Source organism: Paraburkholderia sp. BR13444, from assembly GCF_040948755.1.
Taxonomy (GTDB): Bacteria; Pseudomonadota; Gammaproteobacteria; order Burkholderiales; family Burkholderiaceae; genus Paraburkholderia; species Paraburkholderia youngii.
On sequence record NZ_JBFPKM010000007.1, the window covers coordinates 284,015 to 340,010 of the forward strand.

At 63.0% G+C, this 55,996-nt stretch carries 52 protein-coding genes and 2 pseudogenes (1 of these 54 only partly in view); 24 read left to right on the forward strand and 30 right to left on the reverse strand.

What is annotated here, in order from left to right; genetic code table 11:
* Positions 1 to 276: the 3' portion of a carboxymuconolactone decarboxylase family protein gene (locus tag AB3X95_RS21655; protein WP_176123726.1), read on the forward strand. It extends 66 nt beyond the left edge of the window; the window shows 276 of its 342 coding nt (coding positions 67-342); the start codon falls outside the window, past its left edge; the stop codon is at positions 274 to 276.
* 144 nt (positions 277 to 420) lie between these two features.
* On the opposite strand, the gene AB3X95_RS21660 is transcribed toward AB3X95_RS21655, so the two are convergent.
* The gene (locus AB3X95_RS21660; protein ID WP_368622497.1) at positions 421 to 1,917 is read right to left on the reverse strand and encodes a carbohydrate porin; all 1,497 of its coding nucleotides are present in this window, start codon (positions 1,915 to 1,917) and stop codon (positions 421 to 423) included.
* A 1,007-nt stretch (positions 1,918 to 2,924) separates the two neighbouring features.
* Between AB3X95_RS21660 and AB3X95_RS21665 the strand changes: the two genes are divergently transcribed.
* The 3 genes from AB3X95_RS21665 (at position 2,925) to AB3X95_RS21675 (ending at position 6,379) form a co-directional block, all read left to right on the forward strand.
* A complete protein-coding gene (locus tag AB3X95_RS21665; RefSeq protein ID WP_176123724.1) occupies positions 2,925 to 3,065 on the forward strand; it encodes a hypothetical protein in 141 nt (46 codons plus the stop codon).
* Positions 3,066 to 3,279: 214 nt separating this feature from the next.
* Entirely contained in the window at positions 3,280 to 5,037 is a 1,758-nt protein-coding gene (locus tag AB3X95_RS21670) for an ABC transporter permease (protein ID WP_368622498.1), read from the forward strand.
* Positions 5,038 to 5,041: 4 nt separating this feature from the next.
* Positions 5,042 to 6,379 (forward strand): AAA-associated domain-containing protein, encoded by a 1,338-nt coding sequence (locus AB3X95_RS21675; RefSeq protein WP_368622499.1) that lies wholly within the window; start codon positions 5,042 to 5,044, stop codon positions 6,377 to 6,379.
* A 75-nt stretch (positions 6,380 to 6,454) separates the two neighbouring features.
* Here the strand turns inward: AB3X95_RS21675 and AB3X95_RS21680 are convergent, their stop codons facing one another.
* The 3 genes from AB3X95_RS21680 to AB3X95_RS21690 all read right to left on the reverse strand — a co-directional run bounded on the left by AB3X95_RS21680 (position 6,455) and on the right by AB3X95_RS21690 (position 9,737).
* Positions 6,455 to 7,459, reverse strand: a complete 1,005-nt coding sequence (locus tag AB3X95_RS21680; protein ID WP_368622500.1) for a sterol desaturase family protein — start codon at positions 7,457 to 7,459, stop codon at positions 6,455 to 6,457.
* Between the two features lie 20 nt (positions 7,460 to 7,479).
* Positions 7,480 to 8,526: a YncE family protein gene (locus AB3X95_RS21685; RefSeq protein ID WP_368622501.1), complete on the reverse strand. Its 1,047-nt coding sequence runs from the start codon at positions 8,524 to 8,526 to the stop codon at positions 7,480 to 7,482.
* A 155-nt stretch (positions 8,527 to 8,681) separates the two neighbouring features.
* Positions 8,682 to 9,737, reverse strand: coding sequence for an aldo/keto reductase (locus AB3X95_RS21690; RefSeq protein ID WP_368622502.1), 1,056 nt, complete (start codon positions 9,735 to 9,737; stop codon positions 8,682 to 8,684).
* Positions 9,738 to 10,008: 271 nt separating this feature from the next.
* Here AB3X95_RS21690 and AB3X95_RS21695 point away from each other — a divergent pair, with 271 nt between their 5' ends.
* Positions 10,009 to 14,550 carry a DEAD/DEAH box helicase gene (locus tag AB3X95_RS21695; protein ID WP_368622503.1) on the forward strand — a complete coding sequence of 1,514 codons (4,542 nt, stop codon included), beginning with the start codon at positions 10,009 to 10,011 and terminating at the stop codon, positions 14,548 to 14,550.
* Between the two features lie 205 nt (positions 14,551 to 14,755).
* A complete protein-coding gene (pdeR, locus tag AB3X95_RS21700) occupies positions 14,756 to 16,759 on the forward strand; it encodes a cyclic di-GMP phosphodiesterase (RefSeq protein WP_176367080.1) in 2,004 nt (667 codons plus the stop codon).
* 18 nt (positions 16,760 to 16,777) lie between these two features.
* Here the strand turns inward: pdeR and AB3X95_RS21705 are convergent, their stop codons facing one another.
* Together AB3X95_RS21705 and AB3X95_RS21710 are read right to left on the reverse strand one after the other, a co-directional pair.
* On the reverse strand, positions 16,778 to 17,881 hold the full coding sequence (locus AB3X95_RS21705; RefSeq protein ID WP_368622504.1) for a malate/lactate/ureidoglycolate dehydrogenase: 1,104 nt from the start codon (positions 17,879 to 17,881) through the stop codon (positions 16,778 to 16,780).
* Positions 17,882 to 17,971: 90 nt separating this feature from the next.
* Positions 17,972 to 19,429: a M20 family metallopeptidase gene (locus AB3X95_RS21710; protein ID WP_368622570.1), complete on the reverse strand. Its 1,458-nt coding sequence runs from the start codon at positions 19,427 to 19,429 to the stop codon at positions 17,972 to 17,974.
* Positions 19,430 to 19,597: 168 nt separating this feature from the next.
* Between AB3X95_RS21710 and AB3X95_RS21715 the strand changes: the two genes are divergently transcribed.
* Positions 19,598 to 19,909 carry a superinfection immunity protein gene (locus AB3X95_RS21715; RefSeq protein ID WP_176123715.1) on the forward strand — a complete coding sequence of 104 codons (312 nt, stop codon included), beginning with the start codon at positions 19,598 to 19,600 and terminating at the stop codon, positions 19,907 to 19,909.
* Between the two features lie 78 nt (positions 19,910 to 19,987).
* Here the strand turns inward: AB3X95_RS21715 and AB3X95_RS21720 are convergent, their stop codons facing one another.
* The 4 genes from AB3X95_RS21720 to AB3X95_RS21735 form a co-directional block, all read right to left on the reverse strand.
* Complete coding sequence (locus AB3X95_RS21720) at positions 19,988 to 20,257, reverse strand: YodC family protein (protein ID WP_176123714.1); 270 nt, start codon at positions 20,255 to 20,257, stop codon at positions 19,988 to 19,990.
* A 485-nt stretch (positions 20,258 to 20,742) separates the two neighbouring features.
* Positions 20,743 to 22,296, reverse strand: a complete 1,554-nt coding sequence (locus tag AB3X95_RS21725; RefSeq protein WP_368622505.1) for an MFS transporter — start codon at positions 22,294 to 22,296, stop codon at positions 20,743 to 20,745.
* Positions 22,297 to 22,354: 58 nt separating this feature from the next.
* Complete coding sequence (locus tag AB3X95_RS21730) at positions 22,355 to 22,984, reverse strand: TetR/AcrR family transcriptional regulator (protein ID WP_368622506.1); 630 nt, start codon at positions 22,982 to 22,984, stop codon at positions 22,355 to 22,357.
* Between the two features lie 191 nt (positions 22,985 to 23,175).
* Positions 23,176 to 23,601: an OsmC family protein gene (locus AB3X95_RS21735; protein WP_176106089.1), complete on the reverse strand. Its 426-nt coding sequence runs from the start codon at positions 23,599 to 23,601 to the stop codon at positions 23,176 to 23,178.
* A 320-nt stretch (positions 23,602 to 23,921) separates the two neighbouring features.
* Here AB3X95_RS21735 and AB3X95_RS21740 point away from each other — a divergent pair, with 320 nt between their 5' ends.
* Complete coding sequence (locus AB3X95_RS21740) at positions 23,922 to 24,230, forward strand: DUF4148 domain-containing protein (RefSeq protein ID WP_368622507.1); 309 nt, start codon at positions 23,922 to 23,924, stop codon at positions 24,228 to 24,230.
* Between the two features lie 158 nt (positions 24,231 to 24,388).
* Here the strand turns inward: AB3X95_RS21740 and AB3X95_RS21745 are convergent, their stop codons facing one another.
* The 6 genes and pseudogenes from AB3X95_RS21745 to AB3X95_RS21770 form a co-directional block, all read right to left on the reverse strand.
* Positions 24,389 to 24,943 (reverse strand): carboxymuconolactone decarboxylase family protein, encoded by a 555-nt coding sequence (locus AB3X95_RS21745; RefSeq protein ID WP_368622571.1) that lies wholly within the window; start codon positions 24,941 to 24,943, stop codon positions 24,389 to 24,391.
* A gap of 35 nt (positions 24,944 to 24,978) precedes the next feature.
* A complete protein-coding gene (locus AB3X95_RS21750) occupies positions 24,979 to 26,307 on the reverse strand; it encodes an aspartate aminotransferase family protein (RefSeq protein WP_368622508.1) in 1,329 nt (442 codons plus the stop codon).
* A gap of 312 nt (positions 26,308 to 26,619) precedes the next feature.
* Positions 26,620 to 27,474 (reverse strand): MurR/RpiR family transcriptional regulator, encoded by an 855-nt coding sequence (locus AB3X95_RS21755; RefSeq protein WP_176123833.1) that lies wholly within the window; start codon positions 27,472 to 27,474, stop codon positions 26,620 to 26,622.
* A 226-nt stretch (positions 27,475 to 27,700) separates the two neighbouring features.
* Positions 27,701 to 27,907, reverse strand: a complete 207-nt coding sequence (locus AB3X95_RS21760; protein ID WP_368622509.1) for an ATP-binding protein — start codon at positions 27,905 to 27,907, stop codon at positions 27,701 to 27,703.
* 77 nt (positions 27,908 to 27,984) lie between these two features.
* Positions 27,985 to 28,098, reverse strand: a pseudogene (locus tag AB3X95_RS21765) (DUF305 domain-containing protein); the annotation flags it as partial.
* On the reverse strand, positions 28,095 to 29,300 hold the full coding sequence (locus AB3X95_RS21770; protein WP_368622510.1) for a permease: 1,206 nt from the start codon (positions 29,298 to 29,300) through the stop codon (positions 28,095 to 28,097). The gene AB3X95_RS21770 and the pseudogene AB3X95_RS21765, both read right to left, overlap by 4 nt.
* A 341-nt stretch (positions 29,301 to 29,641) precedes the next feature.
* Between AB3X95_RS21770 and AB3X95_RS21775 the strand changes: the two are divergent.
* Positions 29,642 to 29,845 (forward strand): annotated as a pseudogene (locus tag AB3X95_RS21775) (YncE family protein); the annotation flags it as partial.
* Positions 29,846 to 29,899: 54 nt separating this feature from the next.
* On the opposite strand, the gene AB3X95_RS21780 reads toward AB3X95_RS21775, so the two are convergent.
* Positions 29,900 to 30,100 carry a heavy-metal-associated domain-containing protein gene (locus tag AB3X95_RS21780; RefSeq protein ID WP_176123705.1) on the reverse strand — a complete coding sequence of 67 codons (201 nt, stop codon included), beginning with the start codon at positions 30,098 to 30,100 and terminating at the stop codon, positions 29,900 to 29,902.
* A gap of 199 nt (positions 30,101 to 30,299) precedes the next feature.
* Here AB3X95_RS21780 and AB3X95_RS21785 point away from each other — a divergent pair, with 199 nt between their 5' ends.
* From AB3X95_RS21785 to AB3X95_RS21815, 7 genes are all read left to right on the forward strand, one after another.
* Positions 30,300 to 30,692, forward strand: a complete 393-nt coding sequence (locus AB3X95_RS21785) for a hypothetical protein (RefSeq protein WP_184224932.1) — start codon at positions 30,300 to 30,302, stop codon at positions 30,690 to 30,692.
* A gap of 87 nt (positions 30,693 to 30,779) precedes the next feature.
* Complete coding sequence (locus AB3X95_RS21790; RefSeq protein WP_368622511.1) at positions 30,780 to 31,067, forward strand: hypothetical protein; 288 nt, start codon at positions 30,780 to 30,782, stop codon at positions 31,065 to 31,067.
* Positions 31,064 to 32,569 carry a TolC family protein gene (locus tag AB3X95_RS21795; RefSeq protein WP_368622512.1) on the forward strand — a complete coding sequence of 502 codons (1,506 nt, stop codon included), beginning with the start codon at positions 31,064 to 31,066 and terminating at the stop codon, positions 32,567 to 32,569. Before AB3X95_RS21790 ends, AB3X95_RS21795 begins: the two co-directional genes overlap by 4 nt.
* Positions 32,570 to 32,571: 2 nt before the next feature.
* Positions 32,572 to 33,867, forward strand: a complete 1,296-nt coding sequence (locus tag AB3X95_RS21800) for a multicopper oxidase family protein (protein WP_368622572.1) — start codon at positions 32,572 to 32,574, stop codon at positions 33,865 to 33,867.
* A gap of 64 nt (positions 33,868 to 33,931) precedes the next feature.
* Positions 33,932 to 34,279, forward strand: coding sequence for a copper-binding protein (locus AB3X95_RS21805; RefSeq protein ID WP_176367144.1), 348 nt, complete (start codon positions 33,932 to 33,934; stop codon positions 34,277 to 34,279).
* A 68-nt stretch (positions 34,280 to 34,347) separates the two neighbouring features.
* Positions 34,348 to 34,722, forward strand: a complete 375-nt coding sequence (gene copC, locus AB3X95_RS21810; RefSeq protein WP_368622513.1) for a copper homeostasis periplasmic binding protein CopC — start codon at positions 34,348 to 34,350, stop codon at positions 34,720 to 34,722.
* Positions 34,722 to 35,663 (forward strand): copper resistance D family protein, encoded by a 942-nt coding sequence (locus AB3X95_RS21815; RefSeq protein ID WP_368622514.1) that lies wholly within the window; start codon positions 34,722 to 34,724, stop codon positions 35,661 to 35,663. The genes copC and AB3X95_RS21815 overlap by 1 nt, the downstream gene beginning before the upstream one ends.
* A 23-nt stretch (positions 35,664 to 35,686) precedes the next feature.
* On the opposite strand, the gene AB3X95_RS21820 is transcribed toward AB3X95_RS21815, so the two are convergent.
* Both AB3X95_RS21820 and AB3X95_RS21825 read right to left on the reverse strand, forming a co-directional pair.
* Positions 35,687 to 35,848 carry a protein-disulfide reductase DsbD domain-containing protein gene (locus tag AB3X95_RS21820; protein ID WP_309235063.1) on the reverse strand — a complete coding sequence of 54 codons (162 nt, stop codon included), beginning with the start codon at positions 35,846 to 35,848 and terminating at the stop codon, positions 35,687 to 35,689.
* 193 nt (positions 35,849 to 36,041) lie between these two features.
* On the reverse strand, positions 36,042 to 36,764 hold the full coding sequence (locus AB3X95_RS21825; protein ID WP_368622515.1) for a haloacid dehalogenase type II: 723 nt from the start codon (positions 36,762 to 36,764) through the stop codon (positions 36,042 to 36,044).
* Positions 36,765 to 36,972: 208 nt separating this feature from the next.
* Between AB3X95_RS21825 and AB3X95_RS21830 the strand changes: the two genes are divergently transcribed.
* A complete protein-coding gene (locus tag AB3X95_RS21830; RefSeq protein WP_368590023.1) occupies positions 36,973 to 38,073 on the forward strand; it encodes a branched-chain amino acid ABC transporter substrate-binding protein in 1,101 nt (366 codons plus the stop codon).
* 28 nt (positions 38,074 to 38,101) lie between these two features.
* A complete protein-coding gene (lhpH, locus tag AB3X95_RS21835; RefSeq protein WP_368622516.1) occupies positions 38,102 to 39,109 on the forward strand; it encodes a trans-3-hydroxy-L-proline dehydratase in 1,008 nt (335 codons plus the stop codon).
* Between the two features lie 5 nt (positions 39,110 to 39,114).
* Here the strand turns inward: lhpH and AB3X95_RS21840 are convergent, their stop codons facing one another.
* The 4 genes from AB3X95_RS21840 to gltA all read right to left on the reverse strand — a co-directional run bounded on the left by AB3X95_RS21840 (position 39,115) and on the right by gltA (position 44,321).
* Positions 39,115 to 39,771, reverse strand: coding sequence for a hypothetical protein (locus AB3X95_RS21840; protein ID WP_368622517.1), 657 nt, complete (start codon positions 39,769 to 39,771; stop codon positions 39,115 to 39,117).
* Between the two features lie 22 nt (positions 39,772 to 39,793).
* On the reverse strand, positions 39,794 to 40,420 hold the full coding sequence (locus AB3X95_RS21845) for a DUF429 domain-containing protein (protein ID WP_368622518.1): 627 nt from the start codon (positions 40,418 to 40,420) through the stop codon (positions 39,794 to 39,796).
* Positions 40,417 to 42,699 (reverse strand): amylo-alpha-1,6-glucosidase, encoded by a 2,283-nt coding sequence (locus tag AB3X95_RS21850; protein ID WP_176123695.1) that lies wholly within the window; start codon positions 42,697 to 42,699, stop codon positions 40,417 to 40,419. The genes AB3X95_RS21845 and AB3X95_RS21850 overlap by 4 nt, the downstream gene beginning before the upstream one ends.
* Before the next feature lie 323 nt (positions 42,700 to 43,022).
* The gene (gene gltA / locus AB3X95_RS21855) at positions 43,023 to 44,321 is read right to left on the reverse strand and encodes a citrate synthase (RefSeq protein ID WP_176123694.1); all 1,299 of its coding nucleotides are present in this window, start codon (positions 44,319 to 44,321) and stop codon (positions 43,023 to 43,025) included.
* A 385-nt stretch (positions 44,322 to 44,706) separates the two neighbouring features.
* Here gltA and AB3X95_RS21860 point away from each other — a divergent pair, with 385 nt between their 5' ends.
* On the forward strand, positions 44,707 to 45,108 hold the full coding sequence (locus AB3X95_RS21860) for a hypothetical protein (RefSeq protein WP_176123693.1): 402 nt from the start codon (positions 44,707 to 44,709) through the stop codon (positions 45,106 to 45,108).
* A gap of 66 nt (positions 45,109 to 45,174) precedes the next feature.
* Here the strand turns inward: AB3X95_RS21860 and AB3X95_RS21865 are convergent, their stop codons facing one another.
* The 3 genes from AB3X95_RS21865 to AB3X95_RS21875 form a co-directional block, all read right to left on the reverse strand.
* A complete protein-coding gene (locus AB3X95_RS21865) occupies positions 45,175 to 45,963 on the reverse strand; it encodes an alpha/beta fold hydrolase (RefSeq protein WP_368622519.1) in 789 nt (262 codons plus the stop codon).
* A 441-nt stretch (positions 45,964 to 46,404) separates the two neighbouring features.
* The gene (locus AB3X95_RS21870) at positions 46,405 to 46,716 is read right to left on the reverse strand and encodes a hypothetical protein (protein ID WP_026228922.1); all 312 of its coding nucleotides are present in this window, start codon (positions 46,714 to 46,716) and stop codon (positions 46,405 to 46,407) included.
* Positions 46,717 to 46,745: 29 nt separating this feature from the next.
* Positions 46,746 to 47,576: an RNase A-like domain-containing protein gene (locus AB3X95_RS21875; RefSeq protein WP_368622520.1), complete on the reverse strand. Its 831-nt coding sequence runs from the start codon at positions 47,574 to 47,576 to the stop codon at positions 46,746 to 46,748.
* Between the two features lie 208 nt (positions 47,577 to 47,784).
* Between AB3X95_RS21875 and AB3X95_RS21880 the strand changes: the two genes are divergently transcribed.
* The 4 genes from AB3X95_RS21880 (at position 47,785) to AB3X95_RS21895 (ending at position 49,909) form a co-directional block, all read left to right on the forward strand.
* Positions 47,785 to 48,207, forward strand: coding sequence for a hypothetical protein (locus AB3X95_RS21880; RefSeq protein ID WP_368622521.1), 423 nt, complete (start codon positions 47,785 to 47,787; stop codon positions 48,205 to 48,207).
* Positions 48,208 to 48,246: 39 nt separating this feature from the next.
* Complete coding sequence (locus AB3X95_RS21885; protein ID WP_368622522.1) at positions 48,247 to 48,966, forward strand: M35 family metallo-endopeptidase; 720 nt, start codon at positions 48,247 to 48,249, stop codon at positions 48,964 to 48,966.
* Positions 48,963 to 49,493 carry a hypothetical protein gene (locus tag AB3X95_RS21890; RefSeq protein ID WP_368622523.1) on the forward strand — a complete coding sequence of 177 codons (531 nt, stop codon included), beginning with the start codon at positions 48,963 to 48,965 and terminating at the stop codon, positions 49,491 to 49,493. Before AB3X95_RS21885 ends, AB3X95_RS21890 begins: the two co-directional genes overlap by 4 nt.
* Before the next feature lie 122 nt (positions 49,494 to 49,615).
* Complete coding sequence (locus tag AB3X95_RS21895; RefSeq protein ID WP_368622524.1) at positions 49,616 to 49,909, forward strand: contact-dependent growth inhibition system immunity protein; 294 nt, start codon at positions 49,616 to 49,618, stop codon at positions 49,907 to 49,909.
* An 84-nt stretch (positions 49,910 to 49,993) separates the two neighbouring features.
* Here AB3X95_RS21895 and AB3X95_RS21900 read toward each other — a convergent pair whose 3' ends face one another.
* On the reverse strand, positions 49,994 to 51,046 hold the full coding sequence (locus AB3X95_RS21900; protein WP_368622525.1) for a rod shape-determining protein: 1,053 nt from the start codon (positions 51,044 to 51,046) through the stop codon (positions 49,994 to 49,996).
* A 188-nt stretch (positions 51,047 to 51,234) separates the two neighbouring features.
* Positions 51,235 to 51,909 carry an alpha/beta hydrolase gene (locus AB3X95_RS21905; RefSeq protein ID WP_368622526.1) on the reverse strand — a complete coding sequence of 225 codons (675 nt, stop codon included), beginning with the start codon at positions 51,907 to 51,909 and terminating at the stop codon, positions 51,235 to 51,237.
* 226 nt (positions 51,910 to 52,135) lie between these two features.
* Here AB3X95_RS21905 and AB3X95_RS21910 point away from each other — a divergent pair, with 226 nt between their 5' ends.
* On the forward strand, positions 52,136 to 53,737 hold the full coding sequence (locus AB3X95_RS21910) for a DHA2 family efflux MFS transporter permease subunit (RefSeq protein WP_176123845.1): 1,602 nt from the start codon (positions 52,136 to 52,138) through the stop codon (positions 53,735 to 53,737).
* A gap of 65 nt (positions 53,738 to 53,802) precedes the next feature.
* Here AB3X95_RS21910 and AB3X95_RS21915 read toward each other — a convergent pair whose 3' ends face one another.
* Entirely contained in the window at positions 53,803 to 54,603 is an 801-nt protein-coding gene (locus AB3X95_RS21915; protein WP_368622527.1) for a helix-turn-helix transcriptional regulator, read from the reverse strand.
* Between the two features lie 122 nt (positions 54,604 to 54,725).
* A complete protein-coding gene (locus AB3X95_RS21920; protein ID WP_368622528.1) occupies positions 54,726 to 55,595 on the reverse strand; it encodes an NmrA family NAD(P)-binding protein in 870 nt (289 codons plus the stop codon).
* Positions 55,596 to 55,996: the final 401 nt, after the last annotated feature.

A 55,996-nucleotide genomic window follows, 5' to 3' on the forward strand; every position in this document is an offset into this window, starting at 1 on the left:
CCGGACAGCGTGAAGGCGTATCAGGCGATGTCGAATGCCGGTCAGAAGACCGATCTGCTCGGCGCGAAAACGCGCGAGCTGATTGCGCTCGCGGTCGCGGTGAGCCTGCGCTGTGACGGCTGTATCACGGTCCATACGGCCGAGGCGCTGAAGCACGGCGCGACCCGCGAGGAAATCGCCGAAGCGCTCGGCGTCGCGATGGCGGTCAACGCGGGCGCGACGCTGGTGTACTCGGCGCGCACGCTGGACGCGGTCGCCGCGCATGCGCAGGGGTAAGCGAGTCGATGATGAGCCGGGGCGCTCGCCAAGTCGGCGTGCGTCGTAACGCGCCGCATCGACCGATCATGTTCGGCGATGCGGCGCGCGGCCTTTGTTGAAGCGATTGATGAAGCGCGTATCAGCCTGCCGCGCGACCTTTCCTCAAAACTGGATCGTCGTGCGCAAGCCGAGAACCGCTTCGTTCCTGATGCGCTGGGACGAATCGTCCGGGTCCGGAATCCCGCCGCCCGGCCGCCAGAAGTACTGGAAGTCCGCTTGCAGCATCCACCACGGCGCGACCTGGTATTGATAAGTGGCTTCGAGCACCGTCTCCGCGCTGCGTGACGGATAGCCCGGCGTGTACAGCGCCTGCGCGCTCGCCAGATTCTGTGCGTGAGAACCGATCTTTGCATAGCCGAGCGCAAGCCCGACCACGTCGTTGTCGCGCCCCTTGAACGGCGCCTTGAGCGTGACGCCCGCGTTGACGCCGAGATCGACCAGATTGCGATCGCCCGGCGCACCCATGATGCGGGCGAACACGCCGACCGACTGCGGACTGTCGGGGCCTGCGCGCCACACCATCTGGTCGGCAACCGCGTAGAAGCTGTAGTTGCCGCGATGACTCGTCGGCACACCGTTGCTCGCCGGATTTGCCAGCGACAGGCCGCCGGTGTCGAAACCCTGATCCGCGAAGTGATTGCTGTTGTACCAGAAGCCGAGCTTGTAGGTGCCCGGCAGGCCAGCCTGCCTCGGATCGGAAGAATTCGCCGACGGCTGGTTGATCGCGTACTGCAGTTCGCCGATCACCAGCGCGCCGTTGCCGAGATTGAAGTTCGTGCCGCTCGCGTTGAGCTTTTGCGGATCGCCGACGCCTGGCGCCGGGTTGCCGTCGAATACGCCGCCCAGCACGGTGACGCCGTTCGCGAACGATGCGCGCGCCCTCACGCCGAGCGACGACAGCGGATAGGCCGGCCCGCCCGCGGGCAGATCGACGGCCGGCAGCACCGGCCAGCCAAACGTTGCGTTCATGAAGGTGGCCGCGTACTGGCTGACCATGAACTCCTGATCGAGACTTTGCTGGCCGATCTTCACATCGACGTTGCCGAGCGACTGCTGATACCACAGTTCCCACAGACGGGTCGCGGCGTCGGCTTCGATGCCGCTCGCAGTTTGCAGTGTTTGCAGATTTCTGGCGGTCAGGCTCGTGCCGTGAATCTGCAGACCGGAGACGTTGAAGGTGCCGCCCGGCAATCCGAAGGCCTTTTCCGTATCGACGACGAGCCCGAACCCGGTCAAGCCTTGGTAAGCACCGCCGCGATTCGTGCCGCCCGACAGGTTGCCCATGTATTCGCTGGTCTCCTGCAGATTGAACGTCACGCCGTAGTTGCCGAGCCAGGGACGCAGGCCGCCCATTTCGCCGAACAGGTTCGAGCGCTCCCACAATCCGGTCGGCGCTGCGACGGTCTGATCGGCGGGCGCCGCATTGTCCGTGGCGCCGGGAACCGGTGCGGCCGGTGCAATCGATGGCGCCGCTTGCGCCGGGGTGGTGTCGCCGGGTGTCTGCGCGAACGCGCAAGGGCCGAGGCCGAGGGAAAGGACCGCAGTCACGGCGATCGAACCGCCGGAGCCCAGTAGTCTGCGCTTGTCGATATTTTTCATCGGTTGTTGGGGACTGAAGTGTTATAGGCGGATCGCTCCGTCGTTATTCGCACATGCGCATGGACGTGTGCGAAAGATCCGGCAAACAGCAAGCGCAAATGCGAAAGCGCAATCGCCTCTGCAAGCAGGCTCGCAAACGACGGTCAAAAAAGAGCAGGCGTGCTACAGAAAACCGACGGCAAGGCCGGTTGGAATCGAAGCGCGCTAACCCGACTTCAGCGAGTCAGCGGCGAAGGAGTGAACCTGCGGCGACTATCTCGCGGTGGTGCTGCCGGTGCTGGCCGGCATCGGACTTCCACTTTCTGGACACGGGTCCATGGACGACTCCTTCGATACGTTGGGGCGGATTGTATTGACATGCTCCGCAAAAGCGCAAGTAAAAATCGCACAAAGACGACCGCGGGTTCTTGGGGGCTCACGCAATGATTCTCAAACTCGTCGTGCATGCCTTCGTCGAAGAATGTTGGCTCTGCTTACAGAAGCTAGTTGACTCCGGGTTTTTACCGCGTCTAGAATTCGCCCGTCTTCTCAAATGAGGCTGATGCCTTGGACACCTGCAGTAGTCAATCTTCGAACAGTTTCACTGCCTGACCGGCAGAACGTCCGCGCCCCTTCCCCGCGCCGCCGTTCCGCCAGCAGGCAGAACGGTGCGCGCCGCAGCAAAGCTCCTTCGTGCACCTCGATCATTAGCGCCATGTGGACGCGGGCTTCGCTCGTCCGTACTGGCACGCCCTCGCAAGCCTTCGGGTTTGCGGCCGGCGCTCGCCCATACCCGCGCCTCCTCGCGAGCTCGGGCGAATCCGGTAGAACCACGCTGCGCGTCTGCGCGCAGTTCAACCGACGAGGAGCCGACATGCCCGACAGTGACAGTTGTTGTTTATGCCCCTTTCCTTCAGCCTTACAGAAGGAAAGCAGCTAGCACCCTGACGCCGCGCCAAGCGTGCGACGTTGGACCGTCTGCCCGCTTTCCGCTTGCCGCGTCAACACACGACGCGCGGAGAAACGTCATGAATTTCGCTCTGCTTTTGCCGCATCTGCCTTATCGCAACGAGTCGCGCGCTCACTACGAGTCGCTTCTATCGCTCGATCCGGTCCACTCGAATCGGCTCGCCACGCTGTGGCGCCGCATCGGCTCGCTTTTCTCCTAAGTTCTGCCAAGCTCCTGTCACGAATCGACGCCATCATCGAAAGATTGTGGTGTTGCCTCGTCGTGACCGTTGCTTGCTGAATAAGCCCTTTCATCAACTTGCAATTCGTCATGTTCCAACTCAACGATCCGTCGCGAATCGATGCGCAGGCCACCGCCCTGTACGGCGCAACGACTTCGCTGCTCACCAATACTCACGGCCCCGGAGGTGACTGATGGAGTTCGGTTTCAATCTGAACCGCACCGCCAACGCATCCGCGCGCCGGCTGCTTCCAAACGGATGGGACTTCGTTGCCTTTCCGCTGATCATCTGCCTGATCGCGATGGCGTCGATCGGCTTTCACGAGACGCTCGCGCCGATGTCGACGCTAAAGACCCAGGCGATCTCGCTCGATCCGGCCAACCTGCCCGAGTACGCGATGCGCACCACGCTGCGCATGCTCGCGGCGATGGTCGCCTCGCTGATCTTCACGCTGGTCTACGGCACGCTGGCCGCCAGGAGCCGCCGCGCCGGCCTCGTGCTGGTGCCGATTCTCGACATCCTGCAGTCGGTGCCGGTGCTCGGCTACATCTCGTTTACGGTCACGTTCTTCCTCGCGATGTTCCCGGGCCGCGTGCTCGGCGCCGAGCTCGCCGCGATCTTCGCGATCTTCACGAGCCAGGCGTGGAACATGACGTTCAGCTTCTACCAGTCGCTGCGCACGGTGCCGCGCGACCTCGATGAGGTGTCGCGCGGCTTTCACCTGACGTCGTGGCAGCGCTTCTGGAAGCTCGAAGTGCCGTTCTCGATGCCGGGACTGATCTGGAACATGATGATGTCGATGTCGGGCGGCTGGTTCTTCGTCGTGGCTTCCGAAGCGATCACGGTCGGCAACAACACGATTACGCTGCCGGGCATCGGCGCCTACCTCGCGCAGGCGATCAGCGACAAGAATCTGCACGCGATCGGCTGGGTCATCCTCGCGATGACGGTCGTGATCCTCGCCTACGACCAGTTGCTGTTCCGTCCGCTCGTCGCGTGGGCCGACAAGTTCCGCATGGAGACCACGAGTTCGGGCAACGCACCGCAGTCCTGGCTGCTCGACATGATGCGGCGCACACGTCTGATTCATCAGTTGCTGACGCCGGCGGGCGTGATGCTCGCGAGCACCGCGCGCATCCCTTTGCGTGTGCCTTTCGCGAACATCCGGCGTGCCAGCCGAGCGCGCAGCGACACGTCGACACGCGTCGGGGACATCGTGTGGGGCGTGCTCGTATTCGTGCTGACGGTCTATGTGATCAATCGCGTCGTGGCCTATGTGCATACCGGCGTGACGCTCGACGAGGTCGGTCACGTGTTCCTGCTCGGGCTCATCACGTTGCTGCGCGTCGCCGTGCTGATCGCGATCTCGTCGCTGATCTGGGTGCCGATCGGCGTGCTGATCGGCCTGCGTCCGGCGCTCGCGGAAAAGGTCCAGCCGCTCGCGCAATTTCTCGCCGCGTTTCCCGCGAATCTGCTGTTCCCGGTGTTCGTGATCGTGATCGTGCGCTTTCATCTGAATCCGGATATCTGGCTGTCGCCGCTGATCGTGCTCGGCACGCAGTGGTACATCCTGTTCAACGTGATCGCGGGCGCGACCGCCTATCCGAACGACTACCGCGAGGCGGCCACCAACTTCCGCATCCGCGGCTGGCAATGGTGGCGCCAGGTGATGCTGCCGGGCGTGTTCCCTTACTACGTGACCGGCGCGATCACCGCGTCGGGCGGTGCGTGGAACGCGAGCATCGTGTCCGAGTTCGTCCAGTGGGGCGATACCAAGGTCGCCGCGCATGGCCTCGGCGCCTATATCGCCGAGACGACCGCCGCCGGCGACTTTCCGAAGATCATCCTTGGCGTCGCCGTGATGGCGCTATTCGTCACGCTGTTCAACCGCGCGCTGTGGCGTCCCCTGTATGCCTTCGCCGAATCAAGGCTCCGACTCGACCAGGAGTAAACCCATGCAAAACGTCATTCAAGCCATCCCCGCCGACCTGCTCCAGTCGTCGCCGCGCCTGGGCGGGCAGGTGCTGAACATCGAGCACGTGAGCCGCGGCTTTCATAAAAATCAGAGCGAGCTGCTGGTGCTCGACGACGTGAATCTGACGCTGCGCGAGGGCGAGATCGTCGGACTGCTCGGCCGCTCGGGCTCGGGCAAGTCGACGCTGCTGCGCATCATCGCCGGTTTGATCCGGCCGACGAGCGGCAACGTGACCTACCTGGGCAAGCCGCTCGACGGTCCAGCCGAGGGCGTCGCGATGGTGTTCCAGACCTTCGCGTTGTTTCCGTGGCTGACGGTGCTGCAGAACGTCGAAGCGGGGCTGGAGGCGCTCGGCGTCGGCATCGAGGAGCGGCGCACGCGCGCGCTCGCGGCGATCGATCTGATCGGTCTCGACGGCTTCGAAAACGCGTATCCGCGCGAGCTGTCGGGCGGCATGCGGCAGCGTGTCGGCTTCGCACGCGCGCTCGTCGTCGATCCGACCATCCTGCTGATGGACGAACCGTTCTCCGCGCTCGACGTGCTGACCGCCGAAACGCTGCGTACCGACCTGCTCGACCTGTGGAACCAGGACCGCATGCCGATCAAGTCGGTTCTTATAGTCACGCACAACATCGAGGAAGCCGTGTTCATGTGCGATCGCATTCTCGTACTGTCGTCGAACCCCGGGCGCGTGGTGGCCGAGACCGTGGTGCCGTTCGCTCATCCGCGCAACCGGCTCGACCCGGATTTTCGCGCGCTCGTCGACGAAATCTACGCGAAGATGACCGCGCGCCCCACTGGAGCCGCGGCCAAACGCGAACTCGAACCCGGCAGCTGGCTGCCGAACGTGTCGACGAACCTGATGGCTGGTCTGATCGAAACGCTTGCGACAGCGCCCTATAACGGCCGCGCCGACATGCCCGAGATTGCGCGCACGCTGCAGTTGGAAGTCGACGACCTGTTCCCGATCGCGGAGATGCTGCAGTACCTCGGCTTTGCCGAAGTCAGCGAGGGCGATGTGTTCCTCACGCCGCCCGCGCATCGATTCGCCGAGGGCGGCACGCAAGAGCGCAAGATCATGTTCGCCGATCATCTGTTGCAGTGTGTGCCGCTCGCCGCGCGAATCAGGAAGGTGCTCAACGAACGGCCCGGACATCGCGCGCCGCGCGTGCGCTTCGAGCAGGAGCTCGAGGACCTGCTGTCCGACAGCGCGGCGCAGGAAACCCTCGATGCGGTGATCGACTGGGGCCGTTACGCGGAAATCTTCTCGTACAACGACAAGACGGAAACCTTCAGTCTCGCGGATGTCGAGACCTGAGCGGGGCCGAAACGAAAAGGCCGCGGAGAACCTGACGGAGGTGCTCCGCGGCCATTTTCCAATTCGCACCGACCTTCACGGATTGATCTCGCCCGCACCGGGCCGGCCGCGCAGGCGCCCGGCGATGCGGCCGAACGCGTACCACTGCTGAGCGATCAGTCCATCCCCATACGAGCGCGCGGCACCATGCGGCGCGGGCAGCTGATCGCGGATGCCGGTCGGCTCGACGGCGCGCTCCCACGACGCGGTGCCGAACAGCATGTCCCACCACGGGAACAGCACGCCGAAGTTGCAGCCGTAGCGGGTGCCTTCGTGGCCATAGCCAATCGCATGATGACGCCGATGAAATGCCGGGCTCACGATCAGGCGTTCGAGCAGCCATCCATACGGGAGGCGCGCATTCACGTGCTGCACACTCTGCATGAAATTGCCGAGCGCGACGAGCACGACGAATTGGTTTGGCTGCACGCCGATGAACAGCGCAATGGCCGCAAAAAACGCCGCCTGCAAGATGTCGTCCAAAAAGTGATTGCGGTCGTCGGCCCACAGCGACATCTGCCGCTGGCTGTGATGAACCGCATGCAATTCCCACCACACGCCGAACCGATGTTGCCAGCGGTGATACCAGTAGCCGGCGAAATCGAGCACGATCAGGTAGATCAGAAACGACACGAGCGGCTGATCGGTGATGCCCGGCCACAAATCATCGACCTCGATGTTGGGCACGTCGTGGATCGCCATCAGGCTCTGCCAATGATTGAAGAACGGCTGCAGCAGAAAGAAGAATGCAAGATTGATGATGCCGAGCTTGGCGATCCACGTGTAGACCACGTCCGCGCGCAGCGCCCTGCGGTCCGACCATGTCTCCACCGGGCGCAGCGCTTCGAGCGGGCGCAACAGCAGATACGACACGACTATCTGCAACGCGCCGACGATCACCCAGTAGAGCGCGTCGTAAGTGTCTTCGTCATAGCCCATCAGATTGAAGCGGTAGAAGATCGGCTGGACCACGTCGACGTACAGCAGCGTCTGCAGGGCTGAGATGCCGTTGTCGAGTTGAGCGGCGAGTTCGTGAATCATGTAAAGCCTTTCGGGTTGCCTCAGTCGGGATTGGGCGCGTAGACCGGCGCGCGGTTGGCGAAATAAAGACCGTGCGGCGAGCGCCCCACCGCGATCGTATCCACCAGCCGATGCGTGCTCAGGTCGATGACGCCGACGTGCCTCGCGAAGCGGAACGTGACCCATAGATAGCGCCGGTCCGCCGATAGTTCCATGTCGTCAGGGCCCGGCATCAAACCGGTGATGTCGGCCACTTTGGTCAGCGCGTTGTAGTCGAGGATGCTGATCGTGTTCTCCACGCGATTCGACACGGCGATGTGCTGGCCATCGTCGAGATTGCGGAAGTTGTGCGCGCCGCGGCCCGTGCGGATCTTCTTCACGAGTTGGCGGTTCTTCCAGTCGACCACCGCGACATTGTCTTCGCCCGTCATGCCGACGAGCAGATAACGATCGCCCGGGGTCATCCAGAGTCCGGCCGGCGTCTTGCCCACATGCAGCTTCCACGACACTGACTGTGTCGGCAGATCGATCGCCGCGACCTCGCCCGTGTCCTGAAGCGTGACGAACACGGTGCGGTTATCGGCTGCAAAGGTCAGGTGGCTCGGGGTCTTCGCGAGCGCAATCCGCTTCGCGAGCGTCACGCTCTCGCCATCGTAGTGATAGATATCGATGCGATCGAGCCTCAGGCCCGCTGTAACGAACCACTTGTGGTCGGGCGAAAAGCCGAGCTGGTACGGGTCTTCGATGCCCTCGACACGGCGTTGCACCCGACCGCTGTGCGGGTCGACGAACATCAGGTCGTTCGAAAACGCATCCGCGACGATCAGCGAACGACCATCGGGCGTGATCATCAGATGATGCGGTTCCTTGCCGGTCGGCTCGGTGCCGATCACCTTGTGCGTGACGGGATCGATCAACGTAAGCTGCGCTTCGCCCGAGTCGAGCACGATCACGTTGTCGGCGGCGTGGGCGAGATGAGGCAATGTCAGCGAACAGCAAGCCAACGCCACGAAAGCGCCGGTTTTTGTAATCGAAGCGAATGCGAATGTCACGAACCGGATAGGACTCTGAAATACAACGCTGGGCATCGGTGCGGCCGATGCGGAAGAAGACCTGCCGTGTGAAGTCTACGCGCAATCGCGTGGCAAATGTGATGAAGATCGCGGCCGCGCGAGCATCGAACTCGCGCCGCCCAACGATGAAGATTCAGGCCTTCTTCGGCGTTCGCGAGAACGCCGTCGCGCTATCGCTGCACGACGCGCCGAACCTCGGCCAGTTGTTGCCGGCGCTGCTCGCCCTGCCGCTCCAGCATCCAGCCCGGATACTCGGCGGGCAGCGCGCTGACCTCGGCGAGCTTCGCGAGCTCATCGGCGGATAGCGCGACGTTGGTCGCCGCGATGTTGTCGTCGAGCTGCTCGATCCTCTTCGCGCCGACGATCACCGTGCTGACGACACGCTGATGCAGCAGCCACGCCAGCGCGATCTGTGCGACCGAAACGGTCTTCGCCGCGGCCATCTCGCGCATCACGTCGATGCAGTCGTACGCGCGTTCGCGATCGATCGGCGGAAAATCGAAAGTCGTGCGACGGCTGCCCGCTTCGCCCTGCTGTTCACGTCCGTATTTGCCGCTCAGAAAACCGCCCGCGAGCGGACTCCATACCATCAGGCCGAGGCCTTCGCTTTGCAGCATCGGCACGAGCTCGCGTTCAAGATCGCGGCCCGCGAGCGTGTAATACGCCTGCAGCGTTTCGAAGCGCGCGGCGCCGAGCCGCTCTGCGATGCCGAGCGCCTTCGCAATCTGCCATGCGGCCCAGTTCGACACGCCGACATAGCGCACGTGGCCGTGCTGCACGAGCGTGTCGAGCGCGCGCACGGTTTCTTCGATCGGCGTGGCCGGATCGAAACCGTGGATCTGATAAAGGTCGACGTGATCGAGTTGTAGACGCTTCAGGCTCGCCTTGATGCCGTCGAGGATGTGATAGCGCGACGCACCGCGCGCGTTCGCGAACTCGCCCGTCTGGCCGAACACCTTGGTCGCGATCACGACCTTGTCGCGCGGCACTTTCAGATTTTTCAGCGCGTTGCCCGTGATGAGCTCGGACAGGCCGCCCGCGTAGACGTCGGCCGTGTCGATGAAATTAATGCCCGCGTCGAGCGCCCGGCCGACCAGCCGCTCCGCGTCGCTTTGCTGCAGATCGCCGATCTGCCGCCAGATGCCTTCGCCACCGCCGAAGGTCATCGTGCCCAAACACAACTCCGATACAAACACACCGGTACGGCCCAACTGGTTATATCGCATCGTCGACGCTCCATCGTGGGGACAGGGAGAATCGTCAAGCGTACTGCAAATGGCAGAGGCTGGCAGGACGGGCGCACGCGGCGAAACTACGAATTCCAGCAGTTACGCAACGCCCAACGCGCCGCACACGAGCGCCGAAAACCTGCGAGACTGACCGCTATTGCGTCGTCAGCGTGGAATGCCCCGCAACCGCAAAAACGGGCGACACGAGCGGGTACTAATCCAGCCGCCCCCACTGGATATCCCCTGCGCCGCCCTCATCTACATGAGCATGACTTCGGCAAAAACTGCCGCCGCACTCGACGCGGCGCCCCGCTCCCGCAAGGCCCGCTCCACCGCGAGCGCGGCGCGGCCCGTCGCACCTGCCTTACCGCCAGCCCCGCAGGCGCTCGCCGGCTTTCACCCGGCCGTTGCCAGCTGGTTCCAGAAAACCTTCGCCGCCCCAACCGATGCGCAAGCCGCCGCCTGGCCGCAAATCCGCAGCGGCCGCTCGACGCTGGTCGCCGCGCCGACCGGCTCCGGCAAGACGCTGACGGCGTTCCTGTCCGCGCTGAACGACCTGGTGTCGCAAGGCCTCGCGAACGACGGCGTGCTGCCCGACGAAACGCTGGTCGTCTACGTGTCGCCGCTGAAGGCGCTGTCGAACGACATCCGTCTGAACCTGCAACTGCCGCTCCAAGGCATCGCCGCCGAACTCGACGCGCTCGGCCTGCCGCCGCTCGACATCCGCACCGCCGTGCGCACCGGCGACACCACGCAGCAGGAACGCAACGCGCTGAAAAAACGCGCGCCGCACATTCTCGTGACGACGCCCGAGTCGCTGTACGTGCTGCTCGGCTCCGATTCGGGCCGCCGCATGCTGGCGACGGTGCGCACGGTGATCGTCGATGAAATTCACGCGCTCGCGGGCAGCAAGCGCGGCAGTCATCTCGCGCTGAGCCTCGAACGGCTCGACGCGCTCTGCGGCCGGCCCCTGCCGCGCATCGGGCTGTCGGCGACGCAAAAGCCGGTCAGCGCGGTGGCTCGGTTTCTGGTCGGCGGCGCGAGCCTCGATAGCGACGTGCCGGCCGAGTGCGCGGTGATCGACGTCGGTCACGTCCGCGCGCGCGACCTCGCGCTGGAGATCCCGCCGGTGCCGCTCGAAGCGGTGATGGCCAACGAAGTGTGGGAGCGCGTCTACGACCGGCTCGCCGAACTGGTCGCGCAGCATCGCACGACGCTCATCTTCGTCAACACGCGCCGCATGGCCGAGCGCGCCGCCCGCCATCTGACCGAGCGGCTCGGCAAGGACGCGGTCGCCGCGCATCACGGCAGCCTCGCAAAAGAACATCGTTTCGACGCCGAACAGCGCCTGAAACGCGGCGAGCTGCGCGTGCTGATCGCGACCGCGTCGCTGGAGCTCGGCATCGATATCGGCGACGTCGATCTCGTCTGCCAGATGGGTTCGCCGCGCGCGATCGCGCCGTTCCTGCAACGCGTCGGCCGCTCGGGGCACCACGTTGGCGGCATGCCGAAGGGGCGACTGTTTCCGGCCTCGCGCGACGATCTGCTCGAATGCGCGGCGCTGCTCGATTGCGTGCGGCGTGGCGAGCTCGATGCGTTGCGCATCCCGCGCGCGCCGCTCGACGTGCTCGCGCAACAGATCGTCGCGGAGGTATCGAGCGCCGAGTGGAGCGAGGATGCGCTGTTCGACATGCTGCGGCGTGCCGCGCCGTATGCGGATCTGCCGCGCGAGCAATACGACGCGGTGCTGCGCATGCTCGCCGAGGGCTACACGAGCCGCCACGGTCCGCGTGCTGCGTATGTGCATCGCGATGCGGTCAGCGGCACGTTGCGCGGCCGGCGCGGCGGCAAGCTGGTCGCGGTGACCTCGGGCGGCACGATTCCCGAGAACGCCGATTACGCGGTCGTGCTCGAACCGCAGGCGCTCAATATCGGCACCGTCAACGAGGACTTCGCGGTCGAAAGCCTCGCCGGCGATGTGTTCCAGCTCGGCAACGCGTCGTACCGGATTCTGCGCATCGAAAGCGGCCGCGTGCGGGTCGAGGACGCGCAGGGGCAGCCGCCGAACATTCCGTTCTGGCTCGGCGAGGCGCCTGGGCGCAGCGACGAGCTGTCGTTCGCGGTTGCGAGATTGCGGGAGCAGGTCGAAGCGTTGCTGACGGAGGGCGAGACACGAGCAACCACGGCACCCGCCGTAGCCGCAAGCGAACTCGAGCCCACCGCGTCGCGTCTCGACCACGCTATCACCTGGCTCGCCGACAACCTCGCGCTCGACGAACCGGCCGCGCGCCAGATCGTCGAATACCTGGCGCGCGCCCGCGCCGCGCTCGGAGTCTTGCCGACGCAGAGCACGCTCGTGATGGAGCGTTTCTTCGACGAATCGGGCGGCACCCAGCTCGTGATCCACTCACCGTTCGGCAGCCGCGTGAATCGCGCGTGGGGGCTCGCGCTGCGCAAGCGCTTCTGCCGCAGCTTCAACTTCGAGCTGCAGGCGGCGGCGACCGAAGACGCGATCGTGCTGTCGTTGACCGGCAGCCACTCGTTCGTGCTCGACGATGTGTGGCGCTATCTGCATTCGAACAGCGCCGAGCATCTGCTGATCCAGGCGCTGCTCGATGCGCCGTTATTCGGCGTGCGCTGGCGCTGGAACGCGACGACCTCGCTCGGCCTGCCGCGCTACACGGGCGGGCGCAAGACCGCGCCGCAACTGCAGCGCATGCGTAGCGAGGATCTGCTTGCAAGCGTATTTCCCGAACAGGCCGCGTGTCTGGAGAACGTCGTCGGCGAACGCGAGGTGCCGCGCCACCCATTAGTCGACCAAACCATCGACGACTGCCTGCACGACGCGATGGACAGCGAACGCTGGCTCGCGCTGCTACGCCAGATCGAGCACGGCGAGTTGCGGCTCGTCGCGCGTGATCTGCCGGCGCCGTCACCGCTCGCCGCCGAAATCCTGACCGCGAAACCATACGCGTACCTGGACGACGCGCCGATCGAGGAGCGCCGCACCCAGGCCGTGCTGAACCGCCGCTGGACCGACCCTGAAAGCGCCGACGATCTCGGCGCGCTCGACGCCGCCGCGATCGACAGCGTGCGCGATGAGGCCTGGCCGCAAGCACGCAACGCCGACGAAATGCACGAAGCGCTGACGGGCCTCGCCTGCATCACAGAAGCCGAGGCGCGCACGCATGAAGATTGGCCCACGCTGCTTGCGGCGTTGGCGAAAGCCGGCCGGGCGACGCGCTTGCCGCTGGCCGCGCAAGCAAACGCAAGCACGGGCAACGACAAGTTCAGCGACGGCGCGCTGTGGTTGCCCGCCGAACGCCTGACCTGCTTCGAAGCGCTCTACCCCGGCGTCGCGCGCAATCGCTACACGCCGCCGCTGAGCGCCCCGAAGGGCTACACCGAAAGCTGGAGCGCTGACGACGCGCTCGTCGACGTGCTGCGCGCGCGGCTGACCGGTTTCGGCCCGCTGACGGTCGACGCGATCGCACGCCCGCTCGGATTGCCGGCCGAGCGGATCGAACCGGCGCTGATCCGTCTCGAGGCCGAAGGCTACTTGTTGCGCGGCCGCTTCACGCCGCACACGAGCCACGAAGAATGGTGCGAGCGGCACCTGCTCGCACGCATCCATCGCTACACGGTGAAGCGGCTGCGGCGTGAGATCGAGCCGGTCGAGCGGCACGACTTCATGCGCTTCCTGTTCGAATGGCAGCATCTGACGCCGACGACTCGCGCCGAAGGCCGCGACGCGCTCGCCGCCGCGCTGGACCAGCTCGAAGGCTTCCAGGCCGCGGCCGGCGCATGGGAGGAGGACATCCTGCCCGCGCGGGTGCGCGCCTACACCAGCAGTTCGCTCGATGAGCTATGCCGCGCCGGCAAGATCGTCTGGACCCGCCTGACCGAACGGGCGCGCGGCGCCGCCGGTCCGGTCCGCGGCACGCCGATCGTGCTGCTGCCGCGCGCGCAGTTGCGGGCGTGGCGCGCGCTGCTCGATCCCGCGCGCCAGGTCGAGTTGTCGGCGCTCGCGCAAAGCGTGCACGACACCCTCGCGCAACACGGCGCGATGTTCTTCGACGAACTGCTCGCCGAGGTGCGCGTGCTGCGCATGGAGCTCGAAAACGCGCTCGGCGAGCTGGTCGCGGCCGGCCTCGCGAACTCGGACAGCTTCGCGGGCCTGCGCGCGTTGCTGAAGCCGGTCGCAAAACGCAATACGTTTTCCAGCAGCCGGCGTGCGCGAGCGAGCGCGCTGATAGGCGGTATGGACGACGCCGGGCGTTGGGCGCTCGTAAGCCGCCCGTCCGCCGTCGCGCCGGAAAAACCGTCCGAGCGGCGCAGTCAGTTACCGCCCGAGGTGCTCGAACACGTCGCAATGACGTTGTTGCGCCGCTACGGCGTGGTGTTCTGGCGCGTGCTCGAACGCGAGGCCGAATGGCTGCCGCCGTGGCGCGATCTGCTGCGCGTGCTGCAGCGGCTCGAGGCGCGTGGCGTGATCCGCGGCGGGCGTTTCGTCAACGGGCTCGCGGGCGAGCAGTTCGCGCTGCCCGAGGCGATTCCGCTGCTGCGCGAGGTGCGGCGGCAAGCGAACGACGGTGCGCTTATCTGCGTCGCGGGAACCGATCCGCTGAATCTCGTCGGCACGCTGCTGGTCGGCGACAAGGTGCCGGCCGTGGCCGGCAACCGCGTGCTGTATCGCGACGGCGTGCCCGCGGCCACGCTGGTGGCCGGCAAGTTCTGCTTCGACGCGGCGCTCGACGCCAATCCGATCGAGCGCGAACGCGCCCGCGCGCTGCTCACCCACCGCTTCTGACGACGTCACCGTGGCGTCGTTTTGCCACGCCATCATGCCGCCGCGTGCGGCCACGCCGGCCCGTGCTCGTGGTTAGCAAAACGTTAATGATTCTTCGCTCGAACTGTCACGCTTAGATACAATGGGGCAGTTTCACTTTAGTATGAGGAAGACCGTCTGCCGCCGCCCGCCTTGATAGCGACCGCCGGCACTCTCCGGGGATTTCATGAGCGACGAGCTACACGACCAGGTGCTTCACGCGCGGTTCGGCACGAGCAGCCCTCGCTGGTGCCTGGCGGCGGCCAGCGACACGCTGGAACTCGCGCCGGCGCACGGCCACGCGGCTGCCGGCGTCGCCATTCCCCTCAACTCTTGCCAAGCCTCCCAGATCCGCGCGCTGAGCGGCGTCACCTCGCACGTAGTCGTCGACGTGCAACTGGACGGCGCGGCGCGGCGGCTGCATCTGGTCGGCAAGAAACTCGATTGTCATCGCTGGGGCGGCACCGCCTCGACCCATGCCGACACCGAATCCGTCGCGCGCGCACTGCTCCACGGTCTGTCGTTCGCCGAACAGGTCGTCTCCGAGGTCAATTCGGTCGTGGTCATCGTCGACCGGCACGGCCGGATACAGCGCTTCAACCGGCTCGCCGAGGAGCTGACCGGGCTCAAGGAAGAGGACATCATCGGCCGCAGCGTCTGGACGCTGTTCATGTCGTCAGACGACGGCGCGGTCTCGAACCAGGTCGGCGCGCACTTCTTCAACCGTGGCGAACCGTACGAGATCGAACGGCGCATCAAAACGGTGCATGGCGAGCGGCTGTTCCTGTTTCGCAACAAGTTCGTGAGCAGCGGCAGCGGCATCGAAGACCAGTTCCTGATCTGCTCGGGCACCGACATCACTGAGCAACGGCTCGCGCAGGACCGGCTGATCGAGCAGGCCACCACCGACCCGCTCACCGGCCTCGCGAATCGCAACGCGATCCAGGAGCGCATCCAGATCGCGATCGAACAGGCCGCGCCCGGCGAAACCATCGGCGTACTGTTTCTCGATCTCGACAACTTCAAGAAGGTCAACGATCACTACGGCCACGTGTTCGGCGACCGGCTGATCTGCGATGTGTCGGACGCGATCCGCAACTGTCTGAATCCGGGCGACTCGCTCGCGCGTCTCGGAGGCGACGAATTCATCGTGCTCGCGGCGAAGGGCTCCGCGCATGGCCTGGAAAACACCGCGCAGCGCATTCTCGATCGCATGCGCATGCCGTTCGCGGTCGGGCTCGTCGAGGTCTATACCGGCTGCTCGATCGGCATCGCGCGTTGGCCCGAGCATGGCGAAACGCTCGAATCGCTGATCCGTTCGGCCGACACCGCAATGTACGTCGCGAAGGACGAAGGCAAGCGCACGCATCGCGTGTTCTCGCCGGACATGAACCGCCGCGTCGCTGAGTTCATGTGGCTCGACACGAATCTGCGCCGCGGGCTCGAGGAAGGCCAGTTCGCGCTGCACTATCAGCCGAAGCTGAACCTCGCCACGGGCGCCGTGCAAGGCGCGGAAGCGCTGGTGCGCTGGAACTCGCCGGAGCGCGGGCAGATCATGCCTGCGGAATTCATCCGTTATGCCGAGGAATCCGGCTTGATCGGCGTGCTCGGCCGCTGGGTGATGGAGACCGCCGCGAAACAGGCGGCCCGCTGGAAGGCGGCCGGCTACGACCTGCGCGTGGCGATCAACGTGTCGGCGCGACAGCTCACGGATACGGCCGTGGTCCGCCATTTCACCGAGGCGTTGCAGCATGCGAGCCTCGATCCCTGCCTGATTGATCTCGAGTTGACCGAAAGCTGTCTGATCGAAAACGAAGCGGCCGCGATCGAACTGATCAAGCAGTTCCGCCAGCTCGGCGCGCAGGTGCATCTGGACGACTTCGGCACCGGCTACTCGTCGCTGTCGCAACTCGGCCGTATTCCGCTCGACGTGATCAAGCTCGACCGCAGCTTCACGCGCTCGATCCACGCTGATATGAAGGCACAGGCGCTGGTGCGCTCGATGGTCGCGGTCGCGCAGGAACTCGATTTCCAGGTCGTCGCCGAGGGGATCGAAACCGAAGCGGAAGAAACCTTCATGAAGGGCCTGGGCGTCGATTACGTGCAGGGCTTCCTGTACGCACGGCCGATGCCCGCCACCGAGTTCGAGCGCTGGGTGCTCGATCGGCGCAAGCTCAGGCTGATCGCCTGAGCCTTGCCGTCGTGCGCTTCAGCCGAGGCGCGCGGACCAGCCTGTCACTTCGTCCGCACTCATTCCGACGGCGCGCGCCGCGCAGTGGATTTGCGTCCACGTCGCCGCGTCGATCGGAATGCCGGCGGCCTCGCGTTGCGCGCGCGTGACGCGCTCGGGCTCGCCGGGTTCGTAGATGCGCTCGGTGCCCGCCGCGAGCGGCGACGCCTTCACCCACGCGAGGAACGCATCGGCTTCGGCTTGCGCATCGGGCGCGTCGAATGCGCTCGGATCGATGATCACCGACAGCATGCAGTTGATGATCGCGTGCGTGGTGCCGAGCGTGTCGGCGTGCGTCGTGAAGCCGCCCGACAGCGCGCCGCCGAAAATCTCGCACATCGCCGCGAGCCCGAAACCCTTGTGGCCACCGAACGGTGTCAGCGCGCCGAACGGCGCTTCGTGCATGACTTTCGGTTCGAGCGTCGGCATGCCTTCGTGATCGATCAGCGCGCCGGGTGGCGTGTGCTTGCCCTGGTTATACGCGACGCGCGTCTTGCCGAACGCGATGGTACTGGTCGCGAAGTCGAGCACGAGAGGCGGCTTGCCGGGTCGCGGATAAGCCGCGCAGAACGGATTCGTGCCGATGCGGCGGTCCGCGCCGCCGAACGGCGCGACGAGCGGATCGCCCGCCACGTTGACGAAGTGGAACGACACCAGACCGGCGCGCGCGCACTGCTCGGCCCAATGCCCGATGCGGCCGATATGGTGCGCGCCGCGCAAGCCCACCGCGCAGATGCCGAGCCGCCGCGCGCGCTCGATGCCCCGCTCCATCGCCTCGAACGCGATCACCTGACCGAAGCCCTTGCCGCCTTCGACGGTCAGCACCGCGCCCGCGTCTTTGACGACGTCGGCATGCCGATTCAGTTGCAGTTGCTGGTCGGCGAGCGATTCGACATAGCGCGGGATCATGCCGACGCCATGCGAGTCGTGTCCGGTCAGATTCGCGGCCACCAGATGATCTGCGATCAGCTTCGCTTCGCGCGGCGCACTGCCCGCTCGCTCCCAGATCGCTCTGACGTAGGCATGCAGTTGATCGGCCGGAATCCGGGGCGTGGTGGCTTGGGCAGTCTGGGAGTCGGTCATTCAGCGTGTCGGTGTGGTTCGAACGGAAGGAAGCATCAGTCAACAACGGGGTCGGGTCGCGCCCGAGCCCCACTCAAACGAGGCCACGACTCACGGCGCCGCGGCGATCACTTCGGCAACCGCGGCCGTCAGTTTCTTGCCGTACGGCACGTGCAGGAACTCGTTGGGCCCATGCGCATTCGACTTCGGCCCAAGCACGCCGCACACCATGAACTGCGACTTCGGGAAGCCCGCTTTCAGCACATTCATCAATGGGATGGTGCCGCCGAGGCCCATGTAGGCGGCGTCTGCGCCGAAGTGCTGACGCGATGCATCGCTGAGCGCGGTGGCCAGCCACGGTGCGACCTCCGGTGCGTTCCAGCCGCTCGCCGCGCCCGCGTCCGGCTTGAACGTGACCTTCGCGTTGTACGGCGGATCGAATTCGAGCAGCGCCTTCAGTTCGGCGACGGCCTTTTCCGCTTCGATGGTCGGCGGCAGACGCAGCGACAGCTTGAACGCGGTGCGCGGACGCAGCACGTTGCCGGCGTCGGCGAGCGCGGGCAAGCCGGCCGCGCCCGTCACCGACAGCGAAGGACGCCACGTCGAATTGAGCAGCGCCTGCTGTGGATCGGTCGTGGTGGGCAGCACCTGACGGCCGTCCTGCCCGCATGCCCACGGCATCTTCTTCCACACGTCATCGCCGAGAATCCTCGCGGCAGCCTCCGCTTCGCGCAGACGATCGGCGGGCACCGGGCAATGAAAACCCTTTGGCAGCAGCGTGCCGTTCGCTGAGTCTTCGAGACGGTCGAACAGTTGACGCATGATGCGGAAGCTCGACGGCACGATGCCGCCGTAGACCCCCGAGTGAATCCCCTCGTCGAGCACCTGCACTTCGAGATCGCCGGCGACGAGCCCGCGCAGCGACGTGGTCAGCCACAGCTGATCGTAATTGCCCGCGCCCGAATCGAGACACACGACCAGCCCGACGTTACCGAGCCGCTCGCGCAGCGCGTCGACGTAGGGCAGCAGATCGTAGCTGCCCGACTCCTCGCAGGTTTCGATCAGCCCGACACAGCGCGGACGCTCGACACCTTGCGCATCGAGCGCGGCGAGCGCCGTCAGGCTCGCGTAGATCGCGTAGCCGTCGTCCGCGCCGCCGCGGCCGTACAGCTTGCCGTCCTCGAGCTTCGGCGTCCACGGACCGAGGTCGTTGCGCCAGCCATCGAACTCGGGCTGCTTGTCGAGGTGGCCGTACAGCACGATGGTTTCGGTGCTGCCCGAGCGCGTCGCGGCGGTCTCGAAGAAGATCACCGGCGTGCGGCCCGGCAGGCGGATCACTTCGAGCTTCAGGCCGCGCACCGGTTGCTGCTCGGCCCATTTCGCGGCGTCGGTGATCACGCGCTCGAGGTAACCATGCTTCGCCCAGTCGGGATCGAAGGCCGGGCTCTTCGCCGGCACCGCGATGTAGTCTGTCAGTGCGGGCACGATCTCGTCGTTCCACTTGCGCTCGACGAATGCTCGTAGCGTGTCCGGGTTGAGGTGGGCCTGCTGGGTCGTGTCGGTGATCATGATCGGGTCCGTGAAGTACTGTTCGGTCGAAACGATCATCATAGTCCCGATGCGTGTCGGGCTGAACCCCTTGCGGTGATTGGGTGGGGACTGGAACGCGCAGGGTGCGCGGCGGGCGGTGGCCATTCGCGCGACAATCACTACATGCATCGCGCATCAGGAGCTTTTATGAGTGGCAACGTGGCCGTTCAGGCCATCGGCGCGGCGTTCGCGCTAGCGCTGTATTTTCTACCGGCGATCATCGCGGACCGGCGCAAGCGTCGTGACGTGCTGACGCTCGCGCTATTTAACGCCTGCCTCGGCTGGACCGTGCTTGGTTGGGTGCTCGCGCTGTATTGGGCGCTACAGCCGAATCCGGCGGAGAGCCTGGCGAGCGACGTCGTCGAGACTCGCAAGATGTCGACTTTGCGCGCGTTTTCGTCGGCACTGACGCTGCGCGTGCGGCGACGCGAGGCCGCGCGCGACCGGCCCGAGCGCTGAAACGATTCGGGCGGCTCGCGCAATACGCGCAATAAACGAATAACAGGAAACGGTTTGATTGAAGCGCAAGTGCGTCACTCAGGCCGCGCGCCCGATGCGACTCCACTGTACCGAGCCCGCCGGAATGGAGCGCGGTTCCGCACGCACGGCTTGCGCGGCAAAGGTTTCATGACGCAGTTCGCCGTGTTCGTCGAACCACTCGCAGATCAGCCAGTCGCCCGGATTGCGTGCGACCGGACCTGCATACGTCACGGTCATGCGCGGGCCCCCTTCTTTTAACTTGACGACGTCGCCCACGTTGAAGGCGGCGGATGTTGTCTGGAATGCGTCAATGGTAGCGGTCAGCATCTTTGGCCCCCCTATCTTGAGCGTTTTTAAGTTGAGCCCGGCTTTAACGACTTCGACCTGTTGAATGGGTACTCTAAAGTTTAGACAGATTAACAATCGAATTTAAACGCGGCAAGCGCTTTTTATTGATACCGTTTTCACTGGAACCGAGGTTGATGCCAAACGGTTAAAGTTCCCGGCATTCCCAAAAAATTCTCCGCCAAAAGATTGCGGCTAACCCTATGTGCGCTACCGCACAAATGCAACAGTTACTGCCGGCGGTTTGCAGGTCGGTAGAAAATACGAGGCCGGTTTCCTCTGATTAGAAAACCTGACGCGATAACGGTGAGCCGTTAATCAGAAAGACCTGTTTGATCTAAATCAGAATTACCTGTGAACGAGTAGATCGCCGGTAAATGCCACGTAGTTCGTTATACCGCTTCGTTCAAATTGAACGATTTTTCTGAGCGAGCCAACAAATGAAAACGATTACCAACGGCTAAATTTCAAACCGCTGGAGCGACTGAGCGCCGTACGCTTTGCTGATGACGCACCAGCAGCACGCTCAGGCCGATACACACGAACATCAGCGCGGCATTGATAGCAAGGCTCAACTGAAACGCGTGTGCATAAGACGCGGGTGCCGCGCTGCCACCGAGCGCCCCGAAGAACGCGCCGCTCACCGCCGCGGTGCCGAACGCGGAGCCGATCTGCAACGTCGACGACACCACGCCCGATGCCAGCCCCGCCTTCTCGGGCACCACCTCCTGCAGCACGATGCGCATGATCGACGGCAACAGCAGACCATGTCCGACACCCGCGCACACCAGCCCGCAGTAGAACAGCAGATCGGGCGTCGCGGATCGAGTCGCGGACCAGCCGGTCACGGTGAAGCCGAGCGTCATCATCGAGAAACCAAGCGTCAGCACATGCGCGCCGATGCGCTTGACCACGGCCGGCGACGTCAGTGGGCCGATCACGAAGCCGAGCGCGAACGGCATGATCGCGATGCCCGACGCGAGCGGCGTCCAGTGCAGGCCGGTCTGCAGGAAGATGCCGTAGGTCAGGAAGAACGCGCTGTTGCAATAGAACAGGAACGCGAGCACCAGACCGAGCGCGAACGCGCGATTGCGGAACAGTTGCAGATCGACGAGCGGATGGCCACCGCCGCGCTCGACGCGCCGTTCGGTCGCGACGAACAGCGCGAACACCGGCACCGCGAGCGCGAACATCACGAAGGTCCACGCGGGCCAGCCGGCTTCGCGGCCGTGCGTCATCGGATAGATGACCAGCAGCAGCACCGCCGACAGCAGCGCAACGCCCTTCAGATCGACGCCGGTATGCGTGGCCGGCTGGTTCTCCGGCACGAACTTCCATGTGCCGATGAACGCCGCAATGCCGATCGGGATGTTGATCAGAAAGATCACGCGCCAGTCGAGCCCAAACGGGTGATACGTGATAAGCGCGCCGCCGCCGAGCTGCCCGACGATCGACGACAAGCCGAACACGAAGCCATACAGACTCATCACGCGCGTCTGCTGATGCAACGGTACGACCGCGCGAATCGTCGCGAGCACTTGCGGCGCCATCACCGCGGCCGCGATGCCTTGCACGATGCGCGAGATCACCAGCATATGGCCGCTGGTCGCGAAGCCGCACAACGCCGACGCGATCACGAAAGCCGCCATGCCCGTCATGAACATGCGACGGCGTCCGAACAGATCGCCGAGGCGGCCGCCCGTGATCAGCAGCACCGCGTAGGCCGACGCATAGGCCGATACGACGAGTTGCAGCTGCGCGTCGCTCGCGTTCAGGCCCGTGTGAATCGACGGCAGCGCCAGGTTGACGATGAAGTAATCGAGCGGCGCGAGAAAGGCGCCGACGAACAGCACCGCGAGCGCGAGCGCCTGACGCGGGAAGCCGGGCGCCGCCGCTTTGGCGGCGACAGCCATGCCTGCCATCGCTGGTCCAGGGCCGGTTACGGCCCCTGCTGCACTCGCCGCGCCGCTCGCGGATCCACCGAATTCCGCCGGAGCGGACTTGATCGCTTCTCTTTTCATGACCGATCGTTCAAGAAATGGTTAAAAAATTTTTGCGCCGGTGTTCGCAAACGAGGTGCTACACCAGCGCGCGCATCGCCACGTCGACGATAGCGATCAGCGCATCTTGCTCATGCGCGACCCGTCCCATCACCCGCAGGCCTTGCATCACGCATAACAGGAAATCGCCGACGGCTTTTTCGTCGAGTGTCGAATCGAATGCGCCGCTCGCCTGCCCGCGGATCACCGCCGCTGCGAGCAAGGTCGCCATGCGCCGCTGAATCGCGGCGACGCGCGCGCGCAGCACTTCGTCATCGGGCTGCATTTCGAGCGTCGTATTCGTGATGAAACAGCTGCGCCGGCCGCTCAACGCGCACGACACCCGCGCGTAGTGCAGTAGCGCGTCGCGCAGCGCCTGCTCTGGATCAGCCGTCGCGCTCAGCCGCTGCGCAAGCCGTGCAACCGCGCCTTCCGAGTAATGATCGAGCGCGGCGAGCATGATGCCGTGCTTGTCGCCGAACACGCCGTACAGGCTCCCGCGCAGCAGACCGGTGGCCTTGCACAGATCGTCGATCGACGTCGCGTGGTAGCCGTGATCCCAGAACACCTGGCTTGCGTTCGCCAGCACGGTGTCCGTGTCGAACTCGCGCGGACGGCCACGCTGAGATGTTTCGCCGGCTTTTTTCGCGGCTTGCCTGGAATGACTCAATTGCGATGACCTCGTTGCTACGTTCGCGTCGGTCTGTGGATATTATGACTGGATGTTCAATAAATCAAGGACGGCTTCCGTAGGCCTATTGGCGTCGGGGTCATCCGTTCATTCCGACTACCGCGATGAAAAAGCCGGCGGCGGGCATCGCCGTTCGCCGGCTTGGTTGCGCTGAAAGTGACAGCAAAGGCTTAGGTCTCCAGCTTTGCATCCATCGTAATCGTTGCATTCAGTACCTTCGACACCGGGCAACCGGCCTTCGCGTCGGCCGTGGCCTTGTCGAACGCGGCCTTGTCTGCGCCCGGAATCTTTACGGTGACGTCGAGATGCACCGCGGTGATCGTGAAGCCGCCGCCGTCCTTGTCGAGCGTGACGGTGGCCGTGGTGCCGATCCGCTCCGGCGTGATGTTGGCCTTGCCCAGCTCCGCCGACAACGCCATCGAGAAACACCCCGCATGCGCAGCCGCGATCAGCTCTTCCGGATTCGTGCCGATGCCGTCCGCGAAGCGCGTCGCGAACGAGTATTGGGTGTCCTTCAGGACGCCGCTGTCGGTGGAAATCGAGCCCTTGCCGTTCTGCAGGCCGCCTTGCCAGACTGCCGATGCCTTGCGCTTCATTGCTCTCTCCTGTTGATGCCTTGCCGCGCACGCTGCTCGACCGAAGATGATGCCCGCCGCGGCGGTCCGCCCGGATGTGTCCGCGCCTGGGCATCGGTCGCAGGTGCCGCGCGGCTTGCAGGCGCGGGCGTGGACCGGATTTCATCATAGGCGCTTCCGTGTTTCGGCGCGGAAAAACGCCCTTTTTACTATCTCAAAACCCGCAACAATATTTCACCGGAAAGCCGCTTTTTTGCCGACCTCGTAAGAAATAGACTGCGTTCAACGGATCGGGAAATGCAATTCAAACCGGTTCACCACACAATCAATTGGAGGTCGTTATGAAATCGCTTCTTTCCGCAGTTGTCGTCGCATCCGCTCTTATCGTTCCGGCGGTGTCGTTCGCCCAGCAGGCAAACGGTACGATCACGCGCGCTCAGGTGCGCGCCGAACTCGTAGCCGCGCAAAAAGCGGGCCTTCTGAACCAGAACGACACCACGTATCCGAAGGCCGTGCCGCAGGACTCGACGATCGTCACCGCTTCGGCGGAGGGTACGCAGGATGTCGGCGGCGCGAAGGCCAGTTCGTCGGAAGCAGGCGCGCCGGCGACGGTGCAGCAACGTCTGTTTTCGACGTATCGCGGTAACTAAAAGGTGGTAACCAAGCGTCTTAACTAAGCGTGATAACTGAGCACGCTGGCAGTTAAGGCAGCACGCAGTAAAAAGCCCCGGTTGCGAAGTTCGGCAACCGGGGCTTTTTTTCGTTGGCGCGAGCGGCGCTGCTGCGCGGCCGCTCGTTGGTAAAAACGCTATTCGGGAAACGGCAGGCTTTGCTGTCCCACTGCGCGCATGTCGAACACGTTCAGCGTCATCGCGACCAGCGCGTAGTAGCCGAGCAGGCCGACCAGGTTGATCACGACCCGATGCCCGAACCGCCGGACCGCCTGCCCATACGTCGCGTCCGACACGCGCTTACTCTCATACAGTTCGCTCGCGAAGTCGTAGATCAGTGCGTCGTCGGCATCGGCGAACTCGGGGCGGCGCCCTTGGCGGATCGTCTCGGCGTCCGCAGCGGCCACGCCCGCCTGCAGCGCGATCGGATAGTGGATGTGCCACTCCGCCTGGGCCTGCCAGCGCGAAGCGGTGACCAGAATCGCGAGTTCCGACAGCCGCAGCGGCAGCCCGGTCTGGTAGCGGCAAAACGCGCCGAGGCGTTGTGCGTGCTGCGCAAGTTCCGGGCTATGGATCCAGCCGAGGAACGGCCCGTTCAGGTTGCCGCGCGGGCCGGACAGGATTTCATCGAGCACCGCCTTCTGCTCGGGCGTGGCGGTGGATATCTCGAAGTGAGGCAAGCGCTCGGTCATCATGGTTCTCGCTAAGGGCAATGGTTCCGAACAGCTTAGACGGCGGCGAGCGACGCGCCGATCGCATCGTCGAGGCGGCTGACGATTTCGTCGATGTCGCGCGCCGTGCAGATGAACGGCGGCGCGATCAGCACATGGTCGCCGCTCTTGCCGTCGACGGTGCCGCCCATCGGATACACCATCAGGCCGCGCGCGAACGCTTCGCGTTTGATCGTTGCGTGCAGTTTCAGTTTGGCGTCGAACGGCTCTTTGGTACCGCGATCCTTCACAAGTTCGACGCCGACGAACAAGCCGCGCCCGCGCACGTCGCCGATATGCGGGTGCTGCGCATAGAGCTCGCGCAGCCGGCCGCGCAACTGCTCGCCACGCGCCTGCACGTTCGCCAGCAGATTGTCTTCCGCGATCACGCGCTGCACTTCGAGCGCGGCCGCGCACGCGGTCGCATGGCCGATATAGGTATGGCCATGCTGAAAGAAGCCGGAGCCGCCGACGATCGTCTGATAGATGCGGTCGCTGACCAGGGTTGCGCCGATCGGCTGATAACCCGCGCCAAGGCCCTTGGCGATCGTCAGCATATCCGGCGCCACGCCGTCTTCGTCGCACGCGAACAGATAACCGGTGCGGCCCATGCCCGACATGATCTCGTCGAGAATCAGCAGCACGCCGTAGCGGTCGCACACCGCGCGGATTTTGCGGAAGTATTCGCGCACCGGCGGCACCGCGCCCGCCGTGGCGCCGACCACCGTTTCCGCGACGAATGCGGCGACCGTGTCCGCGCCGAGTTCGAGAATCTTCTGCTCGAGTTCATCGGCCAGACGCTGCGCGAACGCTTCTTCGGTTTCGTCCGGGCGCTGTTCGCGATACGCGTAGCACGGGCTCACGTGATGCGCTTCGATCAGGATCGGCAGGAACGGTTCGCGGCGCCATGCATTGCCGCCAATCGCGAGCGCGCCGAGCGTGTTGCCGTGATAGCTCTGCCGACGCGCAATGAAATGACGCCGCTGTGTCTCGCCCTTCTCGACGAAATACTGACGCGCGAGCTTCAGCGCCGCCTCGATCGCCTCCGAGCCGCCCGACACGAAGTACACGTGCTCGAGTCCGGCCGGCGCGCTCGCCACGAGCCGGTCGGCCAGTTCCTCGGCCGGCTCCGTCGTGAAGAACGACGTGTGCGCGTACGGCAGCTGTTGCGCCTGCCGCTTGATCGCGTCGATCACGCGCTGGTTGCTGTGGCCGAGGCACGACACGGCGGCGCCGCCCGACGCGTCGATATAGCGCTTGCCCGTGGAGTCGATGATTTCGATGCCGTCGCCCGCGACGGCCACCGGCAAGGACTGCTTCGGAGAACGATGAAAAACGTTGGTCATGATGTTCAGCTCCTGCTGATGGAGGTGCGGACTGAGACGCAGGCCGGCTCGGGCGCCGCGCACGCGATGAAAGCGTCGAACACGCATTGCCGCTGGCGATACGCCTCATCGACACGCCCGCACTGCCGATGCCGAACAGCACGGTCGCTAAGGTGTTTTCGTCGTCGGAATCGTGCGGATCGTCGCTGCATCGACGCCACGGGCCGCACCGATATTCAACAATCGGTACGTATTTATACGCCCATACAACATTTGTTGTCAAACGTTGTTGGACGGCACCAGGTGGAGCGCGGCGTGCCCTCACGCAATCGTTCAAGGCACGTACGCGCCCTTCGCATGCAGCGATTGTTCGGCGAGCGCGAGCTGCTCGAGCGCATCCGCGCCTTCGAGCGCCAGCAGATGCGCGACCAGCGCTTCGGTGATCGCGGTGGCGGCCACCAGCGACGGAAAGAACGACGGGCTTTCGTGCGAGAAAATCAGCACCTTGTCGGCGTTCAGCGCGATCGGCGACACCGCGCTGTCGGTGATGGCGATCAGCTTGCTGCCTTTTTCGAGCGCGGCCTCGGCGACGCGCGCGGCTTCGACCGAATACGGCGCGAAGCTGATGACGATGGTCGCGCTGTCTCGCTCGATGGTGCGCAGCTGCATTTCGAGCGTGCCGGCCTCGCCGTTGAGCAGCGATACCGACGGCCGAAACAGCCGGTAGCCATAGACGAGGCCGAACGCCACCGGATAACACGAGCGGAAGCCCGCCACGTGAACGTGCGGCGCGCGCCGCAATACCCGCGCGGCCTCGACGATCACGCGACCGTTATGCGCGGCGGTCGTTTCGAGATTGTGCTGTTGCGCGACGAGCAGGTCGTTCGCGAGCGCATCTTTCGATTTGACCATCGAGCGCGCCCGGCTCGTCAACGGCTCCGGCCGCGTGCGCACGCGCGCGACGAACAGATCGCGCAATTCGTTCCAACCGGGAAAGCCCAGTTGCTGCGACAGCCGCACCAGCGACGCCGGCTGCACCTGCGCGCGCTCGGCCACCTTGCGCATCGACGACACGGCGACCTCGTCCGGATGATCGAGCAGGAAGCCCGCCCCCATCTGGAACTGTGGGCTCAGTTCGGGGAAGCGCGCCCGGATCAGGGCGACGAGCTGATCGAAGCTGTCTGGCATGTTGAGGTGGCGCGGCGCCGGGGTAAGAGATGACAACAAATGTTACCACTGGGTAGCAGTGTTTCAACGGCGCGAAGACGCTCTTGGTGAGTCGCAAACGATTCCTGCTCACGTCGTTGAAAAAAAACCAACATCTATTTGCATAGGAGTCGGAGCGGCGACTTTGTAGACCCGTGTAGTCCTTCAGGCTCCCTTGACGGTCTGTCATCAGGCAGCTTCAACGCCGCTAGTCCAAACGGTAGAAAGGTTCAAGCACCCGTTCCAGTTCGGCCTGTGGGATACCCCGACCAGAATCAAGAACCTCAAACATCACTTCGGTTTCCAGACACAACACCGAGATATCAACCTTGCCACCGACGGGAACATAACGCACGGCGTTATCAACAAGGTTTCTAAGAATCACGGCAACTGCCGCCTCGTCGAGCATCATCATGGCCGTTATCTTCCACAGCCTCGCTATGTCGATGGCTCGTGTCTATACCGAAATGACGCCAGCGTGGGCACGCGAAATCACTCACCTCCGTGCGTGGCCTGCCACCTTTGCATGAACGCAATTTCATCTTTCTGCGCCGTAATGATGTTTTTCGCCAGCTTCTTCAACTCCGGGTCCTTTCCGTAGTTCAGCCGCGGCTATGCCCAGGCGGATGATGTTCGTGGGAGCCTGCTCGATGTCCGGCACCGTGATGGTCATGTTCGCCGCGCTCCATCATCCGCATCATTTCGGGACCACCTGTCCTGAAGAACACAAACGTCAATATCATGAACACGACACCGAAACCGATGTTGAGTATCGTGGTGTAGTTGAAGGAAATAGTCGCATCGACCATCGCTGTCCGGTGTTCGCGCGGAATCAAGCCAGCCAACTGGAACACCGCCTCTACGATCAGCGCTGCCACGACCATGGCGATATAAAAAGTGATGGCCATGAACACAGTCATCTTTCCGCCGTAATACTTCCGGTAGATGTTCAGGATGGGAAGGATGATGAGGTCACCGAATATGAACGAGGCGACGCCACCAAAGCTGATGCCTCCTTTCCATAGAACCGCTGCCAACGGTACGTTTCCGACGGAACAGGTGAACGAGGCAACTGCGATGAGCGGGCCGATGAAAGCGCCCCAAATCATTACGACGGTCGGATGATTTACCAGGAAGAACTTCTGCCAGAAGCTATCCGGCACCCAGGCGGCTATGGCACCGGCAACAAGTAGCCCGATGCCAATATCACGCCATAGCATGGTCCAGTTCATCACATAGCTGTGACTGATTGCCTTCCAGCCGTCCCTCGATGTGAGTCGCTCTTTCCACGTTCCCTTCTGTTCACCCATCGACATGGCAGCATGCCCTTCCATGCTGCCGGAGACACCTTTGTTCGCCTGGTCGATAGCCTGCTTTCGCAGGGAATCGCGCAGGAAGAATCGAAACAGCAGGACGAGTACACCAATCATGAGGGTGCCACCGACGAACTCGGCGGCCGCGAACTGCCAGGCAATCAGTACCCACATCAGCACGCCCAGCTCAAGCACTAAATTGGTCGCAGCGAACTGGAATGCCATGGCAGCGGTAAAGTCGGCCCCTTTACGCACCATGGAGCGCGCCATGGCAACGGCTGCATAGGAGCACGATGACGACGCTGCGCCCAACAGGCTGGCACGCGTCAGCGAACGCAAGGAGGCGTCCGGAAGCAGCTTCGACATCTCGGACTTCGAGACCGTCACCTCAATCACGGCGGAAAACAGGAAGCCGAGGCTGAGCCCCCAGAAAATCTGCCATAACATGGTGAAGGACATCCACAGGGCATGACCCAGTGCGCTGAGAATGTGCATCACGAACTCCGTGAATTGCGCTCCTATGACAATGGTGCGCGATTGTAAAAATAGATGCGGTGAGGTGACATGCCGACCTTGATGGTGCTCATGAACTTCAGCGTGTTCATGTCAGCGACACCGACGTAACGGCTAAAGCGGAACGTAAGCCACAGGTATCGCCGGTCTGGTGTCAGTTCCATATCGTCCGGCGCAGACAGCAGCCCGTGATGGTGCCGACGTTCGTCAGCGAGCGAACGGAAATTGTGAGCCCCTTGTCGATGTGGATGGTCTTCACAATTTACCGGGCGCGCCGTCGATAACAACGACGTAGTCAGCACCCGTCATGCCCACTAGAAGAAATTTGTCGCTGGGAGTCAGCCACAGGCCCGCAGGGGCCTGCGTCCGTTCCGTCGGCCGCCGCGGCTGAAAACGTCATCGTTCTCAATTCGGCGGACGCGAATGTCAGCCTGATAGACGAGGCCATTCTGAAGGTTGTCGATACCGTGGCCGTCGGAAACGAACCGCACCATTTGATGGCGACGCCCGACAACCAATCGCTCATACGCAACCAGACCCAGCGCTAACAGAAGGGGCGCATCCGAGACTCTCACTGGTCTTTACGGCGCTATGACCACTGGGTGGAAGTTAGCGTGCTCGATTGCGTGGGAAATCTGGCCCAGATTCAACGCAGATTCCACCTTCACTGTTTTGGCTGCGACGTCAATCTGAACCTTTGCCGCCGGGTCCAGCTTTGCAATTGCCTTGCTGATTGCGTTTGCACATCCACCGCACGACATGTCCGAAACCTTGAATTCCATTTTCATCTCCACGTGATATGTGACCGCTTACAGCATGAACATTCCCACGGTGGGAATGTCAAGTGAAGGCGCAACGGCCACACTGACCTGGAACGTCCATAGCCGTGAGCGGGGAGACCGCTCGAAGCCAGCCTTCAGTTACGCTATGACGCCTTCGCACGGTTACCGAGGTCGCGAGCCCGTGCTAGACTCTCGCGTTATGTCCTACTGGCGCAAATTTATTCTCGTCGTGCTGCTGGCACTGAGCCTTCCGGTTCAGTCGTTTGCGGCCGTCTCGATGATTTGTGCTGCCTCCGAGACGGTCGATGATGAAGCGACCACTCACCATGTTCACCTGGCCAACCCAGTCGACGGACATGCGCTGGTATCCGACGTTGATGGCCATCATGGTCACGACCACAGCGGCGTACATCATCCTCACGGGTGTTTAACCTGCGCCTCCTGCTGTGTCGCTGCAGCAATACCGGTCGTGCCTGCGGTTTCCGCTTCGGCTGACCTGCTTAATTTTCCCGTTCCCCTGCCTCCAGCTGCGCGTGTCGCGTCGTTCCTGACCGGCGGCATCGAACGTCCTCCCCGCCTGATTCTCGTCTAATCCTCGTACTCGCGGCTATTTGCTGCGACCAGCAAGCTCTTCTGGGGTCTTTCACGGACGCCGGATGATTCACGACGAGAACAATTCATGCGAATGATTTCTGCGGCGCTTTTGGGCGCGAGCGCAGTACTGCCGTTGCTCGCGCACGCAACGACTCTTCCTGACCCGACAGATGCAGCGGCATCGGTGCCGGCCGTCACCGTGCATTCCGCGTTCGACGGCTACAAGTCGTACCAGGACGGCGAAGCAACCAGCTGGCAGTCATTAAACCGCGCAGTTACACCCGATCGCCGCACGGCTGGAATGAAGCAAGGTCAGCAATCAGGTGATGCTTCCGCCGGGAAGCAACACGAACACGGGGGTGAGTCGGAATGATGCGACCACTCGCGTGCCGCCGCGCGACCTCCGTCGCCCTCGCGATGCTGTTCCTGGCCGGCTGCACGACCTTCTCGAAGGACGGTGGCTTCAACACCGTATCGTCAACCGCGTCGGAGCGCCTTGGCAAAGAAGCCGTCTACGTGAAAACCGACGAGGACCGAGAGGCAGTCTTCAGGCGGACACAGGAACTGCTGGCTAAGCCGCTCGGCATGGATGATGCCGTCCAGGTCGCGTTGCTGAACAACCGGGGCCTTCAGGCATCGTACGGCGAGCTCGGCATTTCCGAGGCCGACCTTGTTCAGGCGGGCCGCCTGCCCAATCCGGGCTTTGCTTTCAGCCGGACTCACTGGAGCGATGGCTTCGGCATCAGCCGGGCCTTTTCCATAGGCGTCCTGGGGATTCTCACGCTGCCGGTCGCAACACACATCGAGAGTCAACGGTTCGAGGAGACCAGGCTCGAAACTGCCAGCGCGATGCTCGCCGTCGCCGCCGACACCCGAAAGGCCTACGTGAGTGCTGTGGCTGCGGAGCAGGCAGCCCTTTACTCCGCTCAGGTCAAGGACTCTGCCGAGGCTGGGGCAGAACTCGCCTTACGGATGCGCCAGGCAGGCAATTTCAGCAAGCTCGACTATGCGCGCGAGCAGGCCTTCTACGCGGAGTCGGTCGCGGAGGTGGCAAAGGCGAGGCAGCAGTCAGTCGTCGCTCGCGAGAAGCTAACCCGCATCATGGGCCTCTGGGGTTCAGGAACCCAGTTCAGGTTGCCGGAGCGCCTGCCCGACCTGCCAAGCGACAGGCCGCAACTCAACGACCTCGAGAGCTTCGCGATGCAGAACCGGCTGGACATTCAGGCGGCGAAGCATCGCACGCAAAGCGTCGCCAGCTCTCTGGGTCTTAGCAAGGCAACCCGGTTTATCAATGCGCTCGACGTCGGCTATCTCAACAATTTCGAGACCGACAAGGGACATGAGCACGGCTACGAAATCAGCGTCGAGATTCCAATCTTCGATTGGGGCAGCGCAAAGGTCGCGCGTGCTGAAGCCATCTACATGCAGTCCGCAAACCGCCTCGCCCAGACGGCGATTGATGCGCGCTCCGAAGTACGCGAGTCGTACTCGGCCTACGTGACGAGTTATGACGTCGCGAAGCACTACCGCGACGAGGTGGTGCCCGTGCGCAAAACCATCTCGGACGAAATGCTGCTGCGTTACAACGGCATGCTCGCAAGCGTGTTCGAGCTGCTTGCCGACTCGCGCGAGCAGGTCGCTGCCGTCAACGGGTACATCGACGCGCTGAAAGACTTCTGGCTCGCGGAAACGGACTTGCAGCAGTCGCTTGGGGGCCGTCTTCCGCCGCTCGCCATGACTCGGGCACCGGATGCCCCGCATAGCGACGCAACGGATTCCCCTGCCGCACAAACGCCGTCGGCCCCGGCACAGGAGTCGCCATTGTCGGCCCCCACCATGCAACCGGCGTCGCCGACGAATTCAAAAGGTGAATGAAGATGGTTTCACGTCGAAGTTTTCTCGGCGGCTCGGGGGCAGCGTTCCTCGGCGCGGCGTTGGTCAGCAAGGTTGGCGCAGCGTCACTTCCAGAAGCGCCCACGATGGAAAAGACCGCCACACAGCCACCGCTGGTACCGCCCAATGGACGCCCCTATACGCCCGTGGCGACACTGAACGGCTGGACACTGCCGTGGCGCATGAAAAACGGCTGGAAGGAATTCCACCTCATTGCCGAGCCGGTGGTCCGTGAAATGGCACCCGGCATGAAGGCGAATCTTTGGGGATACAACGGCCAGGCACCAGGCCCCACCATCGAAGCGGTCGAAGGCGACAAGGTCCGCATCTTCGTGACCAACAAACTGCCCGAACACACCACGGTTCACTGGCACGGGATGCTGGTGCCATCAGGAATGGATGGCGTTGGCGGGCTGACGCAGCCTCACATTCCGCCAGGCAAGACGTTCGTCTATGAGTTCCAGCTTGAGAAGCACGGCACGTTCATGTATCACCCGCACGCGGATGAGATGGTGCAGATGGCGATGGGGATGATGGGTACGTTCATCGTGCATCCCAAGGACCGAAGTGTCATGCCGGTAGACCGCGACTTCGTGTTCCTGATGTCCGCCTACGACATCGACCCGGGCAGCTTCACGCCACGAGTCAACGAAATGACCGACTTCAATATGTGGACGTGGAACGCACGGGTCTTTCCCGGCATCGACCCACTGCCGGTACGCGCGGGAGACCGCGTACGCATTCGCTTCGGCAACCTGACGATGACCAATCATCCCATCCATCTTCATGGGTACAGCTTCGAGGTCGCAGGAACCGATGGCGGGTGGATTCCGCCTTCCGCACGCTGGCCGGAAGTAACCGCCGATGTTGCAGTCGGTCAGATGCGCGCCATCGAGTTCACCGCGAACCGCCCCGGCGACTGGGCGTTTCACTGCCACAAGTCGCACCACACGATGAATGCGATGGGCCACCAGGTACCGAATCTCATTGGCGTCCCGCAAAAAGACCTCGCGAAGCGCATCAACAAGCTCGTGCCCGATTACATGGCGATGGGCAGTGCAGGCGGCTCAATGGGGGAGATGGAAATGCCGCTACCCGACAACACGTTGCCAATGATGACGGGAACAGGACCGTTCGGCGCGCTGGAAATGGGCGGCATGTTCAGCGTCGTCAAGGTGCGGGAGGGCCTCGGCCGCAGCGATTATCGCGACCCGGGCTGGTTCAAACACCCGAAGGGAACCGTGGCGTACGAGTACACCGGCGAACTGCCGGATAGCTGATTTCGTGGCGAGCCGGACGTGGCTCCGGCCGATATTTGTAAATCCAACTGTGGGAGAGAACATGATGAAGAAAGCGATTGCTTCGATTTTTTTGGGCTGCGCCGTCGCCGTCTCGGCGACCGCGTTTGCCGCAGGTGACGCGGGCAACATGAACATGGCAAGCGGCGCTCAACAGGTCGCGGAAGCGACGAACACCATGTCGCATGGCGAGGTGAAGAAAGTGGATACCTCCGCCGGAAAACTGACCATCAAACACGGACCGCTGAAAAACCTGGACATGGAAGCCATGACCATGGTGTTCAAGGTCAAGGACCCGGCCATGCTTTCACAGGTGAAGGTGGGCGACAAGATTGACTTCGTGGCCGAAGAAATCGACGGCGCGCTCACCGTGACGAAGTTGCAGAAGCAGTGAGCAATTCAATGGGGCGTCAGCGGCGCGGCACAGGCTACGCCCCGATTTGATTTTGGGAGGAAACAATCGTGAATACCAATCTCCGCAAACTGTTGCTCAGTGCAGCAGCGACCACCGCCGTCGTGCTCTCACCCACTCTCACGTTTGCCCACGGCAAGCTGGAGAGTGCCATGCCAGCGGCCGGCAGCGCAGTCGATACGTCGCCGGAACTGCTGCGTCTGACTTTCAATGAAGACCTCGAGTCGTCGTTCAGCACAATCAAGGTGGTCGATGCATCGGGGGCGTCTGCGACAAAGGACAAGGCCCAGGTCGATTCGTCGAACCCACGCGTGCTCATCGTTGCAGTCCCGAAGCTGGCTTCCGGCTCGTACACCGTCCAATGGGCGGTCATGACGCACGATGCCCACAAGACCAAAGGCACCTACACATTTGCGGTGAAGTGATGAACGACGGCTTCCTCGGCATTTCGCGGCTCGCGTTCGTAGCGTTGCAGAACATCGGCTTTGCTGTTCTTGTCGGTGCCCTGTTGAGTGACAGCTGGCTGTCCCGCAGCACTTCGCGATGGCAGAGCAGCGTCAGCGGACGCCTGCTTGTCACCGTGCGCATCGCTTCCTTTGCCACGCTGATGTCCAGTGCGTTCGCATTCTGGATTCATTGCGCGTTGATGAGCGAATCGACGCTCGGCGAGGCAGGTCCCGCTATCCGTTCAATGCTGGTGGAAACCGACTTTGGCCATGCCTGGCTGGCAGGCGCAGGGTTGATGCTCGTGGTGGTGATTCTGTCGTTCGCACAACGTCGACGCCCGATTCATTTCAAGCCCGCTATCTGGCTGGCCATCGCCGGCGTTGCACTAGCGCGCAGTCACGGCGGACACCCTGTGGATGCTGGCGTTTTTAGTTTGCCGGTGTGGGTGGACTGGGTGCATCTGCTTGCCATCAGCGTGTGGGTAGGCCTCGTTCTTGTTACAACGTACATCGTCGTGCCTCGCATATCTATTGCGCCCACCGCCGAGCGTGCGAAAGCGGCGATGTTCGTTCAGTCGCTTTCTGACGCCGCGACTTTCGCGCTAGCCATCCTGGTCATCACTGGCGCGTATAGCGGCTGGCGCGGAGTCAATGCACTTGAGCACCTGTGGGCGTCCACATACGGACAAGTTCTGCTGGTCAAGCTTGCTCTCGTACTCATTGCCGCCGTGCTTGGAGGGCACAACCGGTTCTTCGAAATGCCCGGGCTACTCTCATCTCTGAAAGACACGCGAACTGAATTCACACCAAAGCCGTTGGAGCGGTTCGCCGTTGTCCTGCATGTCGAGTCGGTTGTTCTGGCAGGCGCGCTGGTAGCCGCTGCGGTCCTTGTTTCGAGTCCACTTCCCGGGACAACGTAAGCTCGCACGGTCGAGGACCAGCCTCAGCGGGAAGTGACGGATAGAACCACGTTCGTCGAGACTGGACGAGGCAACGCAAGCTGGATTTGCACCGGCCGGTGGTAGACCGTAACCATGCCGAACGTCGGGTCGTTTTTAACTTCCCTTGGCGGCATCTGGTCCGGCTTTATCGACGCGCCGTCCACCGCGAAGTCGAATCGGTCCCGATAAAGGTAGTAGCCAGCGTCCTGAAGTCGAGGGTGACCTGCTGAGGCGCACTGAGCTTGACCGCCAGCGGAAATGCCTGGTCCGGTGGCAGCAGGTCGGTTTCGCTTACCGCCTCTGCAGCCAGAGACGTCAGCGCAACGAACAGGACAACTGCGGCGTACAACCGTCAGCTCATTCCACCAGCGCTTCCCGATGCGCGTCGACGAAGTCAGCCATGCTGTTGAAGCGGAAGTCGATGTTCGGCTTTGAGCCCGGGTCCATCGTCGCGCCGAAGCCCGGCTGCGAATGACGACGGTAAATCCAGCACGACGCCAGCCCGAACTCGTTTGCGGGCTTGTGGTCATGAAAAAGGCTTTCTGCGGTGTGAAGGATTTTTCCCTTCCTGATGCCCCACTGATCGAGCTTCTGAAGCATGTACTCGAAGTTGCGCGGCGACGGTTTGTAGGAGCCGACGTCCTCCGCCGTGATGATCGCGTCGAACTCAACCTGCAGCCTGGCGTTGCTGTAGGTGAAACTTTCGTTGTCGATGTTCGACAGGATGACAAGCTTGTAGTGCTGCTTCAGATATTGCAGCGCGGCCGCCGAATCGGGGAATGCTGGCCAGTTTCGGATCGAGCGACCGTACGCCACGCATTCCTCGTGGGTGTAGGGCAGACCCCATTCCTCTGCCATGCGCTTATACACGATGGACAGCAGTTCCTGATAGCGCTTCGCGGGCGTGAATATCTGCTGCGACGACTCGTGGCGAGCGTGGGCTTCCAGAACCTGGTCGCGCGTGAGCGGCGTCCTGGCTCGCTCCAGCAGAGGCTGCAAGGCTTCAAAGATGCCACTCTCCCAGTCGATCAAGGTGCCGTAGCAGTCAAAAGTCAGTGCCTCGAAATCGGTCAGTTTCACGACTCCCTCCTGTCAGATGTCCATGATGAAAATCACAATGGATTGAGCAACTGCCGGAACCAGAACTTTAATGCAGCAGCGAAGCGACAGCGTCATTTCTCTTCGCAAACCCTGGCGTTTTCCCGAATGCGATCCCACGCCGAAGCGGAGCTAATCTGATCAGCCCGGTCCAACACCTGGAGACTTTATGCGCCCCCTCGTCACAACAATGGCTGTCCTAACAGCCGCCGGCATCTCCGCATCCGTCAACGCTCAATCGGTGGTCACCCTCGGTCACTCGGCTCCCCTCACGGGCCCGCAGGCGCCGAACGGAAAGGACAACGAGAACGGCGCCCGCCTCGCTATCGACGAACTCAACAAGAGCGGCGTCACGGTTGCTGGCCAGAAGGTAACGTTCAAACTGGACTCCGAGGACGATCAGGCGGACCCGAAGATCGGCGTTCAGGTCGCGCAGAAACTCGTCGACAGCGGCGTGATCGCCGTGCTGGGCCCGTACAACTCGGGCGTGGCGATTCCGGCATCGCGCGTCTATAACACGGGCGGCGTACCGATGCTGCCGGTTGCGTCCAATCCGGCGCTGACGAAGCAAGGCTTCAAGAACATCTTCCGTATCGGCGCGAGCGACGAGCAGCTAGGCGGGACGATGGGCCAGTTTGCGGCCAAGACATTGAAGGCCAAGACCGCCGCGGTGATCGACGACCGCACGGCCTATGGGCAAGGCGTGGCCGAGCAGTTCATCAAAGAGGCCAAGGCAAACGGAATTCAGATCGTGGACCAGCAGTTCACGAACTCGTCGGCGACTGACTTCCTCGGCATTCTGACCAGCATCAAGGCCAAGAATCCGGATGTCGTCTTTTTCGGCGGATACGCTGCTCAGGGCGCGCCGATGGCCAAGCAGATGCGCGCACGCGGACTGCGTGCCAAGCTGCTTGGCGGCGATGGCATTTGCTCGGCCGACATGGGGAAGGTCGCCGGTGACGCGGCCTCCATCGTGTATTGCGCCCAGGGCGGCATTGCGCTCGACAAGACCCCAGCCGGCCGTGAGTTTCTGCAGAAATACAAGACCGCCTTCAACACCGACACGCAGGTCTATGCGGTCAGCTATTACGACGGCGTAAAACTGCTGGCCGATGCGATGGTCAAAGCAGGCACCACGACCGACAAGGCAAAGCTGACCGCCCAGTTGGCAAAGACCGACTACAAGGGCGTGGCAGGCACCTACTCGTTCGACGAAAACGGCGATCTGAAGGGCGCACCCACGACAGTCTATGTGATCAGAAACGGCCTTCCGGTGCCGTACGGGCAGTGACGTTCAATCGAGTAACCCCAAAACACCCATGAAAATCACCCGCACTATTTCAACAGTCGAGGTTCATACCGGCGGCGAAGCGTTCCGTATCGTGACGAGCGGCCTGCCTCGTCTTCCCGGCGACACCATCGTCAAGCGTCGCGCGTGGCTGAAAGAGAACGCCGACGAAATTCGTACCGCGCTGATGTTCGAACCGCGTGGTCATGCAGACATGTACGGCGGATACCTGACCGAACCCGTTAGCCCCACGGCAGACTTCGGGATCATCTTCGTCCACAACGAGGGTTATAGCGACCACTGCGGGCACGGCGTGATCGCGCTGTCCACCGCGGCGGTCGAGTTGGGGTGGGTTCAGCGCCAGATTCCCGAGACCCGCATTGGCATCGACGCTCCTTGTGGTTTCATCGAGGCCTTCGTGCAATGGGATGGTGAACACGCCGGCAACGTACGTTTCGTGAACGTTCCATCGTTCATCTGGAAACCGGATGTCACGGTTCAGACGCCGTCGTTTGGCACGGTAAAGGGGGACATCGCGTTCGGTGGTGCGTTCTACTTCTATGCGGACGGAGCGCCGCACGGTCTCGCAGTCCGCGAGTCTTCTGTCGAGGAACTCATCAGGTTTGGCGCCGAGGTCAAACAAGCTGCAAATCACGCGTACCCGGTCGAGCACCCGGAGATCCCGGAAATCAACCACATCTACGGCACCATCATTGCCAATGCGCCGCGGCACGAAGGCTCCACGCAAGCCAACTGTTGCGTATTCGCCGACCGTGAGGTGGACCGTTCGCCCACCGGCTCAGGGACGGGCGGGCGCGTCGCGCAGCTCTATCTGCGCGGCGAACTGGCCATGAACGAGACGCTGGTCAACGAGTCCATCATCGGTACTGTCTTCAAGGGGCGCGTACTCAGCGAGACGACCGTCGGCGACTTCAAGGCGGTCATCCCCGAGGTCGAGGGCAGCGCCTATGTTTGCGGCTTCGCAACCTGGATCGTGGACGAACGTGACCCGCTAACTTACGGTTTCCTCGTCCGATAATCGGCTCAAGCTCTCCTCCGGTTCCGAAGCGCGAAGTACATACCGGCCCCGAGCGCAACGAGCAGGACCACGATCAGGCCGCCCCCCATGCCGGGCAGACCTGTCATGCTGCTGGTCGCACTGGGCGCCGCAGAGGCAGCCACGGGCGCGGAAGCCACCGGCGCGACCGGTTGCGGAAGCGCCACACCGGCGGCACTGCCTTGACGCACCAGAGAAGCCTCCGATGTCGGCGAGGCCGGGGACGCCTGCGGCACTTCAGGCGCGGACGCGACAGCAGGCGCTTGCGGATTGGGTCCGACGGGCGCCATCGTGGTTTGCGAAGGCACCACGACAGATGCGGCCGCCTGAGGACCGGCTTCGAGCGCCCGCGCCAGCGTCTTCCACTTGTCGAATACGCCATCCACGCAGTGCACGTCGATACACGCGTTGCGCGCGTGCCGCCACTGCGCCAGCTGCGCGGACGACAGTTTGCCGCTGCCGAGCAGTGCCTGTTGCTGCGCGAAGATGTCGTCGTACTCGTTGTTCAGGATCGCGTGATCGCAAATGACGCGCTCAGCGGGTTGCTGTGTGGTTGCACACTGAATGTCGTTCGCCGCCGCCGCGGTCGAACCCAACGCCGCCAGGGATAGCAGCAATACTCCAATACGTCGTGCCAGGTGCACCCGTCCTCCGAGAATGTGAGCGTCAAAGTCCAGGCACCACGATGAATCCGCCCGACTCGTCACCGTATGTATCGACTCTGCCTTCCAGCAGATAACGTGCCGCCAACGCGCATAGGGCCGCGTCGACATGGTCGATCGATGTCAGCGGTGCAGTCGCGATGCCTTCCCGTTCGAGAATAGCCCGGCGCTGCGGGCCCTTTTGCTTCGCGGATGCGACGTCCGTCCCGAGAAAAGCGCATGTGATCGCGTGAGGAAACGTTTCGAAGCACACGCGACCCGTGACTTTTTCGCCGCCGTCGAAAAGCGCAAAGTGCGCGGCGAATGCGTCGTAGACGCGCTCGCCGTTGAACATCCATGCATAGAAGCCGCTTTTGCTGGCCATCGCCAGTTCGCGAGCCGGTGTCGCAAACGAAAAGATGCGCTGCCGCGCGAGTGCCTTCTCGGCAAGCCTTCCCGCGGCCCCCGTTCGCCAACGACACGGCGCATCGATGCCGACCGCCGCCACCTCGTGCGCGCGACACCGCTCGAGCATCTGTTCGGCGGTCGCGTTGCCGAGTTTGCACAGTATCCGAGTGCCGCGCAGGATGACCAGATGGTTGCCCTTCCGGTCCCCGCCGACATCGATGCCCGCGACGGTCGGCGGCGTCAAAGCAGCGCCACCACCCTCACATCGCCCTGCTCCGCCGACGCCACCACCTTCTCGCCGATCCGGCGGAACGTGATCGACACCGACGAATCCCCGACCCGCAGATCGCTGACCTCGAGCCAGTCGATACCTTCGGGAAGCATCGGCTGTTCGATCAGCACTTCGCGGCGCTCGGCGTCGATCATGATGCCCAGACACGCCTCGAGCATCATGAACGGCGAACCGGCCGCCCATGCCTGCGGCAAACACGCGACTGGATAGGCCGTGGGCGGCTCGCCGCGGCGTCGCGGGAAGCCGCAGAACAGTTCCGGCAAGCGCATGTCGAAATTGACCGCGGCCTCGAACAGCGCCTGCAGCAGTTTCACGGCCGACCCCTTGGCGCCATAGCGCGACAGCCCGCGCGCGCATAGCGCGTTGTCATGCGGCCAAACCGAGCCGTTGTGATACGCCATCGGATTGAAGCGCGCCTGGCTCGCCGCCAGCGTGCGCACGCCCCAGCCGGTATGAAACAGCGTCGAGTCGAGCGCGCGCACCAACGCTTCGCCGCGCTCGCGCGTGGGCAGGCCGAACGCCAGCAGATGCCCCGCGTTCGATGCCATCACGCGACACAGCTCGCCATGACCGTCGAGCGCGATGCCGTAAAAGCCGGCCTCGTCCATCCAGTACTTTTCTTCGACGCAGCGACGGATCTTCTTCGCGCGCTCTGCATACTGCGCGGCCGCGTCGCGCAGACCGCGCAGCTTCGCGAAGCGCGCCATCGTGTCGAATGCGGCGCTCGCATAGGCCTGCACTTCGACGAGCGCGATCGGGCCGTCGGGGAAGCGCCCGTCCGCATGAAACACCGAGTCGTGACTATCTTTCCAGCCCTGATTCGCGAGTCCGCCATCCGATTCGCGCTGGTAATCGAGCAGTCCGTGCCGGTTCTTGTCGCATACGCCCGCGACCCACTGCGCCGCGCGTTCGAGCGCGGGCCACAATTCATCGATCAACGCGACGTCGCCCGTGCGGGCCGCGTAGGCGCCGGCCAGCACGATGAACAGCGGCGTGGTGTCGACACCGCCGTAGTACAGCGCGAACGGCACTTCGCCGGCCGCGGCCATTTCGCCCTTGCGCATCTCGTGCATGATCTTGCCCGGCGCGGCGTCGCGAAACGGCGAGTTCTCGCGCGCCTGATGCTCGGCGAGAAAGCGCAGCACGCCGGCCGCGAGATGCGGCTGCAGCCACAACGTTTGCAGCGACGTGATCACCGCGTCGCGGCCGAACGGGGTCGAAAACCATGGGATGCCCGCGTACGGGTACGGGCCGGTCGCGAGATCCGTCGTCAGCAGTTCGAGGTCGGCGAACGAACGGTCGATCCATGCGTTGAACAGCGGGTTGCTCGTACGCACGCGCGCGCTCGCGCGGCGTCGCTCGCGCATCACCAGGTGGGCATCCACCAGGGCCGCGCGCACCGCCGCACGGCCGACGCGCGGGCGTTCCGCGTCGATCTGCGACAGATGCGCTTCGCTCAGCGCGTGCACGGGCTGCGACACGTCGGCGCCGGGCCTGCTGCTCATCGGCACGACGTGCACGGCCACCGACAGATAGATCGACACGCATGCCTGCGCGGGCAGCTTGACGGTGTAGTCGGCGCGGTCGGCGAACAGCGTGTCCGGCTGCGGGGAGAACGCGATCTGCACGTTGCGCGCGACGTCGTCGAGACCGACATAGCCGAGCAGCACCTGCTGATTCTCGACCCGCGCGGGCTGCACGCGACCCTGTTTGTCGCGCTTCAGGCCGCGCACTTCGAACATGTCGCGGAAATCGCTGGAAAACGAAATCGACAGCGGCACGGTCGCATCGCGCGTGCCGTAGTTCGTGAGCTCGATCGCCTCGTTGAGCACGGTGCCCGACAGCACGCGCACACGCTGGACGTGGATCACGCCTTCGGGCGTGCTGTCGCCGCCGAGCGGCGGCAGCGGGCGGTTGGTCAGATGCGCGGTGAACGTGGTGTTGTCGCTGCTGACGCTGCCCGACAGCAGCGACGGCGCGCGCCCGCCGAAGGTCAGCCGCAGTTGCGACATCACGCGGGTGTCGTTGACGAACAGGCCGTCGTCGTGACCGGTGATATCGCCGAGCGGATCGTTGACGATGAAGGTGTCGCCCGACTTGAGCACGTGCTGCGTGGCGCTCGCGACGTTGAGGTTTTCCGTCGGGATGAAGACGCCGTCCTGCTCGGGATCGCGATGATCGACGCCGCCCGAGTGGGTCAGCCCGCCGAGGGCTTCTGGCTGCTGTTTCAAGGTCGCTCCTATGAATTCGCTGCTGCTTTCAGTTGCACTTCGGGTCTCGCCTCGGATTCGCCGCCGGGTTGGCCGGCTTGGCCGCCCCTGGTTGGCCAGCCCCGGTCGGCCGGCCGGCCCATCCGATTGTAGAGGCTCTGAGGGCGTCAGACGAAGTTATCGCGTAGGAGTTTCGGCTTTTTGCGCCATTTTTTTGACGCCGTTTTCGGTGGCACAGGACGTGCAGGCGGCGGGATGCGCCGAACGCAAAAAAAACCCACGGCCTCTTGAGCCGTGGGTTCGAGACCGTCGTTAAACGCGTTGTTGGACGTCTATCCGGCCTGTTACCGCTTTGCAATGGGTTTCGCCTCGCGCAGCGTCTCGCCGACGAACAGCTGACGCGGACGACCAATCTTCTGCTCAGGATCGGCGATCATTTCGTTCCACTGCGCGATCCAGCCGACCGTACGCGCCATCGCGAAGATACACGTGAACATCGACGTCGGAATGCCCAGCGCGCGCTGCACGATACCCGAGTAGAAGTCGACGTTCGGGTACAGCTTGCGCGACACGAAGTATTCGTCTTCGAGCGCGATCTTTTCGAGTTCCATCGCCAGCTTGAACAGCGGGTCGTCGTGCAGGCCCAGCTCTTCGAGCACTTCGTGGCAGGTTTCGCGCATCAGCTTCGCGCGCGGATCATAGTTCTTGTACACGCGGTGACCGAAGCCCATCAGCTTCACGCCCGAGTTCTTGTCCTTCACCTGCTTGATGAACTCGGGAATGTTGTCGACCGAGCCGATTTCTTCCAGCATGTTCAGTGCGGCTTCGTTCGCACCGCCGTGCGCCGGTCCCCACAGACACGCGATACCCGCCGCGATACACGCGAACGGATTCGCACCCGACGAACCGGCGAGACGCACGGTCGACGTCGACGCGTTCTGCTCGTGGTCCGCGTGCAGGATCAGGATGCGGTCGAGCGCGCGCACCAGCACGTCGTTGACCACGTACTCCTCGGCCGGATTCGCGAACATCATGCGCATGAAGTTCGCGCTGTACGACAGGTCGTTTTTCGGATACACGAACGGCTGATCGATGCTGTACTTGTAAGCCATCGCGACCAGCGTGGGCAGCTTCGCGATCATGCGGATCGCCGATAGGTCGCGATGCTGCTGGCTCGTGATGTCGAGCGAGTCGTGGTAGAACGCCGACAGCGCGCCGACTGCAGCGACGAGAATCGCCATCGGGTGCGCATCGCGACGGAAGCCGCGGAAGAAGAACTGCATCTGCTCGTGCACCATCGTGTGCTGCTTGACGGTGTTCTCGAACTCGGCTTTCTGCTGCGCGTTCGGCAGTTCGCCCTTCAGCAGCAGGTAGCAGGTTTCGAGGAAGTCGGCGTTCTGCGCGAGGTTGTCGATCGAATAGCCGCGGTACAGCAGTTCGCCCTTGTCGCCGTCGATATACGTGATTTCGGAGTTGCACGCCGCCGTCGACATGAAGCCCGGGTCGTACGTGAATTTGCCGGTCTGGCCGTACAGCTTGCGGATGTCGATGACGTCGGGGCCGAGCGAACCCTGATAGATCGGCAGATCGATGGTCTGGTCGCTGTCGGAAAAGCTCAGCGTTGCGTGTGACTTCGAGTTCATCTACGTGTTCCTTTTGCTTGATACCGCAGTCGTTCCGGCATGCATCGCGGTCGTACGGCGAGGCGCGACCTCGGCGCTCTCGAACCAGTACAGGCATGCTCAGGTTCCGCTGCGCATTCTACGGGCCGGCGTGTCGTTGATTGCGTCGATTGCTCGCAACAGACCATCTCCGCGTGCGCAACATTCATTGTTGGCATGGGGCGCTGGCATCGCGCTGCCGATGAAAGTTGTTCGAAAGTCGGAACACCAGCTGCAACAATGTTTTGCTGCCAGCAGACTGCGTCGGGCTGGGTCCGTCTGCGATACTCGTTGTGTGCATTGATGCTTGCGGCCCGCGATTCGAAGCGGGCTTTTTTGATCACACAGAAACGCAGGACGAATACAAATGAATGCCTCTCTCGAAACGCTGTTTCCGGATCACGTCCATACCGAAGGCCACACGGTCACCGCGCTGAATCATCAGGACATCGTCGTCGCGTTGTCGGCGGCGCTGAAGACGCAGGACGTCGCGGTGCTGCATATGCTCTATCCGCGCACCGACGCGCGCACCCATCGCAGTCTCGACACGCTCGTCGACGTGCTGCATGGACACGGCCTGCATGAAGTCGCGGATCTGATCGCGCGGGAAGCGCACTATCTGCTGTTCACAGACCCGGTGAGGGCGTGGAAGGTGTTCCACGAAATCCGCAACGATTCGCTCGCGATCGGCGTGCATCTGTACTATCACGGGCTCGTCGGCGAAGCGGCCGAACGCGCGCTCGACAAGGATGCGCATCGCAAGGCTTGATGCAGTCAACGGGCGATCGGCGGCGACGCGCGCCGGCCGATCGCCGTTGAGCCTCGCTTCACTTCCTCAGCGCGCGCTCACCGCCTGAATGAATTCATCCACGTAACGATTGAACGCGGACGGATGCGCGAGGTTCATGCCGTGCGAGGCACCGCGTACCGTTTCGCGGCGCGCATCGGGCAACCATCCCTGCAGCGCCGTCACCGTGCGGTGGAACATGTCGGGACTCTTCTCGCCGTCGATCAGCAGCACCGGGCAACGCACGTCGGCCGCGTCCTCGGGCACGTAGGTGGGCAGCGGATCGCGGAATTGCCGCGCGAGCGTGTGCGCGTTGTCGGTCGCCATGCGGCGAAATCCCGGCGTGCTCATCGCCCAGAAGCCGGGGCGGCTCACCGAATCGACGAATAGTTGCAAGCCTGCTTCGACCTCGCCGCTTTCTATCAGTAGAGCCGCTTTCGCGCGCAATGCGTTGACCGGCTCCGGCAGGCTCGCGGGCGGACGTCCGGCGATCTGCAGCGGGCCGCCCGGATCGGCGAGCGTCAGCGTACGCACGTGTTCGGGATGGCGTCGCGCGCAATGATAGGCGACGCAACCGCCGCGCGAATGCCCGACCACATGCGCGGGCCCTGCGCCGAAACCAGCGATGAACTCCGCGACTTCATCGGCGTGGCTGCTCCAGCTGAACGGCAGGTCCGCCGCACTGTCGGTGACTGGCCAGTAATGCGTGAGACTGACTGCGATGCAGCGATAGCGCTTCGACAGACCGGCCAATTGCGGCTGCCAGTAGCGGTAGTCGCACAACGAGCCGTGCACGAACAGCAGCGGTTCGCCGGCGCCGGCCTCGATGTAAGGCATGCGCAAGCCGCTACGTAGGTCGATGAAGGATGGTGAGGACGACAGAGGCGAAGTGAAGACGGATTGATTCACGGGTGGTGTAAAGGCGGCGCGGCTTCGGGGCGCGGATGCGTGCTGGGCGGGCAACGGGCATTGGGAAACGAGCGTATCGGCGGCTCCGAAAATGGGACGCGATGCGTATTGTCACATAAGCGTCGGCGACACGGCGGGCAGGCGTCCGCAAGGTGCCCCCTTCCAAGCGCTTATAGAGCGCCCTCGGAAGAAAGACGCACCATGTGGAAGAACGAATGCGCTACATCGCTTGCTCTGGACGAGGCCGCTGTGTTCAGCTCTTCCGCTAGCATCGCCGCGCGAGCAAGCGCCGGACGGCATCAATCCATCCACGCGTGGCGACAAAGGAGGACCACTCACCTGGAGCGCGCTTCATCAGTCGGCCGTTTCCTAAAGATCCACATAACCAGCGCGCCCCATAAAACATCGTATGTTGGATTTCCCGATACTTCTTAGATACTTGACGGCCTCTTTAAACAGGGAATCATCTTTGTCCCGCTCCGTGATTGTTCGCCAATCGTGATCGCCGTCTCCTTTCATCTTTAGGAAATGTGCGTCGCCTGGTTCGTCCACATAGGCTCTTGCCATATAACTAACATTCCCCTTGCCAAATTCATAAATATCGTACTCGTAATAATATTCATACATTCCATTTTCATCGCGCTCGCCGCAATCGATATGGTGACTTACAATTACTTCCATTAATTTCTCCCGTGGCACAAAGTTTGGCATCAGAGCTCAAGATACGCCGTGAGAATGTAGTACGGCATGCCGTTATGGGATTCACGCTTTATAAACATCTTTACCTTGCTCAACGGCACAAGTTTCCCTGTTGATCGAGTCACTCCATAGCCTACAGGTGATCCTACGTCATGAATCAGGCATAGACGTATGTCATTTCTGGCTGCCCATACCTTCACCCTCGAAGAGTTGAGTTGCATAACCTTTGAAATTGCACTTTCAGCGGCGCGTATATCCGTAAACGAGGATGCGATGTCAATGCGACTTTCGGCAGCCAGCCTGGCGCGCAATTGTGCCTCGGTTCGTCCTACATGCTTTGCGATTGTATGCCCACCAACCCGGCTGCCAACTTGGGCCTCATGCTCAATCAGATTGATCCGGCCCATCGTAACGCTGGCGGCGCGTACCGCCCTGATCGAACCGGCAAAGCTGAACGGCACGACGATATCAACCGACAAGCCGATATTGTTCGCTATATCAGGACTGGCTTTCATCGCCGCAGCCAGCTTCGTTGTGCCCTGTTGGATCAATGTGGCCGTGTCTTGGCCCGTCCAGATTTGGCGCAAACCCGCCGACGCGGTATCTGAGCCATGTACGCCGAACACAACACATCCGGCCTTGCTCGTCATCGTCGGTTCCGGCAGCACACAAAGCGCTGCCGCTCCGATCATTTCAAGCACTCCGCCGACAACCTGCAAACCGCCCCATAGACGATTGGAAAGCATCTCCGAGGGGCTGATCGACTGGCGGGAGAGCACCGCGGCCAGTTGCGGCGCACTGAGCACCACGCGCACGCCATCCGGATCCTGTTGATACGACATTCCGAACTCCTGTAGCTATTGGGACTGCCAAGCTAGCAGGCGACCACAGCGGCACAGAATGGGCGATGGATGATTTTAATGTCTCGTTGCGATCAACGAAATCGTAAATAGTTGTCAAAACGGACTTATCCCGAATTAATGCGGTTGACCGTGGTCCGCTTCGATGGTTAATTCGCGAGGTATCACCTGAAAACTCTTGAGGAGTGCAATGGAGCTACTGAAACAGCAAAGCAGTGGAACGGATTGGACAGTCGAGGAAGAATGCGACCTTTGCCGTATCACCTATTCGATCTACTCAAAGTTCCCGCCGATGCCGCACGCACAGGCCCTGAACGCCGAAACCGGCGAGTTCTTTCCGTTTGACAGGGTTCGCAAGATGAAATCCGGCTACGCCATGGCCGAAGCGCTGGGTTGCGCATGGGCGTGCAACTGTCGCGGACGCTCCCCCAAACGGTTCAATGAGCAGTTCGAGCTAAGAGACTCCACCGGCAAGCGACAGGCGGGGGTGCGCTACAGGATTAGCGTCGGTTCGAGGGTTATCGCGAAAGGTGTCACCGATTCCCAAGGGCGTACCCAGCGTGTTTCGACAGATAACGCAAACCAGGTTTCCATCGAAGTTGCCGGGCAATAGCGGTAGACAGCAGGTAAGTCTTTTACCACTGGTGAACACATGACAAATGAATTTCTGACCAAGAATAGCCAATACTTCAAAACCGACGAGAATGAAGAATGGACCGAGGTCGGCACAGCCATTACCAATACCACTCCTGGGTCAATATCCAATGTCGTAATCAATACGACGCCTATCTGTCCAAACATGAGCAACAAGGAATTCAGAAAGGAGGTCATGCGGGCACGTGATATCGGTGCCGAGTTAATCAAGAGACGCATTGAGGGTCTTGCGCGTTGGGACGAGAAGGAGCAGGAGCGCGTGAAAACTTTCTTTGCCCGCGCGGACGAGACCACAAAAATGGTACTGAGCGCTGGGCTGCCGCGATTGCTCGCCGCAATGGAGCAACTGGCGCCGGAGAAGATCGTACGATTCGACAGTGATACGAATAGGATGCTGTCGTGTGTACCCAAGCCGGATTCGGGTAAGAACCATGCTGCGGTGTGCAAGCCTGATTCGGAAAATCGGGTCATCGCAATCTATTCCGCGTTTTGCAGCAGCCCATTCGGTAAATTGTGGAAACCGTGCAAAATAAAAACAATAATCCACGAATGTACGCACTTCAGGGACACGTTTGATTCGCGAGACGAGATCTATCTCGATACGGAATCCGGGGCGCGAATATGGGCGGCGAACCATCGAGAAGAGGCGATTAGAAACGCAGATAGCATAACCGGATATATAGCGACATTCGATAAAGACGTAGAGGAAAAGAAATGAGCTTTCGATACCGCACACTTGTCGCCGTGCTTGGCTTATGCGCAGGTCTTTGCGGACCAGCCTTCGCAGAGCAATCAATCGACGCCGTGGCGAAGCATAAGCCATCCAGCACTGGATGTCGCTTCGTGGAGCATGTAGAACTGCAACTGCCGTTCAACAGCACTGCACTCACGAAGGATAACCGGCTGTCAATCGAAAAGGCTGTGAAAGAGGCGCAGAAATGGCCAGATGTGCGGATTCAGGCAATCGTAATCGCTGGCGCATATATCGGCGAGCGCGATCTGGATATCTTGCAGGATCGCCGTGGTGAGGTGGTGAAAGGATATCTAAGGAAACTTGGAATCCCGAGTCCGGACATATATGTAGAGCCTAAAACTCTGAGCGAGGTGTTTGCGCAAAAACTTCCCGATGGCAAGACTCGTGTCAATCAGATCGAAATAGAATTAAGTCCGATTTGCAAGGATAGCTGTGAATGGATGTGCGACGATCCAAGGCTTTGGCCACCGACCACACCCACCAGCCCGTAAGCACGCGAACATAGACCCGCCTCGGCGGGACATTAAAGGTTCTGGCTGTCTCAAGGGTGAGACATACAATGGCATGCCGTATTACGTTCATGACGGCTTTCGTCGATCGGTGAGAAGCGCTTATGAATGAAAATCCTCTGTATCCCGAACTCAATCAGCTTTTTGGTGTGTATCTCAACGAGGATTGCTCGTACTGGGGCAGCACCATCGAAGCTATCGTAGGTTGCTATAAAGGGGATAGGTCAACAGGAAGCATCAAGGGCATCCTTGTTGAAATCGAGAGTTTCTGGAAGGCAGATTCCTACCATCTGGACGCTGCTTTCGAAGAAGCAAATGGCTCGCAGTTTGACCCTAAGTTGTGGACTCATAGGACTGCATCGTTTCTCGACGAATTGAAGCGCCTTCTGAACGCGTAATCCACTGGTCGTCGCCGCGCGCGGAAGATTCGATGTCAGCCAGTGCTACGCAATTTAGCAGACAACCAAGCCCCCGCCCACCGCTCACGCGTCCCCAGCCTCATCCACCCACCCCGCCGCTGCCGCCGCCCCAGCGCCGCGCACCGCGCAGGTCAGCGGTTCGTCGGCGACGTGCACGTCGAGGCCGGTTTCCTCACTCAAACGCCGCCCCAGATTGCGGAGCAGCGCACCGCCACCGGTCAGCACGATGCCCTTGTACGCGATGTCCGTGATGAGTTCGGCGGGGGCCGATTCGAGCCCGCGCTTCACCGCGCCGATCACCTGACTCAGCGGCGCTTCGATCGCCTCCGAAATATCGCGGTTGCTCAGCTGCACCGTGCGCGGTAGCCCGTCGTCGACGCTGCGGCCGGTTGCGTTGATCTGCTCGAGCGGCACGTCGTGCACGGCCGAGGCGATGGCTCTCTTCACGTGCTCGGCGGTCTGCTCGCCGAGCAGCACACCGTACAGATTGCGCACGTAGCTGATGATCGCCGCATCGAAATTGTCGCCGCCGACGCGCACCGAGCCGCTATACGCGGTGCCGCCCAGCGCGATCACGCCGACCTCGGTGGTGCCGCCGCCGATGTCGACCACCATCGAGCCGGTCGCATCGCGCACCGGCAGGCCCGCGCCGAGCGCGGCCGCGAGCGATTCGCCGATCAGGCTGACCTTCCACGCGCCGGCCGCCTCGGCCGCTTCGCGGATCGCGCGGCGCTCGACATGGGTCGCCGCGGCCGGCACGCACAGCGTGAATGCCGCGCGCCGGCTGAACAGCGAGCGCGGCCGCGCCATGTCGACGAATTGCTTAATCATGTGTTCGGCGGCCGTGAAGTTGGCGATGACGCCGTGGCGCATCGGCCGCACCGTTTCGAGATTGCGCGGCGCGCGGCCGAGCAGCTGGTGCGCCTCGGCGCCGATCGCGGCGATCCGTTTCGCCCCGCTCGAGGGCTGCGTCTCGAAACACACGACGGACGGCTGGTTCAGCACGACGCCGCCGTCGTCGGTATAGATAAGGGTGTTGGCCGTGCCGAGATCCACCGCCACGGAGTAGCGGAACAGTCGCTCAAAGAGCGGGTAATGCGGCGTCGGTCTGGCCATATGCAGGCTCTGATGTGTCGTTATCCGCCTTCTTGGGCGGTCTGGAAATGCGCCCCCGGGTCCCCGAAGCCGCGCGACACGCCCGCTGGGCGTTGCGCTTCCCGCGCGGCGGGGGTGATTTTCAAGCTATTGCCCGTATGACGGCAAGCTCATCAGAATCTTTAGGCCCGCTTTCTATCAGAGTTGTGTCAATCGCGCGACAGCTTGCCCAGCGCGCGTTCCAGCGCGTCACGGCCGAGCGCGACACCGTCGGCGGTGATCGTGTGGCCGACGCCGGGCAGCATGTAGGCGTCGACCGGATAGCCGGCGGCGCTGAAAGCGTCGGCCGCGAATTCGAGTTCGCGCACCGGGATCACCTCGTCGTCCTCGCCGTGGACCAGCGTGAGCGGCGTCGCGCGGTTCGACGAAACGATCGGCGAGGCGAGCCGCCCCGAATACGCGACGACGCCCGCCGCGCCCTCCGCGCTCGACGCGACGTGATGCAGCGCCATGATCGAACCTTGCGAAAAACCGACCAGCGCAAGCCGATCGAAAGACAACTGCCAATGCGCGAGCTCACCATCGAGCACCCGGCGCAGCGCCGGATAGGCGGCGGCGACGCGCGCCTCGCGGTTCGCCCCGTCGACGTCGCGCAGGCTGAACCACTGGCGGCCGCCGAAGCCGCCGTCGAACGGGTCGGTGCCGTCGAGCGACACGAAGGCCGTGCCGGGCAGCTCCTCGCTCCAGATATCGGCGAGCGGCATCAGATCGCGCGCGTTGCTGCCGACGCCGTGCATCAGCACGACGAGGCTCGTCGCGGGCGCGTCCTGCGGTGCCGTATTCGGCGCGCGCCGCCAGCCGTGTTCGAATTGCTGCCAACTCATGGTGGTGTCCTTTTTTCCGTGGTTTAGTGGTTCTGGCCTTGGTGGCTCAGCCTTAGCCGCGAGCATACGCCGCGTGCCGCGTTCGCGTCGCCGGGAGCCGCATCGGCCGCTGCTGTGGCCGCTGCTGTGGCCGACGCCGGCGGGCGAATGCGGGTATGCTTTTGCGCATCGACGGAGCCGCCGCCGTGGCGCGCGGCCCGAGGCAAAACAATCCGGAGAACACCGTTTGAGCCAGCCCAACGCCGCGCCTGATGCCGCGTCGCCGCCGCCTCAGCCCCCCGCGCCACCGCCGCCGCCCGCGCCTCTCGAAGGCGGCCGGCTGGTTCTCGCGACGATCGCGGTGGCGCTCGCCACCTTCATGAACGTGCTGGATACGTCGATCGCCAACGTCGCGATTCCGACCATTTCGGGCAACCTCGGCGTCTCGGTCGACGAAGGCACATGGGTGATCACCGTGTTCGCGGCCTCCAACGCAGTGGCGATTCCGCTGACCGGCTGGCTCACGCAGCGCATCGGCCAGGTCAAGCTGTTCGTCGGCGCGATCCTGTCGTTCACGCTTGCGTCCTGGCTGTGCGGCGTCGCGCCGACGCTGCCGATCCTGCTGCTCGCGCGGGTATTCCAGGGCGCCGTGGCCGGCCCTCTGATTCCGTTGTCGCAGGCGATCCTGCTCGGCTCGTATCCGAAAGAGAAATCGTCGACCGCGCTCGCGCTGTGGGCGATGACCGCCACCGTCGGTCCGATCGCGGGTCCGGCGCTCGGCGGCTGGATCACCGATAGTTATAGCTGGTCGTGGATCTTCTACATCAACATCCCGGTCGGCCTGTTCGCGGCCGGCGTCACGTGGATGATCTACCGCAATCGCGAATCGCCGACCCGCAGACCGCCGATCGACGTGGTCGGTCTCGGCCTGCTGATCACGTGGGTCGCGTCGCTGCAGATCATGCTCGACAAGGGCAAGGATCTCGACTGGTTCTCGTCGCCGGTGATCTCGATTCTCGGCCTCGTCGCGCTGATCAGCTTTGCGTTTTTCCTCGTCTGGGAGCTGACCGAGGAGCATCCGATCGTCGATCTGCGGCTCTTTCAGCAGCGCAATTTTCTTGGCGGCACGATCGCGATTTCGGTTGCATACGGGGTGTTTTTCGGCAATCTGGTGCTGCTGCCGCAATGGATGCAGGAGTATCTGAACTACCGATCGATCGACGCCGGTCTCGTCACCGCACCGCTCGGCATCTTCGCGATCATTCTCGCGCCGATACTCGGCCGCGTGCTGCCGCATTCGGACGCACGCGTGATCTCGACGGTCGCGTTCGTCGGCTTCGCGATCGTGTTCTACATGCGCTCGAAGTACGTGATCGAGGTCGACACGTGGCACCTCGTGCTGCCGACGCTGCTGCAAGGCATTCCGATGGCGCTGTTCTTCGTGCCGCTGACGGCGATCATCCTGTCCGGCCAGCCGCAGAGCCGGATTCCGGCGGCGGCGGGTCTGTCGAATTTCGTGCGCGTGTTCTGCGGCGCGGTAGGCACGTCGATCGCGGGTACCGCATGGAACAACCGCACGATCCTGCATCACGTGCGGCTCACCGAACAGGCGTCGGTCGACAACCCGTTGTTCGCGCAGCAGATCGACAACACGGAGTCGGTGCTGCATCTGAGTCCGCAATCGGCGCATGCGCTGTTCGATTTCACCGTGAACACCCAGGCCGCGATGATGGGCCTGAACGACATCTTCTTTGTGTCGGCGATCATCTTCGTGCTGATCATTCCGCTGATCTGGATTACGCGGCCAGCCAAGGGCGGCGGCGGCCCGGATGCGGCCGGCGCGCATTGACGCAGCTTCGGTTTCGCGCGACGGCGTCGCTCGCGCGGTGGCTGCGCAGTGGCGGCGAGCTTGCGTCAGCGGAAATAGCGCGCCGGCGTGTCGCCGAACGCATCGCGAAACACCGCGATAAACGACGACACGTCGTTATAGCCGACTTCGAGCGCCACCTGCGTGACGCTCTCACCTGCGCCGAGATGTTCGAGCGCGGCTAGCAGACGCAACTGCTGGCGCCATTGCCCGAAGGTCTGCCCCGTTTCCTTCGCGAACAGACGCGCGGCCGTGCGCGCGGTCACGCCGGCAGCCGCGGCGAGTTCCTCGAGCACCAGCGATTGCGCCGGATTCGCGCTGAGCGCCTCGGCGATGCGCTGCGCGCGCGGATCGCCCGGCCAGTTCAGGCCGAGCGGCGCGGCGGGCAAGCCGGCGACGCGATCCAGCAGCACCTGCAGCAGACGGCGGGCGGGTTCGTCGGGAGGGCGATCGTGCGGCAGATCGGCCGCGGCGGCGAGCAGCGCCTGCACCAGCGTGTCGGGGATGAGCGCGCCGGTTTGCGTGGGTAGCGGCGCGGGGTCGGCGGCGGGGTCGGCGGCGGGGTCGGCGGGGTCGTCCATCGCGGAATCGGTCGCGACGTAGAGCGAATACAACTGCACGGGCCGCCTCGCGTGCAGGCAGTGCAACGTATTCGCGGCGATCCACAGCGCGCGGGCGGGCGGCACGACCCAGCGGCCGGACTTCGTGCGCACCGTCAGCACGCCTTCGCTGACGTGAATCAGATGCGCGCGCCGATACGCGCGCCACGGCTCGTCCAGCGTCGCATGGCGCTCGCCGACCACGAAGACCGCTTGCTCGATGCCGTCCGGATCGAAGGCTTCCGTCATGGTGTCTGCTCTGACGCGGGACGTCCGCGAAGGGAGCAAGATTAGCACGCGCGCGGGGCCCGGTTGCGGGGCGGCTTCATACGGTCCTGCAGCCTCGAGCGCGGCCCCGCACGAGACCCGGCTTATCCTTCCCGCCTCACCAACTGCTCCAGCACCGCCCGATAAGAGGTCGTCCCGACCACCCGCTCGTTCACGCCATCCTCGAAGTCGATCCACCCCGAATTGAAGCCGTCGAGCATCTCGATCCGCGGTGCGGGCCACTCGGTGCCTTGGGCCTGAAACTGCGCTTGCCACTGCTCGCGCGGCACCGTGCGCGCTTCGACCGGGCGTTCGAGCAGGTCGCCGAGCATCTCGGCGATCTCGCGCTGCGTATAGCGCCGCGGCCCCTCGATCTCGATCACGCGCCGCCCCTGCCAGGACTGCGTGAGCGTCTGCGCAACGACGTAGCCGATATCCGCGGTCGCGACCATTGGAAACGCACGTTCGAGCGGCTGCAGAAAGCTCGGCATCACGCCGGATGTGCGCGCCGGGGCGATGTCCCACAGCGAGTTCTCCATGAACCAGGCCGGCCGCAGGATCGCGGTTGGGATCGACAGATCAGCGAGCGCCTGCTCGAGAATATGCACCTGCGTGATCAGGCCGAGCCCCGTTTCGCGCTGCCCGCCCACCGACGACAACGCCGCCACCCTCCCCGGCCGCGCCTTCGACAGCGCCTCCTTCAGCACCGCGGCCGCCGCATGCGCGTTCGGATAACCGGGCAGCGGCGCGAAGTTCGGCGCGATCATGACGAACACGCCGGCCGTGCCGCGAAACGCGGCGGTGAGCGCGTCGGCGTCATCGAACGACGCCATCGCCACTTCGGCGCCGCGCTCGCGCCACGGTGCCGCTTTGCTTTCGTCGCGCAGCACGGCACGCACCGCGTGCCCCGCATCGAGTAACGCGCGTGCCGCCGCGCCGCCCACCTGTCCTGTCACACCGGTAATTGCAAACATGCTCTTCTCCTCGATGACGGCGGATGCCGTGATGGGAAGAATTCTCGGTGTGGCGCGGCGATTTCGCGAGAGCATGGATGTCATTTGTTTAGTGACTTGATGTCATCAAGTCTCCTGTTGGCGCATCTTATATATCGCTGGATCAGTCTCCTCCGTTCATGTATGGCCAGGAAATGCACGCAACATCGGACCGGTCTTTTTGCGCGCGGCGATCAACGACTAGGCAGTGTCCATGCCAAAGGAGAAGAAAGTAACGAAGCCCTCCTCAGCTGGCGTTCAGGGAGGAAAGCGAGGTGTCATTTGCAGCTGCGAAGTGTCGCAAAATCGGACGCTCACAGAGGATCGACGTTGGCGGAATGTCTGAAAATGGGACGCATCGAGTGTGAAGGCTCGATTGCATG

What these genes read in the sequence shown, in the direction of transcription:
- AB3X95_RS21660 (WP_368622497.1), bottom strand. Translation starts at nt 1,917, where the DNA reads ATGAAAAATATCGACAAGCGCAGACTACTGGGCTCCGGCGGTTCGATC.
- AB3X95_RS21665 (WP_176123724.1), top strand. Translation starts at nt 2,925, where the DNA reads ATGAATTTCGCTCTGCTTTTGCCGCATCTGCCTTATCGCAACGAGTCG.
- AB3X95_RS21670 (WP_368622498.1), top strand. Translation starts at nt 3,280, where the DNA reads ATGGAGTTCGGTTTCAATCTGAACCGCACCGCCAACGCATCCGCGCGC.
- AB3X95_RS21675 (WP_368622499.1), top strand. Translation starts at nt 5,042, where the DNA reads ATGCAAAACGTCATTCAAGCCATCCCCGCCGACCTGCTCCAGTCGTCG.
- AB3X95_RS21680 (WP_368622500.1), bottom strand. Translation starts at nt 7,459, where the DNA reads ATGATTCACGAACTCGCCGCTCAACTCGACAACGGCATCTCAGCCCTG.
- AB3X95_RS21685 (WP_368622501.1), bottom strand. Translation starts at nt 8,526, where the DNA reads ATGCCCAGCGTTGTATTTCAGAGTCCTATCCGGTTCGTGACATTCGCA.
- AB3X95_RS21690 (WP_368622502.1), bottom strand. Translation starts at nt 9,737, where the DNA reads ATGCGATATAACCAGTTGGGCCGTACCGGTGTGTTTGTATCGGAGTTG.
- AB3X95_RS21695 (WP_368622503.1), top strand. Translation starts at nt 10,009, where the DNA reads ATGACTTCGGCAAAAACTGCCGCCGCACTCGACGCGGCGCCCCGCTCC.
- pdeR (WP_176367080.1), top strand. Translation starts at nt 14,756, where the DNA reads ATGAGCGACGAGCTACACGACCAGGTGCTTCACGCGCGGTTCGGCACG.
- AB3X95_RS21705 (WP_368622504.1), bottom strand. Translation starts at nt 17,881, where the DNA reads ATGACCGACTCCCAGACTGCCCAAGCCACCACGCCCCGGATTCCGGCC.
- AB3X95_RS21710 (WP_368622570.1), bottom strand. Translation starts at nt 19,429, where the DNA reads ATGATCACCGACACGACCCAGCAGGCCCACCTCAACCCGGACACGCTA.
- AB3X95_RS21715 (WP_176123715.1), top strand. Translation starts at nt 19,598, where the DNA reads ATGAGTGGCAACGTGGCCGTTCAGGCCATCGGCGCGGCGTTCGCGCTA.
- AB3X95_RS21720 (WP_176123714.1), bottom strand. Translation starts at nt 20,257, where the DNA reads ATGCTGACCGCTACCATTGACGCATTCCAGACAACATCCGCCGCCTTC.
- AB3X95_RS21725 (WP_368622505.1), bottom strand. Translation starts at nt 22,296, where the DNA reads ATGAAAAGAGAAGCGATCAAGTCCGCTCCGGCGGAATTCGGTGGATCC.
- AB3X95_RS21735 (WP_176106089.1), bottom strand. Translation starts at nt 23,601, where the DNA reads ATGAAGCGCAAGGCATCGGCAGTCTGGCAAGGCGGCCTGCAGAACGGC.
- AB3X95_RS21740 (WP_368622507.1), top strand. Translation starts at nt 23,922, where the DNA reads ATGAAATCGCTTCTTTCCGCAGTTGTCGTCGCATCCGCTCTTATCGTT.
- AB3X95_RS21745 (WP_368622571.1), bottom strand. Translation starts at nt 24,943, where the DNA reads ATGACCGAGCGCTTGCCTCACTTCGAGATATCCACCGCCACGCCCGAG.
- AB3X95_RS21750 (WP_368622508.1), bottom strand. Translation starts at nt 26,307, where the DNA reads ATGACCAACGTTTTTCATCGTTCTCCGAAGCAGTCCTTGCCGGTGGCC.
- AB3X95_RS21755 (WP_176123833.1), bottom strand. Translation starts at nt 27,474, where the DNA reads ATGCCAGACAGCTTCGATCAGCTCGTCGCCCTGATCCGGGCGCGCTTC.
- AB3X95_RS21760 (WP_368622509.1), bottom strand. Translation starts at nt 27,907, where the DNA reads ATGATGATGCTCGACGAGGCGGCAGTTGCCGTGATTCTTAGAAACCTT.
- AB3X95_RS21770 (WP_368622510.1), bottom strand. Translation starts at nt 29,300, where the DNA reads ATGCACATTCTCAGCGCACTGGGTCATGCCCTGTGGATGTCCTTCACC.
- AB3X95_RS21780 (WP_176123705.1), bottom strand. Translation starts at nt 30,100, where the DNA reads ATGGAATTCAAGGTTTCGGACATGTCGTGCGGTGGATGTGCAAACGCA.
- AB3X95_RS21785 (WP_184224932.1), top strand. Translation starts at nt 30,300, where the DNA reads ATGTCCTACTGGCGCAAATTTATTCTCGTCGTGCTGCTGGCACTGAGC.
- AB3X95_RS21790 (WP_368622511.1), top strand. Translation starts at nt 30,780, where the DNA reads ATGCGAATGATTTCTGCGGCGCTTTTGGGCGCGAGCGCAGTACTGCCG.
- AB3X95_RS21795 (WP_368622512.1), top strand. Translation starts at nt 31,064, where the DNA reads ATGATGCGACCACTCGCGTGCCGCCGCGCGACCTCCGTCGCCCTCGCG.
- AB3X95_RS21800 (WP_368622572.1), top strand. Translation starts at nt 32,572, where the DNA reads ATGGTTTCACGTCGAAGTTTTCTCGGCGGCTCGGGGGCAGCGTTCCTC.
- AB3X95_RS21805 (WP_176367144.1), top strand. Translation starts at nt 33,932, where the DNA reads ATGAAGAAAGCGATTGCTTCGATTTTTTTGGGCTGCGCCGTCGCCGTC.
- AB3X95_RS21815 (WP_368622514.1), top strand. Translation starts at nt 34,722, where the DNA reads ATGAACGACGGCTTCCTCGGCATTTCGCGGCTCGCGTTCGTAGCGTTG.
- AB3X95_RS21830 (WP_368590023.1), top strand. Translation starts at nt 36,973, where the DNA reads ATGGCTGTCCTAACAGCCGCCGGCATCTCCGCATCCGTCAACGCTCAA.
- lhpH (WP_368622516.1), top strand. Translation starts at nt 38,102, where the DNA reads ATGAAAATCACCCGCACTATTTCAACAGTCGAGGTTCATACCGGCGGC.
- gltA (WP_176123694.1), bottom strand. Translation starts at nt 44,321, where the DNA reads ATGAACTCGAAGTCACACGCAACGCTGAGCTTTTCCGACAGCGACCAG.
- AB3X95_RS21860 (WP_176123693.1), top strand. Translation starts at nt 44,707, where the DNA reads ATGAATGCCTCTCTCGAAACGCTGTTTCCGGATCACGTCCATACCGAA.
- AB3X95_RS21865 (WP_368622519.1), bottom strand. Translation starts at nt 45,963, where the DNA reads ATGCCTTACATCGAGGCCGGCGCCGGCGAACCGCTGCTGTTCGTGCAC.
- AB3X95_RS21870 (WP_026228922.1), bottom strand. Translation starts at nt 46,716, where the DNA reads ATGGAAGTAATTGTAAGTCACCATATCGATTGCGGCGAGCGCGATGAA.
- AB3X95_RS21875 (WP_368622520.1), bottom strand. Translation starts at nt 47,576, where the DNA reads ATGTCGTATCAACAGGATCCGGATGGCGTGCGCGTGGTGCTCAGTGCG.
- AB3X95_RS21880 (WP_368622521.1), top strand. Translation starts at nt 47,785, where the DNA reads ATGGAGCTACTGAAACAGCAAAGCAGTGGAACGGATTGGACAGTCGAG.
- AB3X95_RS21885 (WP_368622522.1), top strand. Translation starts at nt 48,247, where the DNA reads ATGACAAATGAATTTCTGACCAAGAATAGCCAATACTTCAAAACCGAC.
- AB3X95_RS21890 (WP_368622523.1), top strand. Translation starts at nt 48,963, where the DNA reads ATGAGCTTTCGATACCGCACACTTGTCGCCGTGCTTGGCTTATGCGCA.
- AB3X95_RS21895 (WP_368622524.1), top strand. Translation starts at nt 49,616, where the DNA reads ATGAATGAAAATCCTCTGTATCCCGAACTCAATCAGCTTTTTGGTGTG.
- AB3X95_RS21900 (WP_368622525.1), bottom strand. Translation starts at nt 51,046, where the DNA reads ATGGCCAGACCGACGCCGCATTACCCGCTCTTTGAGCGACTGTTCCGC.
- AB3X95_RS21905 (WP_368622526.1), bottom strand. Translation starts at nt 51,909, where the DNA reads ATGAGTTGGCAGCAATTCGAACACGGCTGGCGGCGCGCGCCGAATACG.
- AB3X95_RS21915 (WP_368622527.1), bottom strand. Translation starts at nt 54,603, where the DNA reads ATGACGGAAGCCTTCGATCCGGACGGCATCGAGCAAGCGGTCTTCGTG.
- AB3X95_RS21920 (WP_368622528.1), bottom strand. Translation starts at nt 55,595, where the DNA reads ATGTTTGCAATTACCGGTGTGACAGGACAGGTGGGCGGCGCGGCGGCA.